47 protein-coding genes (1 of these 47 running past the window's edge) are annotated in these 57,671 nt (G+C 50.7%); 22 read left to right on the top strand and 25 right to left on the bottom strand.

The window, feature by feature from the left end; genetic code table 11:
* The 4 genes from ppk1 to katG form a co-directional block, all read left to right on the top strand.
* Positions 1 to 1,148, top strand: the 3' portion of a protein-coding gene (gene ppk1, locus AACT35_RS01925) for a polyphosphate kinase 1 (protein ID WP_099238446.1). 1,009 nt of this gene lie to the left of the window's left edge; only the last 1,148 of its 2,157 coding nucleotides appear in the window; its start codon lies beyond the left edge, outside the window; it ends in the stop codon at positions 1,146 to 1,148.
* Positions 1,149 to 1,225: 77 nt separating this feature from the next.
* The gene (locus AACT35_RS01920; RefSeq protein ID WP_099238444.1) at positions 1,226 to 2,719 is read left to right on the top strand and encodes a SulP family inorganic anion transporter; all 1,494 of its coding nucleotides are present in this window, start codon (positions 1,226 to 1,228) and stop codon (positions 2,717 to 2,719) included.
* 15 nt (positions 2,720 to 2,734) lie between these two features.
* Positions 2,735 to 3,598, top strand: coding sequence for a universal stress protein (locus tag AACT35_RS01915; RefSeq protein WP_099238442.1), 864 nt, complete (start codon positions 2,735 to 2,737; stop codon positions 3,596 to 3,598).
* A 218-nt stretch (positions 3,599 to 3,816) separates the two neighbouring features.
* Complete coding sequence (gene katG / locus AACT35_RS01910; protein ID WP_099238471.1) at positions 3,817 to 5,982, top strand: catalase/peroxidase HPI; 2,166 nt, start codon at positions 3,817 to 3,819, stop codon at positions 5,980 to 5,982.
* A gap of 66 nt (positions 5,983 to 6,048) precedes the next feature.
* Here katG and lepA read toward each other — a convergent pair whose 3' ends face one another.
* Together lepA and AACT35_RS01900 are read right to left on the bottom strand one after the other, a co-directional pair.
* Entirely contained in the window at positions 6,049 to 7,857 is a 1,809-nt protein-coding gene (gene lepA, locus AACT35_RS01905; protein ID WP_012308017.1) for a translation elongation factor 4, read from the bottom strand.
* Positions 7,858 to 7,990: 133 nt separating this feature from the next.
* Complete coding sequence (locus AACT35_RS01900; protein WP_216820521.1) at positions 7,991 to 8,443, bottom strand: helix-turn-helix domain-containing protein; 453 nt, start codon at positions 8,441 to 8,443, stop codon at positions 7,991 to 7,993.
* Between the two features lie 104 nt (positions 8,444 to 8,547).
* On the opposite strand from AACT35_RS01900, the gene AACT35_RS01895 reads away from it, so the two are divergent.
* Positions 8,548 to 10,125, top strand: coding sequence for a hypothetical protein (locus AACT35_RS01895; RefSeq protein WP_062435795.1), 1,578 nt, complete (start codon positions 8,548 to 8,550; stop codon positions 10,123 to 10,125).
* An 85-nt stretch (positions 10,126 to 10,210) separates the two neighbouring features.
* Here the strand turns inward: AACT35_RS01895 and dnaK are convergent, their stop codons facing one another.
* The 4 genes from dnaK to ispE all read right to left on the bottom strand — a co-directional run bounded on the left by dnaK (position 10,211) and on the right by ispE (position 15,805).
* Complete coding sequence (dnaK, locus tag AACT35_RS01890) at positions 10,211 to 12,139, bottom strand: molecular chaperone DnaK (RefSeq protein ID WP_012308014.1); 1,929 nt, start codon at positions 12,137 to 12,139, stop codon at positions 10,211 to 10,213.
* 171 nt (positions 12,140 to 12,310) lie between these two features.
* Positions 12,311 to 14,221, bottom strand: coding sequence for a hypothetical protein (locus tag AACT35_RS01885; protein WP_143596764.1), 1,911 nt, complete (start codon positions 14,219 to 14,221; stop codon positions 12,311 to 12,313).
* A gap of 224 nt (positions 14,222 to 14,445) precedes the next feature.
* On the bottom strand, positions 14,446 to 14,625 hold the full coding sequence (locus tag AACT35_RS15800) for a DUF2214 family protein (protein WP_158227950.1): 180 nt from the start codon (positions 14,623 to 14,625) through the stop codon (positions 14,446 to 14,448).
* A 229-nt stretch (positions 14,626 to 14,854) separates the two neighbouring features.
* Entirely contained in the window at positions 14,855 to 15,805 is a 951-nt protein-coding gene (gene ispE, locus AACT35_RS01880; protein ID WP_099238434.1) for a 4-(cytidine 5'-diphospho)-2-C-methyl-D-erythritol kinase, read from the bottom strand.
* Positions 15,806 to 16,000: 195 nt separating this feature from the next.
* Here ispE and AACT35_RS01875 point away from each other — a divergent pair, with 195 nt between their 5' ends.
* From AACT35_RS01875 to AACT35_RS01860, 4 genes are read left to right on the top strand one after another with little or no spacing between them, the layout of a single operon-like run.
* Positions 16,001 to 17,410: a slr1306 family protein gene (locus tag AACT35_RS01875; RefSeq protein ID WP_099238432.1), complete on the top strand. Its 1,410-nt coding sequence runs from the start codon at positions 16,001 to 16,003 to the stop codon at positions 17,408 to 17,410.
* 52 nt (positions 17,411 to 17,462) lie between these two features.
* Positions 17,463 to 18,485, top strand: coding sequence for a DUF2325 domain-containing protein (locus AACT35_RS01870; protein ID WP_012308010.1), 1,023 nt, complete (start codon positions 17,463 to 17,465; stop codon positions 18,483 to 18,485).
* Positions 18,486 to 18,492: 7 nt separating this feature from the next.
* Positions 18,493 to 19,488 carry a glutathione S-transferase family protein gene (locus tag AACT35_RS01865; RefSeq protein WP_099238430.1) on the top strand — a complete coding sequence of 332 codons (996 nt, stop codon included), beginning with the start codon at positions 18,493 to 18,495 and terminating at the stop codon, positions 19,486 to 19,488.
* Positions 19,489 to 19,529: 41 nt separating this feature from the next.
* Positions 19,530 to 21,218, top strand: coding sequence for a DUF2079 domain-containing protein (locus AACT35_RS01860; RefSeq protein WP_099238428.1), 1,689 nt, complete (start codon positions 19,530 to 19,532; stop codon positions 21,216 to 21,218).
* 82 nt (positions 21,219 to 21,300) lie between these two features.
* On the opposite strand, the gene AACT35_RS01855 is transcribed toward AACT35_RS01860, so the two are convergent.
* From AACT35_RS01855 to trmD, 5 genes are all read right to left on the bottom strand, one after another.
* The gene (locus tag AACT35_RS01855; RefSeq protein ID WP_041443620.1) at positions 21,301 to 21,531 is read right to left on the bottom strand and encodes a DUF3134 domain-containing protein; all 231 of its coding nucleotides are present in this window, start codon (positions 21,529 to 21,531) and stop codon (positions 21,301 to 21,303) included.
* A 91-nt stretch (positions 21,532 to 21,622) separates the two neighbouring features.
* A complete protein-coding gene (locus AACT35_RS01850) occupies positions 21,623 to 22,378 on the bottom strand; it encodes an MBL fold metallo-hydrolase (protein ID WP_099238426.1) in 756 nt (251 codons plus the stop codon).
* Positions 22,379 to 22,429: 51 nt separating this feature from the next.
* Positions 22,430 to 24,781, bottom strand: coding sequence for an HD family phosphohydrolase (locus AACT35_RS01845; protein WP_099238424.1), 2,352 nt, complete (start codon positions 24,779 to 24,781; stop codon positions 22,430 to 22,432).
* Between the two features lie 73 nt (positions 24,782 to 24,854).
* Positions 24,855 to 25,646, bottom strand: a complete 792-nt coding sequence (locus AACT35_RS01840) for a hypothetical protein (protein WP_143596763.1) — start codon at positions 25,644 to 25,646, stop codon at positions 24,855 to 24,857.
* Positions 25,647 to 25,648: 2 nt separating this feature from the next.
* A complete protein-coding gene (trmD, locus tag AACT35_RS01835) occupies positions 25,649 to 26,359 on the bottom strand; it encodes a tRNA (guanosine(37)-N1)-methyltransferase TrmD (RefSeq protein ID WP_030006894.1) in 711 nt (236 codons plus the stop codon).
* A gap of 232 nt (positions 26,360 to 26,591) precedes the next feature.
* Here trmD and AACT35_RS01830 point away from each other — a divergent pair, with 232 nt between their 5' ends.
* Positions 26,592 to 27,431, top strand: a complete 840-nt coding sequence (locus tag AACT35_RS01830) for a cyanophycinase (protein ID WP_012308002.1) — start codon at positions 26,592 to 26,594, stop codon at positions 27,429 to 27,431.
* 205 nt (positions 27,432 to 27,636) lie between these two features.
* The gene (gene cphA, locus AACT35_RS01825) at positions 27,637 to 30,330 is read left to right on the top strand and encodes a cyanophycin synthetase (RefSeq protein ID WP_099238420.1); all 2,694 of its coding nucleotides are present in this window, start codon (positions 27,637 to 27,639) and stop codon (positions 30,328 to 30,330) included.
* A gap of 51 nt (positions 30,331 to 30,381) precedes the next feature.
* On the opposite strand, the gene pheA is transcribed toward cphA, so the two are convergent.
* The 9 genes from pheA to AACT35_RS01780 all read right to left on the bottom strand — a co-directional run bounded on the left by pheA (position 30,382) and on the right by AACT35_RS01780 (position 37,855).
* Complete coding sequence (gene pheA, locus AACT35_RS01820) at positions 30,382 to 31,260, bottom strand: prephenate dehydratase (RefSeq protein ID WP_099238418.1); 879 nt, start codon at positions 31,258 to 31,260, stop codon at positions 30,382 to 30,384.
* Between the two features lie 42 nt (positions 31,261 to 31,302).
* On the bottom strand, positions 31,303 to 31,590 hold the full coding sequence (locus AACT35_RS01815; protein WP_099238416.1) for a hypothetical protein: 288 nt from the start codon (positions 31,588 to 31,590) through the stop codon (positions 31,303 to 31,305).
* Between the two features lie 30 nt (positions 31,591 to 31,620).
* Positions 31,621 to 32,841 (bottom strand): M20 family metallopeptidase, encoded by a 1,221-nt coding sequence (locus AACT35_RS01810; protein WP_099238414.1) that lies wholly within the window; start codon positions 32,839 to 32,841, stop codon positions 31,621 to 31,623.
* A gap of 249 nt (positions 32,842 to 33,090) precedes the next feature.
* The gene (gene psaK / locus AACT35_RS01805) at positions 33,091 to 33,354 is read right to left on the bottom strand and encodes a photosystem I reaction center subunit PsaK (protein ID WP_012307997.1); all 264 of its coding nucleotides are present in this window, start codon (positions 33,352 to 33,354) and stop codon (positions 33,091 to 33,093) included.
* A 148-nt stretch (positions 33,355 to 33,502) separates the two neighbouring features.
* Positions 33,503 to 34,048 (bottom strand): DUF2854 domain-containing protein, encoded by a 546-nt coding sequence (locus tag AACT35_RS01800; protein ID WP_099238412.1) that lies wholly within the window; start codon positions 34,046 to 34,048, stop codon positions 33,503 to 33,505.
* A 58-nt stretch (positions 34,049 to 34,106) separates the two neighbouring features.
* Complete coding sequence (locus AACT35_RS01795; protein ID WP_012307995.1) at positions 34,107 to 35,051, bottom strand: AAA family ATPase; 945 nt, start codon at positions 35,049 to 35,051, stop codon at positions 34,107 to 34,109.
* A complete protein-coding gene (locus AACT35_RS01790) occupies positions 35,032 to 36,027 on the bottom strand; it encodes a bifunctional riboflavin kinase/FAD synthetase (protein WP_012307994.1) in 996 nt (331 codons plus the stop codon). The genes AACT35_RS01795 and AACT35_RS01790 overlap by 20 nt, the downstream gene beginning before the upstream one ends.
* A 41-nt stretch (positions 36,028 to 36,068) precedes the next feature.
* The gene (locus tag AACT35_RS01785; RefSeq protein ID WP_099238410.1) at positions 36,069 to 36,974 is read right to left on the bottom strand and encodes an MBL fold metallo-hydrolase; all 906 of its coding nucleotides are present in this window, start codon (positions 36,972 to 36,974) and stop codon (positions 36,069 to 36,071) included.
* A gap of 227 nt (positions 36,975 to 37,201) precedes the next feature.
* Positions 37,202 to 37,855 (bottom strand): lysophospholipid acyltransferase family protein, encoded by a 654-nt coding sequence (locus AACT35_RS01780; RefSeq protein ID WP_099238408.1) that lies wholly within the window; start codon positions 37,853 to 37,855, stop codon positions 37,202 to 37,204.
* Positions 37,856 to 38,320: 465 nt separating this feature from the next.
* Here AACT35_RS01780 and AACT35_RS01775 point away from each other — a divergent pair, with 465 nt between their 5' ends.
* Complete coding sequence (locus tag AACT35_RS01775; RefSeq protein ID WP_030006887.1) at positions 38,321 to 38,659, top strand: DUF1830 domain-containing protein; 339 nt, start codon at positions 38,321 to 38,323, stop codon at positions 38,657 to 38,659.
* 130 nt (positions 38,660 to 38,789) lie between these two features.
* Complete coding sequence (gene trmFO, locus AACT35_RS01770) at positions 38,790 to 40,160, top strand: FADH(2)-oxidizing methylenetetrahydrofolate--tRNA-(uracil(54)-C(5))-methyltransferase TrmFO (RefSeq protein ID WP_099238406.1); 1,371 nt, start codon at positions 38,790 to 38,792, stop codon at positions 40,158 to 40,160.
* A gap of 170 nt (positions 40,161 to 40,330) precedes the next feature.
* On the opposite strand, the gene gltB is transcribed toward trmFO, so the two are convergent.
* Entirely contained in the window at positions 40,331 to 44,965 is a 4,635-nt protein-coding gene (gene gltB, locus AACT35_RS01765; protein WP_099238404.1) for a glutamate synthase large subunit, read from the bottom strand.
* A 439-nt stretch (positions 44,966 to 45,404) separates the two neighbouring features.
* Here gltB and AACT35_RS01760 point away from each other — a divergent pair, with 439 nt between their 5' ends.
* Together AACT35_RS01760 and AACT35_RS01755 are read left to right on the top strand one after the other, a co-directional pair.
* Entirely contained in the window at positions 45,405 to 47,192 is a 1,788-nt protein-coding gene (locus tag AACT35_RS01760; protein ID WP_099238402.1) for a phosphodiester glycosidase family protein, read from the top strand.
* A 34-nt stretch (positions 47,193 to 47,226) separates the two neighbouring features.
* Positions 47,227 to 47,574, top strand: coding sequence for a c-type cytochrome (locus AACT35_RS01755; protein WP_099238400.1), 348 nt, complete (start codon positions 47,227 to 47,229; stop codon positions 47,572 to 47,574).
* Here the strand turns inward: AACT35_RS01755 and AACT35_RS01750 are convergent.
* The gene (locus tag AACT35_RS01750; RefSeq protein WP_099238398.1) at positions 47,571 to 49,073 is read right to left on the bottom strand and encodes an MBOAT family O-acyltransferase; all 1,503 of its coding nucleotides are present in this window, start codon (positions 49,071 to 49,073) and stop codon (positions 47,571 to 47,573) included. The two genes, AACT35_RS01755 and AACT35_RS01750, sit on opposite strands and share 4 nt — an antisense overlap.
* A 49-nt stretch (positions 49,074 to 49,122) precedes the next feature.
* Complete coding sequence (locus tag AACT35_RS01745; RefSeq protein ID WP_012307985.1) at positions 49,123 to 49,953, bottom strand: BMC domain-containing protein; 831 nt, start codon at positions 49,951 to 49,953, stop codon at positions 49,123 to 49,125.
* Between the two features lie 110 nt (positions 49,954 to 50,063).
* On the opposite strand from AACT35_RS01745, the gene AACT35_RS01740 reads away from it, so the two are divergent.
* Together AACT35_RS01740 and AACT35_RS01735 are read left to right on the top strand one after the other, a co-directional pair.
* Positions 50,064 to 51,143, top strand: coding sequence for a RuBisCO accumulation factor 1 (locus tag AACT35_RS01740; RefSeq protein WP_099238396.1), 1,080 nt, complete (start codon positions 50,064 to 50,066; stop codon positions 51,141 to 51,143).
* Between the two features lie 152 nt (positions 51,144 to 51,295).
* Positions 51,296 to 51,496, top strand: coding sequence for a hypothetical protein (locus AACT35_RS01735; protein ID WP_012307983.1), 201 nt, complete (start codon positions 51,296 to 51,298; stop codon positions 51,494 to 51,496).
* Between the two features lie 90 nt (positions 51,497 to 51,586).
* On the opposite strand, the gene AACT35_RS01730 is transcribed toward AACT35_RS01735, so the two are convergent.
* A complete protein-coding gene (locus tag AACT35_RS01730; RefSeq protein ID WP_099238394.1) occupies positions 51,587 to 52,258 on the bottom strand; it encodes a pseudouridine synthase in 672 nt (223 codons plus the stop codon).
* Here AACT35_RS01730 and AACT35_RS01725 point away from each other — a divergent pair.
* The 5 genes from AACT35_RS01725 (at position 52,246) to AACT35_RS01705 (ending at position 57,387) form a co-directional block, all read left to right on the top strand.
* Positions 52,246 to 52,560: a hypothetical protein gene (locus AACT35_RS01725; protein ID WP_099238392.1), complete on the top strand. Its 315-nt coding sequence runs from the start codon at positions 52,246 to 52,248 to the stop codon at positions 52,558 to 52,560. The genes AACT35_RS01730 and AACT35_RS01725 overlap by 13 nt on opposite strands.
* A 350-nt stretch (positions 52,561 to 52,910) precedes the next feature.
* Positions 52,911 to 54,251 carry a helix-hairpin-helix domain-containing protein gene (locus tag AACT35_RS01720; RefSeq protein ID WP_099238390.1) on the top strand — a complete coding sequence of 447 codons (1,341 nt, stop codon included), beginning with the start codon at positions 52,911 to 52,913 and terminating at the stop codon, positions 54,249 to 54,251.
* Positions 54,252 to 54,298: 47 nt separating this feature from the next.
* On the top strand, positions 54,299 to 54,991 hold the full coding sequence (locus AACT35_RS01715) for an NUDIX hydrolase (protein ID WP_012307979.1): 693 nt from the start codon (positions 54,299 to 54,301) through the stop codon (positions 54,989 to 54,991).
* Positions 54,992 to 55,056: 65 nt separating this feature from the next.
* On the top strand, positions 55,057 to 55,836 hold the full coding sequence (locus AACT35_RS01710) for an MlaE family ABC transporter permease (RefSeq protein ID WP_099238388.1): 780 nt from the start codon (positions 55,057 to 55,059) through the stop codon (positions 55,834 to 55,836).
* 81 nt (positions 55,837 to 55,917) lie between these two features.
* Entirely contained in the window at positions 55,918 to 57,387 is a 1,470-nt protein-coding gene (locus AACT35_RS01705; RefSeq protein WP_099238386.1) for a TM0106 family RecB-like putative nuclease, read from the top strand.
* Between the two features lie 9 nt (positions 57,388 to 57,396).
* Here AACT35_RS01705 and AACT35_RS01700 read toward each other — a convergent pair.
* Positions 57,397 to 57,671: MnhB domain-containing protein (locus tag AACT35_RS01700; protein ID WP_339374579.1), on the bottom strand; the 275-nt coding region annotated here is incomplete at its 5' end.

Here is a 57,671-nt window from a genome sequence, read left to right as displayed (position 1 = left end):
CACCCACTGCCCCGGCTTGGCTTGATGCGGGGAAGGGGAGCCGTTCTTCGGAAGATTTTGAGTCGGATTTTTTTGAGTTGATTCGTCAGGGCGATCGCCTTTTGCACCATCCGTACCATTCTTTTTCTGCCACCGTCCAGGCTTTCATTACCCAAGCGGCGAAGGATCCCGATGTGCTGGCGATTAAAATGACCCTCTACCGGACTTCCGGTGATTCGCCGATTATTCAATCCCTCATCGAAGCCGCCCAAAATGGCAAACAGGTGGCGGTATTGGTCGAGTTAAAAGCCCGCTTTGATGAAGAAAATAATATTAACTGGGCCAGAACCCTCGAACAAAAAGGCGTTCATGTGGTCTATGGCCTGGCTGGGCTAAAAACCCACACCAAAATTGTCCTGGTGGTACGTCAAGAGAAAGAGAAAAAAATTCGCCGCTACGTGCACATTGGCACCGGCAACTACAACCCGAAAACCGCCCGCCTCTATACGGATCTAGGCTTACTGAGTTGTCGTGAGGATTTGGGGGCAGATCTCACGGATTTGTTTAACTTCCTCACGGGTTATTCCCGCCAAAGTTCCTACCGTAAGTTATTGGTGGCCCCCGTCACCCTCCGGTCTCGCATGGTGGCAATGATCGAACGGGAGATTGCCCATGTCAAAAATGGCGGCAGTGGACGGATCGTCGCGAAAATGAACTCCCTAGTCGATCTAGAAATGATCCAAACCCTTTATCGGGCATCCCAAGCGGGGGTGGAAATTGATCTGATTGTGCGGGGGATCTGTTGTCTCCGTCCCGGTGTCGAGGGCCTCAGTGAAAATATCCGCGTCATCAGTATCATTGGGCGGTTCCTGGAACACTCGCGCATTTACTATTTCCAAAACGATGGGGCCGAGGAAATGTACATCGGTAGCGCCGATTGGATGACCCGTAACCTGAGTCGTCGGGTGGAAGCGGTGACCCCCGTAGAGGATCCCAAGTTAATTGGCGATCTCAACGAGATCCTGGGGATTATGTTGTCCGATAACCGCTTATCTTGGCAGCTCCAGCAGGACGGCCATTACCACCAAAAAGAACCCCATGCCGATGGCCATAGCGACAGCACCCACGATATTTTGATGCAGATGGCTCTCCAGGACAGCTTGGATTAGTTTTCGTTGTCGCGCGTTTCAAATTCTGTGGTAGCATCCTAACGCTTTTGGCTTGAACTTTTTGTTACGGAGACACATTGAATTTAAGCGTTTTAAAACGGGAATGGTTTGCCAATGTGCGGGCGGATATTCTGGCTGGTGCAGTGGTGGGATTGGCGTTGATCCCGGAGGCGATCGCCTTTTCGATTATCGCTGGGGTTGATCCAAAGGTGGGCTTATATGCCTCGTTTATCATTGCGGTGATGACAGCCTTTCTGGGAGGCAGACCCGGTTCTATTTCGGCGGCCACGGGAGCAATGGCGCTGTTGATGATTGATCTGGTAAAAGATCATGGCCTGGAGTATTTGTTTGCGACGACCCTTTTGACGGGCGTGATTCAGGTGATCTTTGGGTTCCTCAAACTGGGCCGCCAGATGAAATATGTACCGCGGGCGGTGGTCTTGGGCTATGTGAATGCTTTGGCGGTGTTGATTTTCTTGGCCCAACTGCCCCAACTGATCGGGAAATCGCCAATGGTTTATGTTCTCACTGCGTTGTCCTTGGTGATTATCTATGGTTTGCCCCGGCTGACGACGGTGGTGCCTTCACCCTTGGTGACTTTGGCGGTGATGACGGTGGCGGCGATCGCCTTAAATCTAGATGTTCCGACAGTGGGCGATATGGGCGAACTGCCCACGGCCCTGCCTTTCTTTCGTTTACCTCAGGTGCCCTTGAACTGGGAGACGCTACAGATTATTTTTCCCTACGCAATCACCCTGGCAATTGTCGGTCTCCTGGCCTCATTTTTAACGGCTTCCCTGGTGGATGAGTTGACCGATACCCCCAGTGATAAAAACCAAGAGGCGAAGGGGCAGGGCTTTGCCAACATTCTCACGGCCTTTTTTGGCGGCATGGCGGGCTGCGGCATGATTGGCCAATCGGTGATCAATGTCCAATCCGGTGGCCGGGGACGTTTATCGACCCTGTGTGCGGGGATTTTTCTGTTGATTGCGATTTTGGGTCTCCAGGATTGGGTGCAACAGATGCCCATGGCGGCTTTGGTGGCGATTATGATCATGGTCTCCGTTGGGACGTTCCGCTGGTCTTCTTTCAAAAATTTGTCCCGTCTACCGCGCAGTGAATCCATGGTGATGCTGACGACGATGACGGTAATTATCCTGACCCGCAATTTTGCCCTGGGGGTCGCGACGGGCATTGTGATGAGTACGGTCTTTTTCTCCAATAAGATTGCCCAGGTTGTTTTGGTAGACAAGCGGGTGGAAGCTGGGGGCGATCGCCATGTTTATACCGTCCGGGGGCAAATCTTTTTTGTCTCGAAGGAAGAATTTTTTGACGCCTTCAATTTTGAAGAAGTCGTTGATCAAGTCGTCATCGATCTCAGCGCCGCCCACCTCTGGGATCAAGGGGCTGTGGAAATGCTCGACCGCATCGTGGCGAAGTTTCACCGCACCGGGGCTGAGGTGGAATTGCTGGGCCTCAACGCTGAAAGTGCGAAACTGGTAGATAAGCTGGCCACCTACAGTAAAAAACACACCGCGAAAGTGACCCCGGCCCCCGTAGACGTTTCTTGAAAAGCTTGAAAAACCATGCAACGAATTTTGTTATGCACCGACGGCTCCAATTTTGCCCAGAGCAATTATCAATATGCCGCTTGGTTTGGCGATCGCCTGGGGGCCACCATCGATGTACTCCATGTCACCGACGCCCGGAGTAGGGCCGCCGCCGATGCCCGTAATTTTAGTGGCAGCATTGGCCTGGGAACGTCTGAAAGTCTCCTTCAACGTTTGGTCGCCCTTGAACACGAAAAAGCCAAGCTTGATCATGAACGGGCAAAATTAATTCTCCAAGAAGCCCAAGAAACCCTAAGTGCCGCTGGCCAGCCCCCCGCAAAACTCCTCCATGAAGTGGGCTATTTTATCGATTGTCTCCAACACCTAGAACAAAATACCGATCTAATTATCTTGGGCAAGCGAGGAGAATCAGAAAATATCGCCCCCGATCACCTCGGAGCTAATTTAGAGCGTCTGATTCGGTCGAGCCATAAACCCTGCCTGGTCACCTCCCGCGAATTTCAACCCATCGATCGCCTCCTCGTCGCCTACGATGACAGTCCCAGTTGCCGCAAACTCCTCGACTTTTTGGCGGAATGTGCCGCCCTCAAAGCCTTAGAAATCCATGTGCTGACCGTCACGAAAAAACCCGGTGATGCCATGACAAATCCCTGCCTTGCCCAGGCCAAACAACGATTGAGCGCCGCTGGCATTGAAGCCCATTACCACCTTGTTCCAGGCAACTCCGAAACGGCGATCGCCCAATTCTGTGACCAAGCCAAAATAAACCTGTTAATGATTGGTGCCTATGGCCATAGCCGCATTCGCCACTTCGTCATTGGCAGCACCACCGCCCAAATCCTCCGGAGCAGTCGTATTCCCGTCTTCGTTTATCGCTAACTGTTTACCGACCTCCGAGAAACACCCCAGAAAGTAAAAATAAAAGTATCATCTGGGACATTACAAAAAAATCATTCCTATAATTTCTAGTTATGTAGTGCACAGGGATTGGCTGTTGGCCAGGGTGATGGCTTGGGATTACCACCATTGTGAGACCAACCATGGCAACAAGTATCTCTGTGTTGACTCGCAAGAGGAAATTATTAATGCATGACCACATCACGAACACCGGCGGCAAATGTCCAGTAATGCACGGTGCCCTGACCACGAGCAGCATGGCGACAAACATGGAGTGGTGGCCAAAAGCCCTCAATCTGGACATTCTGCACCAGCACGACCACAAAACCAACCCAATGGGTGCAGATTTCAATTATCAAGATGCAGTCAAAACCCTTGATGTTGATGCCCTCAAGCGGGATCTCCATGCACTAATGACAGACAGCCAGGACTGGTGGCCCGCAGATTGGGGACATTACGGTGGGTTGATGATTCGGATGACTTGGCACGCCGCCGGCACCTATCGGATCGCAGACGGTCGGGGCGGTGCTGGGACGGGTAATCAACGTTTTGCTCCGATCAACTCTTGGCCCGACAACACCAACCTAGACAAGGCCCGTCGCCTCCTCTGGCCGATCAAAAAGAAATATGGCAATAAATTGAGTTGGGCCGATTTAATCGCCTATGCTGGCACCATTGCCTATGAGTCCATGGGACTAAAAACCTTTGGCTTTGCCTTTGGCCGTGAGGACATCTGGCATCCCGAAAAAGATATTTATTGGGGTTCAGAAAAAGAATGGCTGGCTCCCAGTGATGACCCCCACAGTCGCTATTCCGGGGAGCGGGATCTAGAAAATCCGTTAGCTGCGGTAATGATGGGCTTAATCTATGTCAATCCTGAAGGTGTAGATGGTAATCCAGATCCCCTCAAAACAGCCCATGATATTCGGATCACTTTTTCGCGGATGGCGATGAACGATGAAGAAACCGTCGCCCTTACCGCTGGCGGCCATACCGTGGGTAAGTGCCATGGTAATGGGGATGCAACTTTACTTGGCCCAGAACCCGAAGCCGCCGATCTTGATGACCAGGGTTTGGGTTGGCTGAATAAGACCCAACGTGGCATTGGTCGTAACGCCGTCACTAGCGGCATTGAAGGAGCCTGGACTACCTACCCAACCCAATGGGACAACGGTTATTTTCGGCTATTGCTCAACTACGACTGGGAACTGAAGAAAAGCCCAGCGGGGGCCTGGCAATGGGAACCGATCAATATCAAAGAAGAGGACAAACCCGTTGATGTTGAAGATCCATCGATCCGCCTTAGCCCGATTATGACCGACGCCGACATGGCGATGAAAATGGATCCGGACTATCGGCAAATATCCGAGCGGTTTTACCAAGATCCGGCTTATTTTGCCGAAACCTTTGCCCGGGCCTGGTTTAAACTCACGCACCGGGATATGGGGCCGAAGTCCCGCTACATTGGCCCGGATGTGCCCCAGGAAGATTTGTTGTGGCAAGATCCGATTCCAGCGGGCAAGACGGACTACGATCCGCAAGCGGTTAAGGAAAAAATTGCGGCCAGTGGTTTAAGCGTTAGTGAAATGGTCTGTACGGCTTGGGACAGTGCGAGAACGTTTCGGGGTTCAGACAAACGCGGTGGGGCAAATGGCGCGAGAATTCGCTTGGCTCCCCAAAAGGATTGGGCAGGGAATGAACCAGCACGTCTAGCTAAGGTGTTGCCAGTACTAGAGGCGATCGCCACTGAGAGTGGAGCCAGTATCGCAGATGTAATTGTCCTGGCAGGCAATGTTGGCATCGAGCAAGCGGCCCAAGCGGCGGGAGTGGAGATTGCGGTGCCCTTTGCCCCAGGCCGTGGTGATGCGACGGCGGAAATGACCGATGTAGAGGGATTCGCAGTGTTAGAGCCCCTCCACGATGGCTACCGGAACTGGCTCCAAAAAGACTATGTGGTCAGCCCCGAAGAGTTAATGCTCGACCGCACACAGTTGATGGGACTGACCGCCCCTGAGATGACTGTTTTGGTCGGTGGGATGCGTGTACTGGGCACCAATTATGGCGGCACCAAGCATGGCGTGCTCACAGACCGCGAGGGCGCATTGACCAATGATTTCTTCGTCAATCTGACGGATATGAAATATACTTGGAAGCCAGCCGGTAAGAATCTTTATGAAATTGGCGATCGCCACACCGGTGAAGTCAAGTGGACAGCCACGCGGGTTGATCTCGTTTTCGGCTATAACTCTATCCTGCGGGCCTATGCCGAAGTCTATGCCCAAGACGACAGCAACGAGAAATTTATCCAGGATTTTGTTGCGGCCTGGACAAAAGTGATGAATGCAGATCGCTTTGATCTAGCTTGATTTCTGAGTTAAATCCCCACAGGATCGCGCTTCTTTGAGTGGGTGAGTGTGGGGATTTAGAAAAAATTACTGATCCAATTTAAGAACTGCCATAAACGCCTCTTGGGGCACATCGACCGTACCAATCGACTTCATGCGCTTCTTGCCTTTCGCCTGTTTCTGGAGCAGCTTTTTCTTCCGGGAAATATCACCACCGTAGCACTTGGCTAAAACGTCCTTGCGTAGGGCTGGAATATGCTCACTGGCAATGATTTTAGAACCGATCGCCGCCTGAATCGGAATCTTAAACTGATGACGGGGAATTAACTCTTTGAGCTTCTCGGCCATTGCCCGTCCCACATTGTAGGCCTTGTCCCGATGGACAATCATCGCGAGGGAATCCACCGAATCCTTGTTCACCAAAATATCCAAGCGCACCAACTGTCCAACTCGGTAGCCGATGAGTTGATACTCCATGCTGGCATAACCCCTGGTGCGAGACTTCAACTGATCAAAAAAGTCCGTCACTACCTCCGCCAGGGGCAGTTCATAGATAATATTCGTGCGACTTTCGGTGAAATATTTCATGTCCTTGAAAATGCCCCGTCGCGTTTGGCACAGATCCATAATAGTACCCACAAACTCTTCCGGGGTAATTACATCCACTTGAATGTAGGGCTCTTCGATTTTTTCTCGTTTTTGGGGATCTGGTAATTGACTGGGGTTATCAATTTCCATCACTTCCCCATCCGTCGTGGTGACTCGATAAACCACCGAAGGTGCCGTTGTAATCAAATCAAGATTGTATTCCCGCTCCAAACGTTCCTGGACAATTTCTAGGTGGAGGAGGCCCAGGAAGCCACATCGAAAACCAAACCCCATGGCGCTGGAAGTTTCTGGCTCAAAGGAAAGGGCCGCATCGTTTAGTTTCAATTTATCGAGAGCGTCCCGTAGATCTGAATATTGGTCGGCATCGGTGGGGAAAAGGCCGCAGAAAACCATCGGTTTCGCTTCGGTGTAACCCGGTAGCGGCGCTGGTGCTGGGTGGACAGCGGAGGTGATCGTATCGCCGACCCGTGCGTCTTCAACGGATTTGATCGCCGCCGCAAAGTAGCCTACTTCTCCGGCGTGGAGAGCGTCTACTTGCACTTGGTTTGGTGCGAGGACGCCCAGTTCGTCGATTTCATATTCTTTTTTGGAGGCCATCAGGCGCACTTTGTCGCCTTTTTTAACTTCACCATCCATCACCCGAAAATAAACAATTACGCCACGGTAGGGGTCATAGTAACTGTCAAAAATGAGCGCCCGCAACGGTTGATCGATGGTATCGGCCGGGGGCGGTACCTGTTGAACAATGGACTCTAAAATATCGTTGATGCCAAGGCCCTGTTTAGCGGAAGCTCGAATAATATCAGTGCAATCTAAGCCAACGACCTCTTCAATTTCTTCAGTAACTCGATCAGGTTCAGCACCGGGCAGGTCGATTTTGTTTAAAACGGGAATAATTTCTAGGTTGTTGTCCAGGGCGAGGTAAACGTTGGCAAGGGTCTGGGCTTCGACCCCTTGGGAGGCATCTACGACCAGTAACGCCCCTTCACAGGCGGCCAAGGAGCGCGATACTTCGTAGGAAAAGTCAACGTGACCTGGGGTATCGATGAGGTTGAGGATATATTCTTCGCCATCCTTCGCCACATAACGCATCCGTGCGGCCTGGAGCTTGATGGTGATTCCCCGTTCCCGCTCCAGTTCCATATTGTCGAGGAACTGTTCTTTCATATCCCGTTGCGCCACTGTTTGGGTGTCCTGGAGCATTCGGTCTGCCAGGGTAGATTTCCCGTGGTCGATGTGGGCAATGATCGAAAAATTACGAATACGAGAGACAGGAACGTCAGTCATGGAAGATCCACTAATTTTTGAAAAACTTTACTTATTTTAACTAATGAAGGGAGTCTTCATCGCGAAAAGACGAGGGAAGGAGCCAGGATTGCCACGGATTTGGAGAGAATTTTCTGGAAAGTTAACGAGGGATTTAGGCTCGTTTGCGGCGACTGAGGCGAATCCCCTGTTCTTTGAGAATTTTACGCACGGTTTCGCGACAAATGTGTTTGACAATTTTTTGGGCTTTGAGTTCTCGCACCAGGAGACTGAGGGACCAATAGTCGTGGCCAGGGGGAGGCCCGTCGTGGTAGAGGGCAAGGAGTTTGGCGATCTTAGCGCCGCTGAGTTTGGGCTTGATTGGCGGTTGCGCCCTAGGCTTGCGACCGAGGGCTTGGGTTTCGCCGTCGCTGACAAAAAGTTTACGGACACGGGCGACGGTGTTGGGATGAACGCTCAGGGCCTGGGCGATTTGTTGGTCTTGCCAGTTGCCGTCGGGGTGGGCGCGGTCGGCCATGAGTAGAATACGGGCATGGAGCATTTTCTTGGCTGGTTGGTAACCATTACGGGCGATCGCCCAGAGTCTTTCCCGTTGTTCAGCGCTCAAACACACCTTATATTTAGTCCGCCTGCCCATAGAACCCGATAAAATAAACTGAAAATTTGATTCAATCCTGCTCAAAATTCACAAAAAATCGCCCTTAATTTACCATGACTATTGCACCACGCAGACAACCCGGCCGTGCCAAACGTAATCGTACCAGTCTGCTTTTTGAGCGGGGTATGGCTCTCTTGGCCTCTGTGAATTTGGTGTTAGTCCTCTTTGACCTGAGTTACATCCCCCTGCGTAATTTCTGGTTACAGGGCCGAGTTCAATTTTACGCACGCATCGCTAAATATGAATGGAAATTTCCCGCCGAGCCGGTGCGCATTCTCCCGGTTAATGTAACCCACGCCTATGATTGGGTAAAGGGCATCGAAGAAAATCGCGATACCGCCTACTATCTCCAACGGGTCGAAGATCTCCAAGCAAAAATTCAGCAGATTAACGATCTGACCCTCCGGTCTACAGGTTCAAATAATGGCATTGTCGGTTCTGGCGATCGCCAAGACATCACCACCCAACTCCGCCGCTACAACCAAGAACAAGAAGCCATCCTTGCCGAACTCCGGGAACTGAGCGTTGAGATGGTGGATACCAATCCCTTTGAAATTGCCAACAAAACAGGCACCCTTGAGAAGATTAAAAACCGGATGCGTCGTCACGTTTTTGGCGATGCCTCTGCCTCCTCCAAAGACGCCTTTCAACTCTTTTGGAGCAGTGAATATCTCTCAGAAAATGGCTGGCGTGAAGAATTCAACTTTTACGAACGCGAAATCGAACCCCTCTTAGAAACCAACTATTTCCGTCCCATTGGCGAAAACGGCAAATACATTGATAACTTTGGCATTCTTGATTTTCCCTTCTTTCTCGCTTTCCTCCTCGAGTTTCTCGCCCGGAGTTGGTACATCAGTCGGCGTCGCACAGGCGTAAGTTGGTTTGATGCCATGCTCTGGCGCTGGTACGATATCTTTCTGCTGATTCCTCTTTTCCGTTGGTTACGAGTGATTCCTGTGATCGTTCGTCTCAATCAAGCCGACCTTATTGATCTCAGCGCAATCCAAAAGCAAGCCAGTCAAGGTTTTGTTGCTGGCATCGCCGAAGATATTACCGAAGTCGTTGTCATTCGGATTATCAATCAAATCCAAGGCTCCATCCACCGGGGTGAATTTGCCACTCTTTTGGCCCAAACCACCAGCCGAGAATATGTCGATTTAAATGACATCAATGAACCCGTCGAGCTCGCAAAGCTCATGGCCAACCTCTTAGTCCACCAAGTCTTACCCAAAATTCAGCCCGAGGCCGAAGCTGTTATTCGCCATACCCTGGATCGAGTCATTTCCATGTCCCCTGCCTACCAAGGCTTACAGATGCTGCCCGGCATTGGCGATCTTAAAGGCACCCTGGCCAAACAACTTTCCCATCAACTTTATCAAGTCACCGCAGACACCCTCAAAGCAGTCCTCGAAGAAGACCCTGTCTTTGAACAACTGCTCGAAGAACTCTTAACCCAACTCACCAGCAGCATCACCTCCGAGATCCAAGGCCAAGAAAGCCTCGCCCAAATGGAATCATTGATCAATGACCTCCTCGAAGAAGTCAAAATTAATTACGTTGAGAGGCTCTCTGAAGAAGATGTCGAAGACATTCTGGAACAAACCCGTGCCCTGCGGCAGATGACCCGTTAAATTCACCCATAAAAAAACGAGGGTAAATCACTTACCCCCGCTGTTTGTTTACATTGCCAATACGATTGAAATCAATGGCGATCGCTTACTTGGTTTCAGAGAACTCTGCATCAATGACATCGTCCCCACCATCGTTGCCGCCACTACCACCGGGCGCAGCGCCACCCGCTGCCGCATTAGGGTCAAACCCTGCGGCGGAAGGATCACCACCAGCTTGTTGGTAGATGTTGCTGCCAATGGTGTAGAGCAACTGTTGCAGTTCCGGCATTAATGTCGAGATTTTCTCATCATTTTCCTGGGCAACCGCTTCCTTGAGATCTTTAATCATTTGGTCAGCTTTGCTCTTGTCGTCGGCGGGCACTTTGTCACCGAGCTCTTCGAGTTGCTTTTCAGCTTGGTAAACGAGGGAATCTGCCTGATTCTTGCGGTCAATTTTTTCGCGGCGTTCCTTATCTGCTGCGGCATTGGCCTCTGCCTCGCTAACCATCCGTTCTACTTCGTCATCCGGTAATGTCGATGCACCAGTAATACTGATGGATTGTTCTTTACCAGTGCCCTTGTCTTTCGCCATGACGTTCAGGATACCGTTGGCATCAATGTCAAAGGTTACTTCGATCTGGGGTACACCACGGGGAGCCGGCGGAATGCCATCGAGACGGAAGGTCCCAAGGCTCTTGTTGTCCTTGGACATTTCCCGTTCACCCTGCAGGACATGGATTTCGACGTTGGTTTGACCATCAACAGCGGTGGAGAAGACCTCTGATTTTTTGGTCGGGATGGTGGTGTTTCTCGGAATAATCTTGGTCATCACGCCACCGAGGGTTTCTACACCCAAAGATAGGGGCGTAACGTCGAGAAGGAGAATGTCTTTAACTTCACCCGCAAGGACGCCACCTTGGATCGCCGCACCGATCGCCACAACTTCGTCGGGGTTCACAGTCTGGTTGGGCTTTTTACCCAGCACGCGCTCAACGACATCTTGCACGGCGGGAATTCGGGTAGAGCCCCCAACGAGAACGATTTCATCGATGGCAGACTTGTCGAGTTTGGCATCACGGATCGCGTTTTCAACGGGGATGCGGCAGCGGTCGATTAAGTCAGCACAAAGCTCTTCAAATTTCGCCCGGGTTAGGCTCATGTCGAGGTGCTTCGGGCCATCTTGGGTTGCGGTGATGAAGGGGAGGTTGATGTCCGCTTGGGTAACGTTAGACAATTCGATTTTTGCTTTTTCAGCAGCTTCGGTCAGACGTTGGAGGGCTTGCTTGTCTTTGCGGAGATCAATGCCTTCGGTGCGTTGGAATTCTTCGGCTAAGAAATCAACGATCTTTTTGTCGAAGTCATCCCCACCCAGGTGTGTATCACCGGAAGTCGCGAGAACTTCAAAGACACCGTCACCGACTTCCAGGATGGAAACGTCGAAGGTTCCACCACCAAGGTCAAAGACAAGGATCGTTTCGTTACTCTTCTTATCTAAACCATAGGCGAGGGAGGCCGCGGTGGGTTCGTTGATAATCCGCAGCACTTCTACCCCGGCGATTTTCCCGGCGTCCTTAGTGGCTTGACGTTGGGAGTCATTGAAGTATGCAGGAACAGTGATAACAGCCTGGGTAACGGGTTCACCGAGGTACTTACTGGCGTCTTCGATCAGCTTGCGGAGTACCTGGGCAGAGATTTCTTCGGGGGCGAATTTTTTCTCTTTGGCGGGGCAATCAATTTTTACGTTACCGGTGCTGTCGCGTTCTACTTTGTAAGCAACTTCGGTGGATTCGTTGCTGACTTCACTGTGTTTGCGACCGATGAAACGCTTCACGGAGTAAAAGGTGTTGCCAGGGTTCATCACGGCTTGACGCTTGGCGATTTGCCCTACGAGCAGGTCTCCGTTTTTGGCGTAGGCAACGACGGAGGGGGTAGTTCTAAATCCTTCTGCGTTGGCGATTACAGTCGGCTTACCGCCTTCCATAACGGATACGCAAGAGTTGGTGGTTCCGAGGTCAATACCGACGACTTTTCCCATAGCAGTGTGACTCCAAAGATCAGCGATTTAACTTGAATAAGACTTTCAAATATTGGTGCAAGTATGACGACTAGATATTCTAGGTTCGTTCATATGACTATTCCTATAGTGATGTGCGATTTAAGGATCTTGATAGTGTAGGTTCCCGAACCTGTGGGGACGGTTTGGAACTTAAAAATCGAACTTGCAAGCATTGTAGCGTGGGGTTGGCCCAGGAATAATTTGGCCGAATACTAAGCGATCGCCCATGATATCTGGGGTCAGGTTGGCGGGCTCATTGACTACATTTACCTGAAGATGAGGGTTTTGCTTAGCTACTTGCAATCCCACAAGGCGTTCATAAAATTGACTTTGGTGTACCTGTTCGCAACCGATAATCGTAATTGAGTTTAACTGCGACAGTTCTTTTTGTTGGGCTGGGCTAGGCATGGTGACCTGACCAGAGGGGAACGTCGTCGCATCAGTAATTTTGTAAATGTGGAAAACAACATGGGCGATCGCCAAACCCAAAATAGCCTGGCGTTGCCAATTTGCCTGTTGGCGGAAATAATCCTTTAACCAAACCACAACTGGTAACAAAGCAAAAATTCCGAGGGGATAAATGAGACTGATGGCGATTTTCCCAAGACGATAGGTGGATTCTAATGGAATATAAGCCAGCAAATAGAAACTATATAAACCCATACCAGTACAACCAGCCAAAAGATCACGTTTAATTACAAAATCTTTGTTGCGGCTGTAGGCTCGATAGAGTTGCCAAAGGCAATAGACACTAAATAATAAACCTAAAACCACATTGAACCAAACGCCAAAATCCTTGTTTGCTCCCATAGGTTTCGGCTTTTCTTGAAAAAGACTCCAGGGATTAAGGGGTACAAAATTCGTTCCATGGGATTTCAGTGGATTAATGCTCTTTTGAATTTCATCAAGAATAAATTGGGAATTGAACAGTGTATAAAAGATTAAGCCACAAATCAAAATCAAAACAGCATATTTGCTGTAATCAAAAAATAATTGACTTAGACTTCTTTCGCTGTATTTTAAATAAATTAAAGTTGTGCAAAAATATACAGCAATAGTAATTGGCAAAAATGCTGGATAAAAAGAGAAAACAACTACTTGAATGCAAAACAAGCAGAGGAAATTTTGGGTATTAAATAAATTCTCATGTAAAGAGGCATTTCGGGCTTGACGAAGAACCAAGGAAATGACAATAACAAACAAGGTATTTGAAAAGTAAGCACTTACTAAAAGCCAATATAATTGGGGAGAAAAAACTGCCCAAATCACTAAAGCAAGATCACTTAAATTCAAGGACTGATTCTGGTCAAGGGGAGTGGCACACCAGTCTTTAAAAAGGGCCATGAATAGAGTTGCTCCTAGCATGCCTTGAAATACTGTAATTCCAAAGGATAGATCAGAAAATAGATACGAAACTATTGCCCCTAAAAATGAACTAAACTTTTTGGGACTACCAAGAAAATAGGCACAAGCAGAATTGTCAGGAAATTCAAAACTATCCGTCATCCCATAAAAATTTAGATTAGTTGTAGTCATTGCGCCATAACGACGAACATAGGCCCAAAAATCAGGGTTTGTATTTAATACCAAGGTATCTAAATTAGAATGACGAGTAACCATGACCCATATTGAAAAAACAAGGCACCAAATACTCGTATAAATAACCAAATGACGATGGCGTTGGATTAAGCGAAATCCAAATAGATCAAAAGCCTTTCGTTGAGTATTTGGCAATAATAAAAATACCAGTCCAAAGACTAATTCAAGGATTACTATTCCATAGAAAGCATTAAAGCAATGATTAAGATAGGCTGTTGATAAACTTAAGACAGCAATTGGCATTGCCCCAACTAAGTATACCGCTGTTAAGCCTAGTGGCCTAAAATAAAAGCAATCCAGCCTGGGAGAGGTAATTGTACTTGTATTAGGCTGCCATTTCTTGTTGCATAGATGGAGGCCATAAAATAATAATTGGCCATTGAGGTGACAAATAAACCAAAGAAAATATGTTACCCCCAAGCTACTTAAAAATAGTAAACAAAGAAACGTTAACTTATCCATATTACAAGCTCAAAGAGGAAAATCCAAACTGGAGGAAGGATATTTGCGAGTAGTTGATATTAATTATATCGTTACTCGTGTCGTAAGTTTAGCTCTCAGGAGAATGAGTTAAAATCCGAAAATTCAGTGCAAATTGACCAGGTAATGAGAGTATATTAGGTGAGAATAATTGCGGGGAATGTTCTTTAATTAAGTCTTTGATTAACCAGAAAATGAAAGTGATTTTAGAGTAGTCCTACCACAATAAAGATAGCGCTTTTCTGGACAAAAAGCGTGTGAAGAAGGTAGCATTCTGGTTCTTTGGCAAAATAAAGCACCCGGAGAATTTTTATAATAATAGTGCTTGCTGCAATGCCATATACATCATCTGCGATACCAACAATTAGGATATTTCTTTTTTGCAAAAGAGAGATTTCACAAATAGGGCGGCAAAACTAAGCATTAAACTGAGATAGTGGAGATAAGCGACAACAGTACTTAATAATCATGATGCTCTAAATAACATTGAAGAGATTTGATAGGGAGCATATATGGGGGCAATCTAACTGCTTTCAGGTAGATTGCTTTTTGCTTTATTGCCTCTTAGTTATTTTAGGGACTTACTCAAAAGTGACTATTTTAAGTCATGGAAAGTCAACGGAAGTCCGCTTGGATGCCGGGGCTGGCAATGTGCGTCACCCAAAGATCGAGGGCTGGGTCGTTTAATTCTTGGGCAACTTGGACTTTGAGGGCTTGGGCTTGGGCGAGGGTCTCGCAGAGAGCAAACACACTGGGGCCGGAGCCGGACATCATCGTGCCGATCGCCCCATGTTTGGCAAAGCAGTCACGCAGTTGTTGCACCTGGGGAAATTCGGGTAAAACGACTTTTTCGAGATCGTTGTGGAGTTCGCGGGCGATCGCCTGGATATTTTTTTGCTGAATGGCTTTGATTAGGCCGCCGGCATGAATTTGTGTCATGCGGGTATGCCAACTCGCCGCATCTTGGAGATAATGCTCCCCAAATTGGGCGCGGTAGGTTTGGTAGGCCCAGGGGGTAGAAACGGCAATATTGTTGTATTTTGCGAGGACAATCGGGATGCCATCGAGATCGGGCAATGGGTCTAAAATTTCTCCCCGTCCGGTGGCGATCGCCGTCCCTCCACCAATGCAAAAGGGTACATCCGAACCCAGTTCTGCTGCTAAGGTTTGTAATTCTGGTTGGGTTAACCCTAAATCCCAGAGCAAATTCAACCCCACCAATACTGCTGCGCCGTCCGTTGACCCCCCAGCTAGTCCCGCCGCCACGGGGATATTTTTTTCGATGGTAATGTCAACTCCACCACCCACCCTGGCATAGATATCCGCAAAGCGCGTCATCATTAACTGGGCGGCTCGGTAGGCAATATTGCTGGCGGTGAGGGGGACTTCGGGGTGTTGGCAATAGAGATTAATCTCGCCGCTGCGGTTTTGTCGCACCCCAATCCGGTCGTATAAGCCAATGGTCTGCATCACCATCACCAACTCGTGGAACCCGTCGGGGCGATCGCCCAAAATTTCCAGGTAGAGATTAATTTTTGCGGGGGCAGTCAGAAGATAGGCGGACATCACACAGTACCAAGCAGTAAATCGAGACCATTATCTAGTTTCCCCTGTTTTTTTGGAAATCCTTCCCAATATGAGCCAAGCTTGACCCTTAATATTTCTTGAAAGATCCCCGGCGATCGCCCCCTACCCTTAAGGGCCAGCACCTTTCGCAGTAGCATAGATAGACGAATTGTTGTATGTGGCGGGGTAAGAACAATGCAAAAACCCATTCTTGTTGGCGGTTTAGGTTTAGCCTTATTTTTCGCAGTTTTGGGTCGCTGGCAGGGCAATATTTTCGACCTTGGCGAATGGCTATTTTGGGGGGCGATCGCCTGGGGCGGCCTCCTGCTTTGGCAGAAAAAACAACCCCAACACCCCCAGGACAATCCCCAAAATCCCCTCAAACGAAAAGACGTTGACCAAGCCATTGCAAACGCCCAACAGTGGGTGATGGCGCTCCAGCAAGAAGTGCCCGATCAAGATTTCACAACCCTTAGGCAAACCCTGGATAAGCTTAATCAAGAATTTCAACGGGACCACTTCACCGTGGCGATCGCCGGTGGCCGGGGCACTGGAAAAACAACCCTCCTCAGGCAGCTCCAAGCCACCGCACCAACTTATACCCTCCAGGAAACACCGCCCCTATTTACCGACCTCGCCAGCTATGACCAAGCGGCCCAAAACCAAGTCTTTGCCGCCGACCTGGTGATTTTCCTGGTGAATGGGGATTTGATGGCCTCCCAATGGCAAACCCTCAACCATTGGCACCAGGCTCGCCAAACAATCCTCATCGCCTTTAACAAGCAAGATCAATATCAGCCGGAGCAACGGGAATTGATCCTGAACCAACTGCGGAACCATTGTCAGCCGGCGATCGCTCCCCAAAATATCCTCCCTATCACCGCCGCGCCCCAGGCGATCAAAGTTAAAAAAATCCAAGCCGATGGCACCGCCACCGAACATTTTGAACGCCCGGATCCAGTCGTTGCCCCCCTACAACATCAACTCCAAACCCTCCTCAGTCAGCCCGAAACCCAACAACAACTGCTGTGGTCAACCATCTGGCGCACCGCACGGCTCACCCAGCACAATGCCAAGCAAACCCTCAATCAATTCCGACGGGAACGGGCTTTACCGATCCTCGAAAAATATCAGTGGTTGGCGGCTGGGGCGACCTTTGCCAATCCCGTCGCTGCTTTAGATTTACTCGCCACGGCAGCCGTAACAGGACAAATGATTATGGATGTGGGAGCGGTCTATCAACAGCGTCTTTCTCTGGGTCAGGCCCAGGCGATCGCCACCACCCTCGGCAAACAAATGATCCAACTTGGCCTTGTGGAACTCTCCACCCAAGCCGTCGGCGGGATGCTCAAAACCAACGCGATCACCTACCTTGCTGGGGGGGCTGTCCAGGGGGTCAGTGCCGCCTATCTAACCCACATTGCGGGGCTGAGTTTAATCCAGTATTTCCAAGAACAAAACCCCCAAACTGCCGCTGAATCCCTTAATTTCGAGAAACTCGGCCAGATTCTTAAGCGAGTTTTTGAGCAAAATCAGCGATCGCAATTTTTCGGGAATTTCGTGAAAGGCACCCTAAATCGCCTATCCCCCCAAACGATTAGCTAAGATCTATAGCTAGCCCAAAAAATCATAAAATTCATAACTCCCCTAAATTCCCATGGACATCGAACTCGAAAACCTAGAGGCCTCCGTTGAAAATTTGTTATCTGCGGCGAAGACCCACCTCGAAGAAAAAAAATTACAGCAGCAGCGGGACGAACAATACCAAGATATTGTGCGCCAACGGGAAGCAAAACTGCACCCCCTGCTCAAAAAAGTCGAAGAGATGATCAGCACCTACCGGGCGGAGGGATATCATCATGCCGACATAATCCAACAATTACAAGAAAAAGCCGATGATATTCGCCGTGAAATAGCAGAAATACCCGAAAAAGCCACAGAAATTGTCGATGCCCAGCTTGTTCTCCGGGAAGAAAGACTTTTAGAAGAAAAAGCGCGGGAAAAAGTCCAACGCTGGCAGTCGGATCTCCGGGATGATCTGCTCGATATGATCTTTGAACAACAAGACTTTTTTAGTGCCACCGATGCGGCGATCGCCATCAAAGGCTATGTGGATGACCTCAAGGAAATAGGTTCCCTCGAAGAAGTGGTTGACGCCCTGATTAACCAAATAAACGAACACAGCGAAGAAGGCCCCGTGGCGCGACTGCGGGGAACCCATGAACAAACCCTAAACTTTATCTATAACAAAGCCCTCGAAAACCGTTCCCGTACAGAACACCATCCCAATATTCAACCCAAATCCCGCCACCGCAAATCGGACAAACGCCCGGAACTGTATGCAGACTTAGTTGGAAAAGTCTTAGTTTTCGGCGGACATGATCGCCTCCAAACCGCCGTTAAAAACCGCCTACGCAGTTCCCAGGTGGAATTGCAATGGTATAGCGAACAGGATGGTCTACAACTTTCTGCCCAGGGGGAAGCCCAGGTGACTAATGTTGACCTCATTCTCATTATCACGGGCTACGCTAGCCATTCCATGACAGAGCGGGCCATGGAAGCCTGTAAAAAAGCAGACAGAAAATATGAAATTATCAACACCACAGGCATGACCAGGGTGCTAGAAGCCATCGAAGCAGGACTCAAAACCCAACAATTGGCGCAACTCTGGAATAAGTAATCGCTTTATGGCAGTTCCCCCGAAGTTTCTGATTCAAACGGCACAATTTGTTTGGCATCGCCTGTGGCAAACCCTGATGTCTCAATTGGCCCCCAGTGACCCAACGGGCAATTTTCAGCGGGTTGAGAGTCAATTTCGCCATTGGGTCGGTTCTGAGCAGTTTCCGCCAGAGCCAAATCGTTATCGACTCTACATTGGCCTTACTTGTCCCTGGGCGCACCGGACAGCCATTACCCGCATCCTCAAGGGTCTAGAGGACGTTGTGGATCTGAGTGTGGCGATCGCCGATGTGTCAGTGGGAGGCTGGCGTCTGGAAAATGACCCCACGGGCTGCCGCAGCATGAAAGAGCTTTATCAATTGGGCCAGGCGGGTTACAGTGGTCGCTGTTCTGTGCCGGTGCTGTGGGATTGCCAAACGTACCAGGTCGTCAATAACGAGAGCGCAGAGATTATTGTGATGCTCAATGATGCCTTTAATCGGTTTGCGAAATTCCCAGAGCGAGATTTATATCCAGAACCATTACGACCAGAAGGCGATCGCCTCAATGACCTCATCTATCGCACTGTTAATAATGGCGTTTATAAATGTGGCTTTGCCCGCACCCAAGCCGCCTATGACCAAGCGGTCGAAGCTCTTTTTCAAACTTTGGATCAGTTAGACCAACGCCTAGGCGATCGCCGCTATCTTTTGGGCGACCAACTCACCCTCTGCGATATCCGCCTGTTTACCACCTTGATTCGCTTTGATCTCGTTTATCATGGCCTCTTTAAATGCGATCGCCGCCGCATCTGTGATTACAAAAATCTCTGGGGCTATCTACGAGATATCTATCAACTGCCAGGTGTTGCTGCTACCTGCCCCCTCAAAACAATCCAGCAAGAATATTACAGTTCTTTATTTCCTCTCAATCCCAGCGGCATTATTCCCCTCGGTATCGATATTCATCGCATTCAATCTCCCCATGACCGCCACACTTTAGCCATCAATTCCGACGATTCCTAACTCTGATAAGATTTTGGAGATTCATTGTTAGGCAGTGTTCTATGGTCAATCTTGAGGACATCAGACCCGTCAAAACCCCCTTTAAACAGGAAGAATGGCGGCCTATCCTGATTGTTAGCGGCATCTTTTTTATCATCTGTATGGCTTTGGTGCTGCACCGTCATTTCACATTCTATTCCTCCTATGACCAAGGCATCTTCAATCAGGTTATGTGGAATGGAGCCCATGGCCGTTTTTTTCAAAGTAGCCTCTCTTCACAGTTATCTACCAATGTTGTTCATGCAGGGGAAGTCCCAGATGTCAGCTACCATCGCCTTGGGCAACACTTCACTCCTGCTCTACTTCTGTGGTTGCCGATTTATTTCTTTTTTCCCCATGCTGCAACCCTAGCCGTACTTCTAGTTACCATGCTATCGGCAGCGGGTCTTGTTCTGTACCTATTAGCACGACATTATCTAGATCCAGTTCCTGCCCGTTGGATTACCTATAGCTATTACGGTGCAAATGCTGTAATTGGCCCAACTTTATGTAATTTTCACGATAATTTCCAGTTGCCTCTTTTTATGTTTACGTTGCTTTTAGCCATGGAAAAACGTTGGTGGTGGCTCTTTGGAATTATGTGTCCTTTGATCGTCATGATCCGTGAAGATAGCGGTATTGTTCTCTTCGGGGTGGGCGCCTATATGATCCTTAGTCGTCGTTTTCCAAAAATCGGAGCGGCGGTCTGTTTGTTTAGCTTTGGGTATATTTTGCTGCTAACTAATTTAATTATGCCGATCTTTTCAGAGGATATTTCTAAGCGATTTATGCTCGAACGATTTGGGCAATATACAGACGCGGCAGAGGCTTCCACCCTTGATATTTTATTGGCAATGCTCTCCAATCCATTGTTACTTCTTAGGGAACTGGTTACTCCTTTTGATCGGACAATTAAATATCTCGCAGGACAATTTTTGCCATTTGCTTTTGTCCCGGCAGTGGCTCCGAGTGCTTGGGCGATCGCCGGATTTCCTTTGCTCAAACTTCTGTTAGGAAAAGGGATGTCTGTTCTCTCGATTAATATCCGCTATGCCCTTGCTGTTGTACCAGGTATTTGTTATGGGGTAATTTTATGGTGGTCTGGGGAAGGCTTTAATAATTTTTTTCGGAAAAACCAGCCCCGTCATCCCCGACAAATCAGCCCATTTTTTAAAAAATTCTGGATTACTTGTTTAACCTTATCTATCGCTTTCACCATCACAGCTAATCCTAACCGGACACTTTACTTTATGATTCCGGATTCTTTGCAACCTTGGGTTTATGTGTCCCCGATTGAGCAATGGTCTCGCAGTGTTGATATTCAGGGCACGATTGGCCGTATTCCTCAGGATGCAAGCGTCTCCGCAACAACCTACATCATTCCTCATCTATCTAGTCGTCGAGAAATTATTCGTTTACCCGGCATCGAAATTGAAAACGATCAACAAAACATCGAAAAAGTTGATTTTATTGTGGCAGATCTATGGCGTCTAGTGCGTTATCAAGTCGCTTTTGATGAAGATTGGCAACGATTGAAAGATTATGTTGGGGTAATTGATCAAATTGTTGATCAAAATGAATATGGCATTGTTGATTTTAAAGAAGGCGTTATTTTGTTAGAAAAAGGAAAAAGTTCAACACCTGATTCAAAACAGCAGTGGAGAGCCTATCGACAAGCTTTGATCCCGATCTTAAGTAAAAACGATAATTGAATATAAAAAAACTACCCCCTAATATCTTTATGGTATTGGGGGTCAACGAGATAATTTAGAGATTCATTTTTGAGTATTCTGTTTAATCGAGATCAGTATCATCATCGTCATCATCATCTTCAAAGCCGTCTTCATCCATCAGCTCAGATAAGTCTTGATCGTCTGCCATCTCATCGATCAAGTCATCTTTTTTCTCGCGGTAAATAATGCGACCGTTTTCTTCTAGCCATTCTAGTAATGATGTCTTTTGCTCGAGGGCAATCACGGAGGCAGGCGCGTATCGAGGTTCTTGGCGCAGGGAAGGATTTTTCATAGTCAAAACTAGGCGATCGCTACGGATATGTGAGCAGTTTTTTAGTATAGCTCATTCAGGATTCGGGCAGGACTTTGGATGGGGTTATTTTTTAAGCCAAAACCGTACAAGGAGTCCCTGGCGTCGGTTCTAAAACCAGGGTGTCGGGTTGTTTTTCATGGAGCATCTGCTTAAAGTCAGCGACCGTACCTTGGGGTTTGAGGAATTTCATCACCAGCCCTTCAAAGTTGATATCTCCACCAGCGGCGGTGGGCAAAATGACCTGGGGTTTTAGCCATTCACAAACCTGTAGGGCACTGGCTTGACCTTTGATTACGGGGCCGAGGAGGGGCAGAGTAAGATTGATCAATGGCGTCACCACAACGTCAATCGGAGCATACTGCTTCAACTCCGGGGAATGGTAGCCGTGGGGTTCGTAATAGAGCGTTTGGCCAGTGCTGAGATCCTTGAGCAGGTAGCCATTTTCCAAAGTGGTTGGCCCCACCGGAGACCCTTTCAGAGCCAGAATTTCTAAATTATCAATGGTGTATTTCTGGTGATGCTCTAGGGTGTGGATGGTTTGATAACCCAGAGACTCCACGACCTTGGCCGCATTAGGGGAAGCGACAACGGGTAATGCATGATCCAACTGCTCTAGGGTAGGTATGTGGGCATGGTCCGGTAGCCCCTGGGATAGGAGTATTAAATCTATATTTTCGGGAATGGGACGATCCTGGGGGCGATCGCCTTTAAATAACCAAGGCGTATTCCCAAACATCAACGAACCCACTAGCCAAGGATCTAGCAAAATACGTTTTCCGGCCATCTCAATGAGCCAGCTATTACTGTCGAGGTATGTCAATTCCATGGGTGAGCCTAGAGTACTTATTTACAGATCTTAACAATTTCTGTCCTGGGGTTAACGGCGAGACTCCAATACGGCCTGGGGATAAGCAATACGCTTATGGTTGTACTGCTCCCATACTTTTACAAAAACATCCACAATGGACGGCAACTCATTTTTTGCAATGCCAGATTCAGCTAATTGACCATCTTGCCAACGGGCCCGAAATATACGATTGACCATAATTGCCGCCTGGTCTGGGGTCGCTTCTTTCAAGGAACGTAGGGCTGCTTCGCAGCTATCTGCCAGCATTACCACCCCTGTTTCCCTTGATTGGGGGATCGGGCCAGCATAACGGAATAACTGTTCATCCACACTGTCTGGGGGGTGGCCTTCTTTTTCGGCAAGGGCACGGGCCTGATGATAAAAATACGAAATTTGCATCGTCCCTTGGTGTTCTGGGATGAAGTCACGGATTGCCTTGGGTAGCTTGTGTTTTTTGGCCATTTTTTCCCCTTCCGTTACGTGCTTGCGAATAATCTCGACGCTTTCATAGGGGCTGAGTTGGTCATGTTTATTGGGGCCACCCTGCTGATTCTCAATAAAGCCTTCGGGGTCATGGGTCTTGCCAATGTCATGGTAGAGAGTTCCAGCGCGGATTAATTCCACATCACAGCCTAATTGGCGACCAGCAGCTTCGGCGAGGGAGGCGACAAATAGCGTGTGTTGGAAGGTTCCGGGGGTTTCTTTAGCAAGCTTGGCGAGTAGAGGACGATTCGGGTTGGAAAGTTCAGCTAAGCGAATGGGGGTCAGCAGTTCAAAGAAGCGTTCTAGATAGGGGGATAGTCCGAGGGCAATAATAATCCAGACGGTGCCAGAGAAGCCAAAAATCAATGCTTCTGGTAAGAGGACATACCAGAGGGTTTCGGCACTGGCACTGGCAATGAGATTCCAGGCGAGGCTAACGACAGCTTGCATGGCCCCAATGGTGAAGCCAAGGCTGGCTTGTTCTTCGCGCGATCGCAATTTGCCGCTCTGTTGGGCGGCAATGATTCCGCCGACGGTGGCCGCAATGAGGTGATCCCATTTAATGTTTTCGTTGCTAATGCCCGTAATCCCGGATAAGAGGGCCACTTGGGTGATCGCAATGTGGGGATGGTAGAGGCTACCGGTGAGTAATCCGACGGCTGGTAAGTTGTTGTTGTAGGGAAATTTCGTCAGGCCCAGGAGGGGGGTACTCAGGCTAATGAGCAGCAGCAGCACCCAATCACGCCGCCGCAGGTTTTTCTTGGTTTTGGTAACGACAAGGATGGTTATGGCAACGCCACCGCTAACTAGGAGCGCATAACCGCCGAGACCCAACCAGTTAATTTGGCGATCGCTGAGGCCAAAGCCATCGAGTAGCACAAAATCTTCCTGGCTAATTTGCTCTCCCTTGGTGACAATGACCTCGCCCGAATCAATGCTTACAACGACGGGTTCTACGGCAAGGGCTGCCTGTTCGGAACGGCGTTTGGTTTCTTCGCGGTCTTCGATCAGGTTGGGGCGCAGGGTTTGGCTTAAAGTGTCGATGGCAAAGGCGCGCCCGGATCTATCGTTTTCGAGTTGTACCTGGATAGTTTCTTGGAGGAGGCTTGGGGAAATGCCTGGGGGAATCCCTTGGGTCAAAATGCGATCGCCAGCCTGGAGAATATCATTACGGACTTGCTCCCATTCTGCGTCAGACAGGCGGAGTAAAAAGGTTTGGTGGGTTTGAAACAGGTCAGTGTTAAAGGTGGTTTGGGCTTCGGCGATCGCCTGTTGGTAGCCTTCCCGGGCCACCATGATCGTCGTGATCACCCTTTGCACTGCCGCAGGGCCAGCTCCCCCGGCATAGGCGTAGAGTTCCCGGGTCGGGGTCGCCAAATTTGCATCCGTGGGCAGCAGGGTATCAAGGGGCGGCAGGGGAGAAATTTCGAGTTGATCGGCGATCGCCAATACTGTTTCCCACTGGGCAGCGCTGGCTTGGCGGAGTGTTGTTTGGCTCGGAATCGATAAAATTTGGGGATCGAGAAAGGGAAATTCACCGGAAATGGTACGGACTCGGCTAATGTCATCGAGGAGGGTTTTGAGGTCTTGCTTGATAGCTGGCGTAACTTCTGGATCTCGCTTCAAACTAGGGATTGCGCCCTGGCGAATTTCCTGGCGTTTTGCCTCAGTGGTCTTGGTATCCTCAAATTCACCATCGCTGGGAGCCGTGATCGTCTTCGGGGCAATGGTATCCACCGCCAGTTGCGGCTGGTTATAAAAGCGATCGCCAATCACGCTAGTCAAGGATGTAACTGCCACCACTGCCAATACCGAAGCAGAAAGTTGACTAGGCGATTTCCGCCGGGTGGGAGATTGCCCTTGGCCCCGATGCTGTTTGGAATTAGACCAAAAATTCATATGCAAATTGAAAAAAGATGCGATTCATTCAGACGTCCACCCAGTGCAGAAAGATGCAATCGATCGCGGGATGCTAAACAAGGTGGCGTTGGGAAATAAGTTGAAGCTGGGGACGATATTGGAGAACGGACTGACTTGCAATAAGGGGTACCTGCTCCAACTGTAACTGATTTTCTGGGGGAAGTCCCGACCAGCGGCTCCAAAACTGTAAGACTTGGGTTTCCATTGCCTCTAAATCATGATGTAGCCGTAAACATAGGGGTAAATGGCGATCGCCCCGGAGGACACCGACAAAAATGGCGACCCAAAGGCTGATAATACTCGATTCTGACCGGACTAGGGCGAAACTCTCTGACCAACGCCCGTCACCATAGGCGATCACCCCATAGATTAGCAAAAGTTGTCGCGTTGCCTGATCAAGCTGTTTTTCGGCTCGAATCGTCCGACTGAAGCTTGTCCAGGTCTGTTGGGGAGTCCAGGGGGATGGTAGTAGTGTGCCGACCGGGGAATATTGCGCGATGTGGGTGCGGAATGTCCCAGGGGTAAGTTTTTCTCGGAAACAAGCACTCAAGGCTCCAGCCAAATCCAGCACCATAGGGTACTGCGCCGGGGGCGGGTCAAATTTTCCCAGGCGATCGCCTAAATCCTGGGGATCTTCGTGGCAAAACACCAACAGTGGCAACAACAAAAACGCATTTTCTAAGGGCTCTTCGGTAAACGGGGGCCGCCAACTGCCCGGTGTGCCGGTTTCGCTGTATTGGTTCATCAGGGTCTGCATTGAAAGGAGCAGGGGCGAGGTGTCATGGCCCTCAAATTGGCTGGCGATCGCCAACATCATGCCCAATAATCGGTGATAAAGACTCACAATCATTCCTGAACCTCCCCTTCGGAAGCCTGCCACGCTTCCCAAAGATCCGGTCGTCGGGCCTGGGTGCGTTGGATTTGCTGGGCCAAACGCCATTCCGCAATTTTTTGGTGATTACCAGACCGCAAGACCGCCGGTACTTCCCACTCCCGAAACTTAGCGGGGCGCGTATATTGCGGATAGTCCAACAGCGGCACCTGGAAACTATCGGCTTTCAGGGATGCTTCTTTGCCCACCGTGCCCGGCAGTAAGCGAATCACGCCGTTGAGCAACGTTAACGCCGGAATTTCGCCACAGGTCAAGACAAAATCGCCCAAGGAAATTTCCCGGGTTACCAAATGCTCCCGCACCCGCTCATCAACCCCTTCATAATGGCCGCAGATTAGAACCAACTGGTCATAGGTGGTTAATTCCGCCAAAAGTTGTTGGTCGAGCCGTTGTCCCTGGGGCGTCATCAAGATCACTTCCCGCTTAGGTTGCACGGGTAAAGACTCGACTGCGGCGAAGAGGGGTTCTGGTTTTAATAACATCCCCGCACCGCCCCCATAGGGTTCATCATCAACACTCCGGTGTTTATCCGTCGTGAAATCCCTGGGGTTAGTGAAGTTAACGGTGGCAATGCCTTTCCCTAAAGCTTTTCCCAGGAGGCCGGACTGGAGCGGCGAGGTAAAAAAATCTGGAAAAAGGGTCACAAGATCGAAATGTAAAGCCATAGAAAAAGGGGGAGTGAAAGTGATGGTTTTTTGACCTAAAAAAGAATAATCAGCTAATTTGAGAATGACAAGGACTATGCAATAATTGTGGGGATTTTTCTGGATTTCTCTGGTTCTTTTGGTAAGGGTTCAGACCGCAGGAATCTGGTCAATGGCTCGGCCCCCATGGTGGCTTCACCAAGTGCAAATGGATCTGGAATTTCGCCTCTCACCTGTCCTCAAGATTAAACTAATGCCGTCAGAAACTTCTCTTGCTCAGCAAACTTCTTTTAAGAGTTCCATCCTTGTCATTGGGGGAGCGGAAGATAAGGTTCATGGTAAGGAAATTCTCGCTTCGTTTTTCCGACGGTCTGGGGGCACTGGAGCGGCGATCGCCATTATTCCATCGGCATCCCGCGAACCGTTACTGATTGGCGATCGCTACCAACGGATCTTTGAGGATATGGGCGTCGCAAAGGTTAAGGTCTTAGACGTGCGCGATCGCATCCATGCTGAAGACCGCTATTACCAAGAATTTGTTGAAGATTGTACTGGCGTTTTTATGACGGGCGGCGACCAGCTTCGCCTCTGTGGTCTACTTGCAGATACGCCACTAATGGAACGCATTCGTCAACGAATTCACAGCGGCGAAATCACCCTCGCTGGCACTAGCGCCGGGGCCGCGGTGATGGGCCACCATATGATCGCTGGGGGCAGTAGCGGCGAATCTCCCAACCGGGGTCTGGTGGATTTGGCCATGGGCCTGGGGATGATTCCAGAAATTATCGTCGATCAGCATTTTCACAACCGCAATCGCATGGTGCGTCTCCTGAGTACGATCGCCGTGCATCCAGACCGCCTGGGGATTGGCATTGACGAAGATACGGCGGCGGTCTTTGAACAGGAAGGGTACTTAGAAGTCCTGGGCCGGGGGACAGTCACCATTGTTGATGCCCAGGATTTGACCCACACAAATCAGTCCCGTGTCGATACATCGGAACCGCTGAGTCTCCACAATTTGCATCTGCATATTCTCTGCCATGGCGATCGCTACGACCTCAAAAACCATCGGCCAATGTCCGGAAACCTTTAAATGATGGTCACTAACCGACAAATAATCCACGAACAAATTGTCCTAGAATAATTAGCAATTCTAGGGCGATCGCCAAATGTCATACTCCAGTTCACCATTTCCCCTTGACAGGCCACTGCTGCGGATAGCATTGGTCTAACGCCGCTTATCGTCCACCCAGCGGCATTTGCGCCCAGCCCCACCAGACTTTCAACCACGCCAACCTATGAGAATCCTCAAGACCCTAACCCTCAGAGGCCCCAATTATTGGAGTATTCGACGCAAAAAGTTGATCGTCATGCGTCTCGATCTCGAAGAAATTGCGGAAATCCCCTCCAACGAAATTAGCGGATTCTACGAAGCCCTCAGCGAAACCCTCCCGAGTCTCGTCGAACACCACTGTTCCCCCGGTTGCCGGGGTGGTTTTTTAAGTCGTGTCCGGGAAGGAACTCTCATGGGTCACATCGTGGAACATGTCGCCCTCGAACTCCAAGAATTAGCGGGTATGCCCGTTGGGTTTGGTCGCACCCGGGCCACTGGCGATCATGGTGTCTACAATGTCGTTTTTGAATATATCTACGAACAAGCAGGACGTTATGCCGGACGGGCCGCCGTACGTCTCTGTCAATCCATCCTTGATACTGGGCGCTATTCTCCCAAAGAACTAGAGCAGGATCTCGCCGATCTCACAGATCTCTGTGCCAGCTCAGCCCTCGGCCCCAGTACCGAAACCATCGTCAAAGAAGCCGAATCCCGTGGGATTCCCTGGTCATTGCTCAGTGCCCGTTCCATGATTCAACTGGGCTATGGCCTACATCAGCGACGATTGCAAGCCACCCTCAGCAACCAATCTGGCATTTTAGCCGTTGAATTAGCCTGTGACAAAGAAGGCACCAAAAATATTCTGGCCGATGCGGGTGTCCCCGTGCCCCGTGGTACCGTGATTCGCTATTTAGATGACCTTGAGGATGCCATTGAAGATGTCGGTGGCTATCCCATTGTGATTAAACCCCTCGATGGCAACCATGGCCGTGGCATTACCATTGATATCAAAACCTGGGCCGACGCAGAACACGCCTACGATCTCGCCAGTGAAGCCTCAAAAACCCGCTCCGTCATCGTAGAACGTTACTACAAAGGTAGTGACCACCGGGTATTGGTTATCAACGGTAAGCTCGTTGCTGTCTCCGAACGGGTACCAGCCCATGTGGTCGGGGATGGTCACTCAACCATTGAAACCCTCATCGAAGAAACAAACCGCGATCCAAACCGGGGCGACGGCCATGATAATGTCCTCACTCGCATCGTCATCGACCAAACAGCCCTGAAGGTGCTCGATCGCCAAGGCTTATCCCTGGATACCGTACTCCAGGACGGAGAAATTGCCTATTTGCGAGCCACGGCGAACCTCAGTACCGGGGGCATTGCCGTTGATCGTACCGATGATATCCACCCCTACAATGTGTGGCTCTTTGAGCGGGTGGCCAAAATTATTGGCTTGGATATTGCCGGGATTGATGTGGTTACTGAAGACATTACTCAGCCCCTCCCCGATACCGATGGGGTGATTGTGGAGGTCAATGCGGCCCCTGGTTTTCGGATGCACGTGGCGCCAAGCCGTGGTTTACCCCGAAATGTGGCGGCCCCGGTACTGGATATGCTTTATCCCGATGGTGCCCCCAGCCGGATCCCCATCATTGCCCTGACGGGAACCAATGGCAAAACTACCACTACCCGTTTAACGGCCCATATCTATCGCCAAACGGGAAAAGTCGTGGGCTATACCAGCACAGATGGGGTTTACATCGGTGACTATCTCGCCCAAAAGGGTGATAATACTGGCCCCCAAAGTGCGGCGATGATTCTCCAAGACCCAACGGTGGAAGTGGCCGTCCTGGAATCAGCCCGGGGCGGTATTTTACGGGCTGGTTTAGCCTTTGATCGCTGTGATGTAGGAGTCGTACTCAATGTCGCAGCAGATCACCTAGGTCTAGGGGATATCAATACCATTGAGCAAATGGCCCAGGTCAAGGGCGTGATTGCTGAAACAGTTAGTCCCGATGGCTATGCGGTTCTGAATGCGGATGATCCCCTCGTTGCCGCCATGGCCGAAAAGGTGCGGGGTAAGGTCACTTATTTTTCGATGCAGCCGGATAATCCCTTGGTTTTAGAGCACATACGACGGGGTGGCCTCGCAGCGGTTTATGACAATGGTTATCTGACGTTGTTAGAAGGAGAATGGAAGCTGCAGGTGGAGCATGTGAAGCACGCGCCGGTGACAATGGGGGGCATGGCTCCGTTTATGATCGCCAATGCCCTCGCTGCTTGTTTGGCCGCCTTTGCCCAGGGCGTTGATATTGAACATATTCGCCAGGGGTTACGCACCTTTAAGCCTTCGGCAGCCCAGACCCCAGGGCGGATGAACCTTTTTGATTTGGGAACGCACCACGCGCTGGTGGACTATGCCCATAATCCGGCGGGTTATGAGGCCGTTGGTGCCTTTGTGAAAAACTGGCCCGGCGAACGAATCGGGGTGGTGGGTGGCCCTGGCGATCGCCGCGATGAGGATTTAATTTTGTTGGGGCGCATTGCCGCTGCGGTTTTTGACCGAATTATCGTTAAAGAAGACGATGACAAACGGGGCCGCCACGCAGGGGAAGTGGCAGATTTAATCCGCCAGGGGATTCAAGAAGAAAATCCCAATTGCCAATACGAAACCATTCTTGATGAACAACGGGCCTTGAATGTTGCCCTCGATGAAGCGCCCCAGGAAGCTCTGGTGGTGATTTTCCCCGAAAGTGTAACCAGGGCGATCGCCATGATTGAGCAGCGCCTACCCAGCCAAACTAACCCTGGCCTGAATGGGACGACGACTGTCTCTTCCGAAGCTCCGGTGAATTCTCCCTCCATCGCTAGTTAAGGAGTCGTTTGTCCGTAATTCACCTATTTTTTCAAACAAAAAACGAGCATCCTACACCTGGAGATCAGGGGCGGGCGTTGCCCCTAGGGAAACTAAAGGAATCGTGCGGTAGTTGCCGAGGATTTTTAAAATTTCTGTGTGGGTCTGGAGTTCCGTCAGGGCTGCCTGAACATCGGGATTTGTAAGACAACCATCGAGATCGACAAAAAATAAATATTCCCCCAGGGAGCGTTTCGTGGGGCGCGATTCAATGCGGCTGAGGTTAATTTTGCGGCGGGCAAAGACCTCTAGGGCACTCACGAGAACCCCAGGAATTTTTGCGGGCAGGGTAAAGGCAAGGGAAATCACATCCCCAGCCGTTTGGACTTCCTTCCCTAAAACCCAAAACCGGGTGCAATTTTGCGGAAAATCACCAATGGCATCCACCACGATGGGTAAGTGGTAAAGATGTGCTGCCCGGGGCGCGGCGATCGCCCCTAGGTGAGGATTGTCCTTAAGGCTACCCAAGACCGCCGTGGTTGAATTCGCTTCAATGAGGGCCGCATGGGGCAGATGTTTTTCCAGCCACCGTTGACATTGGGCCAAGGCCTGGGGGTGGGAGCGGACTTCTTTGATGTCGCTAAAGTCTGGGGCGAAGGAAATTAGGGCATGGTGGATGGGCAGAATAATTTGATGGCAGATGGATAAAGGGTGCAATTCCCAGACCAAATCTAAGGAGATCGCCACCGACCCTTGAATCGAATTTTCCACCGGGATCACCGCTAATTGCACCTCATCGTGGGCGAGGGCATACAAACTCTGGGCAATGCTTTGGCAGGGTACTAGATCCACAGCCGGCGATTGTTCCCGCTGCAACCATCCTTGATAGGTCTGTGCCGCTGCTTCGGCGTTGGTGCCCGCTGGCCCAAGGTGAGCAATTTTTATGGTCATACCCGACGATCAATCTGCGAATGTTTCCAATCCTACCAATTTTTAAGGGCGTTGCCGCTGCCGTGGTCGCGTCGTCCACCAGATCATCGCCCCACTGGCCAGGAGCAAAAGCAAGCCCAGGGCATTGAGAAAAGGATAGATCACCTCTAAATTCACAGGGCCAAAATGTCCCCGGTGGAGCTCTAACAACCAATAAAAATCCGCCGTATTGCCCGCCAAAGAAGCCACTTGAAACAGGGATCCCGTCAACACCGTAATCAACAGAGGCGCGACCATAATCGGCACAAGGCGGCGGTGGATTTGACGGAGATCGCGTTGGGGAAAAGCCATAGCTGCTGTTACCTCGAAAAATAATCCCCTCTATTGTGGGATGTTTTCCAGAGATTGGTGGCTTGGGGCCGGGGCTGTGGTTTGGAAATATTTGTGGGCCGTGTAGGCGAGGGTAACGACCCCTGTCAGAATTGCGCTTTCATCAATATCAAAGAGGGGATGGTGCAGGGGATAGTTCAAGCGGTTTTGGTGGCCGACCCCCAAGCGAAACATTGTCCCGGGGAGATTTTCGAGGTACATGGAAAAATCTTCGGCCCCCAGGGAAGGCTCCGGCAAAATTTCTACATGGCGATCGCCCAGGGCTTCCCGACTCGCTTGTTCGAGGATTTTTGTCAAACCGGGATCATTTTGCACCGAAGGTACCCCCCGCTGGTAGTTGACCTTATATTTCGCGCCATAGGTATTGCAGATATTGGCGACAATATTCTCAATCCATTGGGGTAAATCCGCATGGGTTTCTGGGTGGAGCGATCGCACGGTGCCAGTCATATGTACTTCATCGGCGATGACATTGGCGGCCCGGCCCCCGTTAATTTTGCCAATGGTGAGGACGATGGGTCGCAGGGGATTTTGGGTACGGCTGATCGACTGTTGCAGGGCCGTAACCACCTGGGCAGCAATCCAAATCGCATCAATGGCTTGGTGGGGTCGCGCCCCATGACCCGATTCACCGTAGATAAAAATTTCTAAATCATCGGCGGCAGCCGTCAGGGCACCATAGCGAATCCCAATGTTTTTAGCGGGAATGGTCGGGAAAACGTGCAAGCCAATCACCCCATCGATCCCCACCAAAGCACCGTCATCGACCATCCATTTCGCCCCCTGGGCAATTTCTTCGGCGGGCTGAAATAAAAAACGAATATTACCGGCGATCGCCTCCGGGAGTTGGGCCAAAACCATCGCTGCCCCCAGACCCACCGTTGTGTGTACATCATGGCCGCAGGCGTGCATCACCCCCATGCGAGTGGAAGCGTAATCTAATTTTGTACATTCTTGGATCGGCAGCGCATCCATATCGACGCGGATCCCTAGGGTGCGCGGATCGGTGCCTTGGCCCTGGAGGTTACCAACCACCCCTGTTTTTCCCACGGACTCCTGTACCGCAATGCCGCAGGAAGATAAAACCCCAGACACATAGGCCGCTGTCTGTTGCTCCTCGCCGCTCAGTTCGGGGTGGGCGTGGATATGGCGACGGATTTCAATTAAACGGGGTGCTAAGGTTTCGGCAAGGCTTTTAATTTCGGCGAGCATAGGGGCGGTCAACTTTGGACTGGCAGTTGCAATGGAGGTTTAGCCTTTTATTTTAAAACAGCTAATTTGCTGGCGTTGCTCGGAGTTGTTGCTCACTGACGGCGATCGCCTCTGGATTTTTTAAAACCACCCCACAACAAAAATCCCCAGAAAAACTCCGGGGATCCAACAACCTTCTCCAAAACAAAAGACAAAACGACGAATTTTAAATAATGACAAGCTCAAATCAAACCAGCAAACACAGGTTTCTTAGATGGCACCCATGCTACCTAGGCCGAGGATCACCCCAACACCGAGGATATGTCCGAAACTCGTGGTTGCTAAGAGCGCAGGGAGACCCATACCACCGAACATATCAGGCATCGGCAATTCGGGGCCTTCGGAGGGGTGCTTAATGGTGGCTTTCCCAATGGCGATCGCCAAAACATTGCAGATCACCATCACAACGGCGACTTTGGGGCTCCAGGCCATGGTGGTGGGCACAGCAGCGGCAACGGTAAGGGCAAGGGACATAAATCTTGACTCCTAAATAACGATTAAATAAATTTTGGATTTTTTAGCGTAATTGTCCCTAGTTTTGCCCAAAGCTGAGCCTTTGCTTTATTTCCTTTGCAATACTTAGCAACATCGTAAAGTTTTATAAATGGATCGCCCCCATCGGCTACTCAGCACGAATCAATGCCAGCTCAATTTCATCTTCTGTGGGCTGGGCGATCGCCGCTGTAACATCGGGGCCAAAAAACCGTTCAATTTTCTCCTGGCGGGTCTGCCAATCTTCTAGGGAAAATAACGGCGACTTAAATTCCAGTACCAACGCATAGCGTCCTTCCCGGGATTCCTCGCGGATGTGGTGTAACAGGGGTCGTTCTTCGTCCGTCGGGCTTAAGCCCAGGCGTTCTAGGGCATCATCTAAATGGCAATCTTGACCATAGCGATACCGAGTCACATCTTTTCTGATTTGCTGTTGGGTCGCCGTTGCTTGGCTGTCCCGCAGTGCTTCTAATTCCGGTGAAAGCGCTTTGCTGTAGGCGATCGGTTTAATTTCCGCTGCCTTGAGGGCCAACCCCCCCAAAAGAATCGGGATGCCGTAGAACATTCCCGCCAAATTCAAGGTGGCATTACCAAAGCCATAGGCCGCGAAACCCACCACCGAGAGAATACCTCCCACCACTAAACCCACACTACCCAGGGAAATTTTGCCGAACATCCAGTTGCCCCATTAATCCTAAAAAACACAAAACGTTACTAATCTTAACACGGTGTTTTTAGGTCGTTGGCAAACTGTAATCGCTATTGGGCGTTGAAGGATCAGTAATTGTCGCCACCAAAGTCTTGATCACGTCCTTCGCGCCTTTGCCACCAGTGACAATCACCCGATGGGCTAAAACAAACGGTGCAAGGTATTTGATGTCATCGGTCGTAATGAAATCTCGATCCGCCAAGAACGCATAGGCCTGGGCCGCCCGTTGGAGAGCCACCGTGCCCCGGGGACTCACCCCCAGAATAATCCCTTCGTAATTGCGAGATTTTTGGACAATTTTGACGATATATTCCTGGATCGATTTTTCGACGTGGATTTGATTCACAAGACTTTGGAGTTCACGCATCTCCTCTAGGGAAATACAGGGCTTGAGTTCCTCTGGGGCAATGCGGGATTGGTGGAGTTGGAGCATATCCACCTCCTCAGAAAAGCCAGGATAGCCGAGGGTAAGCGAAAGAATAAAACGGTCCATCTGGGCTTCTGGGAGCGGAAAGGTGCCCTGGTATTCAATGGGGTTCTGGGTCGCAATCACGAAGAAAGGTTTAGGCACTTTACGGGCTTCACCATCGACGGTCACTTGTTGCTCTTCCATCACCTCAAGAAGTGCGGACTGGGTACGGGGGGTGGCCCGATTAATTTCGTCGGCGAGGAGGACATTGGCAAACACAGGGCCGGATAAAAATTCAAATTCGCGGCTACTGGGGTTCCAAATGTTGGTGCCTGTAATGTCACTGGGCAAGAGATCGGGGGTGCATTGAATCCGCTGAAAGCGGCCATTGACGGAACGGGCGAGGGATTTTGCTAAGAGGGTCTTGCCGACGCCGGGGACGTCTTCGAGGAGCACATGGCCGCCACTTAACATCGCCACAAGGACAAGACGAATGGCATCCTCTTTACCGACGATGGTTTTCGAGAGGTTATCGGTGAGGTCACGAATGCGTTCTTTCATGCTGATTGGAGGTGGTGGTGAGCAGGGTACGGGCGCGATCGCCATCCTGGTGAATTTGATTTTGGAGGGCCTGGAGGGAGGCAAATTTTTGTTCTGGACGCAGGTAATGGAGGAGATCCACCTTCAGGTTGGCCCCATAGAGATCCTGGTGATAATCCAAGAGGTGCACTTCCACCGTCGGCAGGGCAGTGGTTGTGACCGTGGGACGACACCCAATGTTTAGTATGCCCCATTGGGCGGTGGGCAAAACATCGCTGGTGACTTGCACCGCATAGACTCCGTATTTCGGTAAAAATTTCGTCGCTTCTCCCTGGAGATTGGCGGTGGGAAAACCGATTTGACGGCCTAATTTTTGACCATGGGTTACGGTGCCTTGGAGGGAATAGGGACGACCGAGCAGTTGATTTGCGTATTGAATTTGCCCCGTCGCCAGGGCTTCGCGAATGGCAGAACTGCTAATTCTTGTTTCGGCTTCCCGGCACAGGGGCGTGATATGAACATCAATCCCAAAGCTTTTGGCGATCGCCTGGAGATCAGTGGCACTGCCACTCCGCCCCCGACCAAAGGAAAAATCACTCCCGACACTAATGGACTGGGTTTGTAACTGTTTGACGAGGATTTCGGCGACAAACTCCTGGGGAGAGAGGGCCGCGAGTTCCCGGTCGAAGGGGAGCAATACCAATTGTTCGATCCCAAACTGCGCCAGAAAGGCTTGTTTCTCCGGGAGGGGCGTGAGGAGATGTTGGGGGTTCCCAGAGAAAAACTCCCGGGGGTGGGGGTCAAAGGTGACAACGGTGGCGTGGATTTTAGGAGAATTTGAAAGGCGATCGCCTACCACAACCCCTTGGGACAGCGCCCTTGCTTGGGTAACAGCCGGGGCAATGACCCGCTGGTGTCCCCGGTGAACCCCGTCAAAATTGCCCAGGGCAATGCAAGTGGGTGTTAACGCTTCAGTTGTTGATGAGATTACCCGCACGCTTTACAGTCCGAAACATTTGACCGTATTTTATACCGATATCAGACGGATAGTGCTTGGGCCGACCCAGGCAGCCCAGAATTTCCTTCTCCGGAGGCTTGCAAAATAATGGTCTTTCCTTCTTGGGCGATCGCCGTTCGGGGGAAAATAGCCTGGGCCGCTGCTTGGACGCCATCGAGGAAATCATCACCATGGCTTGGATCATGGTGAAACAAAATTAATTGCTTAACGTTGGCGGCCTGGGCCACCTTCACCGCCTCTTGCCAGGTACTATGGCCCCAGCCCACTTTGCTATGGTGCGGATCATGATATTCCTCGTCCGTGTAGGTCGCATCCATGATAAGGACATCGGCCCCCTGGGCGAGCCGTAGCACTTGATCATCGAGGCGATCGCCGTAATGTTCCGTGTCTGTGATGTAGGCGACCCCCAAACCTTGCCAATCGACCCGATAGCCCACCGCGCCACCGGGATGATTCAAAGGCCCATTGGTGACTCGTACTTCTCCGAGGGACACCGTTTCCCCCAGGGCTAAGGCAACAAAGTTTAGCTCCGCCCGCATCACCTGGAGAGGCACCGGAAAGTTGGGATGGAGCATTTGGTCATGGAGCCGTTTTTGAATCGGGATCTCGTCGTCCGCAGTGACGCCATAGATATTGAAACGATTTTGTGGCTGAAAAGCGGGCGTAAAAAAAGGAAACCCCTGGATGTGATCCCAATGGGAGTGGGAGAAAAATAAATGGGCAGCAATCGGTACCGATTCAGCGACCAACGCTTCACCCAGCAGGCGCAGTCCCGTACCGCCATCAAAGATTAGGCGTTGATTTCCCGCGCACATCTCTACACAGGAGGTGTTGCCCCCGTAGCGGACGGTTTCTCGCCCGGGGCAAGGAATACTGCCACGCACCCCCCAAAACTTGATCTTAAATTCCGTCTGGGCCTGGGCCATGGCTCGTAAATATTACGTGAACATTAAATGAATTGACGTGGGAAGGGGGTCTTGCCTGAGATCGTTGGTTTTTGGCGATGCTAAGACTGCCCTAGAGCTTCGATGCGACCAGCATTTCTATTGGTAAAACAAGCAAGATAGTAAGAATAGCTACCGTTAGACTAACAAACCCTGCCATCGATTTAGGGGGTTTGCATCACTTACGTAGCGTGATTTGGATCACCAGATCAACGACCTAGGTGGTGCAGTTGATTAATAACCTCGGTACAGGTTTGGGTTACTTGGTTCAGGGATTCTTTTTTCACGGCCGGGGGCGGGGCGATCGCCTCACCAATGCGCACGGTTAAGGGTACCGATTGGGGCATTTTCTTTCCCTTGACTAAAATTTTCTCAGTGCCCCAAAGACTAATGGGTAATAGGGGAACCTGGGCTTTCGCCGCAATGAGGGCTGCACCAGGTTTAGGATCGGTGATCGTACCGTCTGGAGTCCGAGTGCCCTGGAGAAAAATACCTACGCCCCAACCTTGTTCGAGGGCTTTGATCGCCGCGCGGATCGCCCCCCGATCCCCAGCTCCCCGCTTCACTGGGTAAGCGCCATAGAGAGTGATCGCCTGCTTGAGAATTGGCACCTGAAATAATTCTTCCTTCGCCATAAAAGCCACCGGACGACAGAGGCAATTGGATAAAATCGGTGGGTCAAAGTTACTGGCATGGTTACTCACCGCGATAAATGGCCCCTCCCTGGGCACATGTTCAACTCCATACACCCGGCCCCGAAAATACGTCCGAAACACCGGGTTCACAAAGCCCCATTTAAAGGCACGGTAAAGAATCAGGCTACTCAAAGGCTCCCTGACGCGGGGAGATTCTAACTCAGGCATGGTGAAACAAGCGGCGAAACAACGGATTTGATCAGTCGATATTACCGCGATCACCGGATCGATACCTAGACTCTCGGGACGAATTCAGAGAATTTTCACCTTCGTGACCTGTGGTGAGGGAATTCCTGATGATTTGTCGAGTTTTGCCCATTGGCTTTCGTCTTGGCCCCAAGCGTTATTTTGTAGCTTAAAGAACTTAATTTTTTCTTAAGATTCTTTTGGGGATCCAGAAACACTTTTAAGAATAAGGTTTTATATCAAAAATTGTTACTTAAATTACAAAAGAAAAATTCGGAAAACATCTTGCCAAAATGCGAATAGATAAAGAAATATCAAACTTTCAAGAAGAACTATTTTGCTTAGCTTATGTCTTTGTAGTAGACGTTACAACCATTGGGGATCAATCGATGTTAGCTTATCATCGAGAGATATAAAAGACTATTTAAATATTTACCCAGGAATCCCATGGCTCAAATTCTTGATCCCATCCCAAATGATGACAACAAAGCTCTACTTTGCTGCTATGTAAATGCAACCAGTCAAATTCAAGTTGCGCGTATTACAAATGTTGAAGATTGGTATTTTGAGCGGGTTGTTTTTCCCGGGCAACGGCTAATGTTTGAAGCCCTCCCCCAGGCGATCTTAGAAATTCATACGGGGATGATGGCGAGTGCTATTTTATCGGACACGATCCCCTGCTATCGTCTGGCAATGCAAGAAACTGGCTCGGAAACAGATGAACCAGAGCCGGCCCCGGTAAATCAAGATATTCCTGCGGCTAGACCGGTGGCGATCGCCCCCTAAGTTTTTCCTTAAATTTTTGCCACGAGCCATCCTCCGGGGTGGTTTTATTTTGTCTTCCCCCATCGTTAAACCCCAAAGCCAAAATGTAAGATAGAATACCGCTCCTAACTCTATTTGACCTTGACCGCCCATGACTAAGACCCTGCCTTCTGTAACTGTAATTGGTGGTGGCCTCGCTGGCACAGAAGCCGCCTGGCAAATTGCCCAAGCCGGGGTTCCGGTCACGCTCTATGAAATGCGCCCCGTTCAAAAAAGTCCAGCCCACCATACCGCCGACCTCGCTGAATTGGTTTGTAGTAATTCTTTTGGGGCGGCCTCCAGCGATCGCGCCGCCGGATTGCTTCACGAGGAACTTCGTCGCCTCCAATCCGTGATCATCAGCACCGCCGATCAACACCGGGTTCCTGCGGGGGGAGCCTTAGCCGTTGACCGGGGCGTTTTTAGTCAAGATCTCACCCAAAAGCTTGCCGAACATCCCCTCGTCACCTTTCGCCGGGAACCCCTAGACCAAATCCCCAGCGAAGGAATTACTGTTTTAGCGACTGGGCCTCTGACCACCGCTGCCCTCGCCACAGAACTGCAACAATTCACGGGCTTGGAATATATGAGCTTCTTTGATGCCGCCAGTCCGATTATTGTTGGTGAAAGTATTAACCAAGACATTGCCTTTCTCGCCTCTCGCTACGACAAGGGAGAAGCTGCCTATCTCAATTGCCCGATGGATCCAGCCCAGTACCAGGCGTTTTGGGCTGCCCTTTGTGAAGCAGAGCAAGCAGAATTGAAAGATTTTGAACTGGAGACCGCGAAGTTTTTTGAAGGCTGTCTTCCCATCGAAGAATTAGCCCGCCGGGGTGAAGATACCATGCGTTTTGGCCCCCTAAAACCTGTGGGTCTTTTTGATGCCCGCCTTGGAGATTTTCGCGCCCCCGAAAATAAAGGCAAACGTCCCTATGCAGTGGTGCAATTGCGCCAAGAAGATAAACAAGGTCAACTCTGGAATATGGTGGGTTTCCAAACCAATCTCCGTTGGGGCGAACAAAAGCGGGTGTTCCGGATGATCCCTGGGTTAGAAAATGCTGAATTTGTCCGCATGGGCGTGATGCACCGCAATACGTTTTTAAATTCCCCTGAGTTACTCGAAGCAACGCTTCAATTTAAAAAACGCCCGACCCTCCTCGCCGCTGGCCAGTTGATTGGCACCGAAGGTTATACAGCAGCAGCAGCAGGGGGATGGCTCGCCGGAACCAATGCCGCGCGGTTAGCCCAAGGATTAACGCCTTTGACCTTGCCGGAAACCACCATGATGGGCGCTCTCTTCGAGTTTATCCACAGTGCTTCTCCCAAGCATTTTCAACCGATGCCCCCCAATTTTGGGATTATTCCGCCCCTAGCAGAGCGCGTACGGAGCAAGAAAGAACGGTATGGCGTTTATCGCGATCGCTCCCTCACTGACCTGGAGCAATGGCGGGAAGAATCTTGTCGTCCAGCCGCCTTGGTCTAATAACGTCACAATGTCCGTCCCCCAGGTTCACCAAGATTTTTGACTCAGCAAGCGTACTTGAATGGTGCGCTTTTTTTTGTAGATGGAAGGGTAGGCGATCTCCAAAAAAAATCCCCCGATGATTACCGGGAGATTTACGGGTTAATTAGGCGTAATTCACATAATTCGCATTAAACAGAAGTGAGTTGCTTTGCCGCCGCATTAACATTGGCTTCAGGGCTATCAGCCTCAGAAGGAGGAACCACTTGCCAGAACTGGGGTAAATAGCTAGCCCAATTTGCAAGAATTGCTTTGGCTTTCGGGCTACCGGTTTTCTCGGCGTGGGCTGTGATCAAATCCTTCAATTGTTTTTCCCCTGCTGCGGTACCGACCCGTTGAATGTTCACAATCTCTGTATTCATCTTTTCGGGGAGAGTGTTGTGTTCATCGAGAATGTAGGTGAGGCCACCGGTCATCCCTGCGCCCACATTACGACCCACATCACCGAGCACCACAATTACGCCACCGGTCATGTATTCGCAACAGTGGTCGCCAGTACCTTCAACAACGGCTTTACCTTTTGAATTCCGCACCGCAAAACGTTCGCCCGCACGACCATTCGCATAGAGGGTGCCCCCAGTCGCCCCGTAGAGACAGGTATTGCCGATGATTACGTTATCTGCCGCTGCATATTGGGACTGGGTTGGGGGAACGATGATAATTTCACCGCCATTCATCCCTTTACCCACGTAGTCGTTGGCTTCCCCTTCGAGGTGCATGGTCATTCCCAAGAGATTAAAGGCTCCAAAACTTTGACCAGCAGAGCCTTTGAAGTTGAATTTGAGTTCTCCCTCAAAACCTTCATTGCCGTACTGCTTGGCGATAAAACCGGAAACCCGGGCACCGACGGAGCGATCAGTGTTGATGATCTTGATCTCTTGACTCAGGGAGCCTTGTTCACGGATGGCCTGTTGGACCGCCGCATTTGCCAAAATCTCATCGTCTAGGACAGGGCCATTACTGTGCACATCACCGTGGTTTAACCAATCGCGATTGTCGCGGACATCGGGCAGGTTGGTCAGGCAATCTAGGACGAGACCACTGGTCTTCGTGAGCTTGACGTTTTCACGGGGCTTGAGCAAATCGGCGCGGCCAATAATCTCATTAAGACTCCGGTAGCCGAGTTTGGCCAAGATGGCACGAATTTCTTCGGCGATGAAGTAGAAGAAATTAACCACGTGCTCAGGAATGCCCTTAAAGCGATCGCGGAGGCGCTGTTGTTGGGTTGCGACCCCGACGGGACATTGGTTAGTGTGACAAACCCGCGCCATAATACAGCCTTCGGCAATCATCGCAATGGAACCAAAACCGTATTCTTCGGCCCCCATGAGTGCGGCCATGATCACATCCCAGCCGGTTTTTAGACCACCATCGGCCCGGAGGATGACGCGATCGCGCAATTGATTATCCATGAGAGTTTTGTGTACTTCGGTCACACCCAATTCCCAGGGGCAACCTGCGTGCTTAATGGAACTGAGGGGCGAGGCACCAGTACCACCGTCATGGCCAGAAACCATAATGACATCGGCATTAGCCTTGGCGACCCCAGCGGCAATGGTTCCAATGCCAATTTCGGCAACCAGCTTTACGGAAACCTTCGCGGCAGGATTGATCTGATGAAGATCGTAAATTAACTGGGCGAGATCCTCGATGGAGTAAATATCGTGGTGGGGGGGCGGGGAAATGAGGGTCACACCGGGCTTAGAATTCCGCAGCATCGCGATGTATTCACTGACTTTTTTGCCGGGTAGTTGTCCCCCTTCGCCAGGTTTTGCCCCTTGGGCCATCTTGATCTCTAGCTGACGACCACTCATTAAATATTCAGGGGTCACCCCAAAGCGGCCGGAGGCAATTTGTTTGATGGCAGAGTTGGCGGTGTCGCCGTTGCGCAAGCCGTGGAGATGGGGCAAGGTGGGGGAATCACCGCTCGCATTCACATCGTCGAGGATCTTAAAGCGCACGGGATCTTCGCCCCCTTCGCCGGAGTTGGATTTGGCACCGAGGCGGTTCATGGCGATCGCCAAGGTTTCGTGGGCTTCCCGGGAGAGGGAACCTAAAGACATTCCACCGGTGCAGAAGCGTTTGACGATACTTTCTACGGACTCGACTTCACTGAGATCAATGGCTTGGCGATCGCTCTCGAAATCAAGCAAATCCCGGAGTGCCGTCGCAGGGCGATTTTCTAGATAATCCTGATAGTTGCCGTAGTGATCAAAGGCTTCCTGCTGATCGTCGTTGTAAGCTGCCACCGCCTTATGGAGGGCCTTGGTCATTTCAGGGGAATTCATGTGATATTCACCCCCCTTGCGGTAATTCACAAAGCCATAATTGGCCAGTTTACTGCCGGAAAGTTCAGGGAAAGCACGACTATGGAACGCAATCCCTTCCTGGGATAGGTCGGCGAGGGTCATGCCACCCACCCGGGACGTGGTGCCCTTGAAGGCAACATTGATCACTTCCATGCCGAGGCCAATCGCTTCAAAGATTTGGGCACCATGGTAGGACTGGAGCAGGGAGATCCCCATCTTGGACAGAATTTTTAGTAGCCCCGCTTCAATGGCATGGCGATAGTTGTCCTGGGCTTTTTCGATAGTCATGGCCGGAATTTGCTCAGCGGCCATTTGCTTCTGGACCCGGGGAATATGCCACCAGTGACGGACGGCTTCAAAAGCGAGGTAAGGACAAACGGCAGAAGCCCCATAACCCACGAGGCAGGCAAAGTGATGGGTACTCCAACATTGGGCCGTATCGACCACAATGGAGGCACTCAAGCGGAGGCCAACGCTGATGAGGTGGTGATGCACAGCCCCCACTGCTAGGAGGGGCGGAATAAAGCTGTGGTCTTGATCGACAGTGCCGTCGGTGCGATCGCTCAGGATAATAATTTTATTGCCAGCCCGAACGGCAGCTTCCGCCGCTGCACAGAGGCTTGTGAGGGCACCCCGGAGACCATCGGGGCCATTGGCGATCGCATAGGTCGTTGCCAAGGTCGTGGCCCCCAGTTGGCTATCCCGGACCCGTTGCAGTTCTGCTTCGTTGAGGACGGGGCTATTCAGTTTGAGCACCTTGGCATCTTCGGTGCCGCAATCCAAGAGATTACCCCGTTCGCCGAGGTACATATTCAAGGACATGACCAGGCTTTCCCGCAGGGGGTCGATGGGGGGGTTGGTGACCTGGGCAAAGCGTTGCTTAAAGTAGTCGTAGAGCAGACGGGGCTTGTCGGACAGTACCGCCAGGGGAATATCATCGCCCATGCAGAAGGTCGGTTCTTTGCCCATCTCCGCCATGGCATTGATGATCATCTCGACGTCTTCGGCGGTGTAGCCAAAGGCCGTTTGGAGCCGGAGCAGATCGGTTTCGCTTTGCTGGCGATCGCCAACGAAATCCTGGGATTCGAGGACTTGACGATTTTCCTTGAGCCAGGTGCCATAGGGTTGGGATTCAGCAACCCGCTGTTTGATTTCCCAGTTTTTGAGGAATTCTTGGGTTTGAAAATCAACGGCGACCATCTGGCCAGGGCCGAGACGACCCTTTTCCACAATATCTTCGTCGAGGACATCCACAACCCCCGCTTCCGAAGACACAAGAATATAGCCGTCCTTGGTGATGCAATAGCGGGCCGGGCGTAAACCATTCCGGTCTAGGGTTGCGCCGACGGTTTTGCCGTCACTGAATACGAGGAGGGCCGGGCCATCCCAAGGTTCTTGCATACCCGCGTAGTAGTCATAAAAATCGGTGATTTCCGGGTGTGCTTTGAGGCTGGGTTGATTTTGGTAGGCTTCTGGCACGAGGATCATCGCCGCTTCCATCGGCGATCGCCCAGCCCGAACCAACAGCTCCATCGCACTGTCTAAATTGAAAGAATCACTATTATCGGTATTGACAATCGGGTGGAGGGCTTCAATATCATCCTTGTCCCAACCGGGAATTTCGAGGATATTTTCCCGGGCCTTCATCCAGTTGATATTCCCGATGAGTGTATTGATTTCCCCGTTGTGACCCAACAAACGCATCGGGTGCGCCAGAGGCCATTTAGGCATGGTATTCGTGCTAAAGCGACGGTGGTAAACCGCAAATTCACTCTTATACAGCGGGTTGGTTAAATCCTTGTAGAACTTACCCAAGACTTCTGACTGTACCATGCCCTTATAAACGATAGTGCGACAGGACAAAGTACACACATAGAAAACATCAGTGAGGTGCTTCCCAATTTCCGAGCGGGCAATATAAAGGGCTTTATCCAGTTCATCGCCAGTTAACCCCTGTTCCGAGACCACAAACACCTGCTTCATCTGGGGTTGGTTTTCCCGCGCCTGAATACCTAGGGTTTCTGGGGCCACAGGTACATCCCGCCACCCTAAAATTTTAAATTGACGACGGGTTAGCACATCTTCAACTAACGCTTTTGCCGCTGCACATTCTGCTTCAGCCTGGGGGAGGAACACCATCCCAACGCCGTAGGTTTCGGGGGCTGGCTGGGTAATCCCTTCCGCTTGGAACCATTCAGCAAATAATTCGTGGGGCAACGCCGTCATCACCCCTGCACCATCACCGGATTCACGGTCGGCGGTACAACCACCCCGGTGCTCCATGCAGCCGAGGGCCGTCAGGGTTTGTTCAATTAATTTATGGGTTTTGCGACCATCTTTATAGGCCAAAAAGCCAACACCACAGGCATCCCGTTCTTCCACAAGCCAACGGGGACCGGTGTAGTAGTTTGTTGTTTCTTGATGATTGTTTTGGGAGAAGGTGCCTTGATGGTTCATTATGTCTCGGTCCATAGGTTAGGAATTTTAGGGTAGAAAAAACCTGGTGTGCTGTGGAGAGGGGACGTATTTTTGGGGACGACTGGCCTCTACACGAACCCACTGGAAATGCTTGACTAGAAATCTCCGTTGGGCTTATTTAGAATAGCGATATTTTGTCGGACGTCAAGTTTTGGGGACGATGATCTCTATCCACTGCTGATCATTCGTGGCTTTGGGCAGGATTTTAGCGACTGCATTTCCCCAGGGGATGACGTTAACGCTCTTTAATTTTTAACTTGACAAAATCTGCGCTAAAGACAGCGTAGCAATATTATAGGAAATAAATTCATTTAACAATAGGGAATACCGTTAAAGGGCAGTCGTTTGGGGGGCGTGAAACATTTCCCCTGGGATAAAGTCAGTGTTTGTTGATGTTGTAAGGAAAGAGTAGGCTTTGATGGGATTACGTCGTTGGCAATGGTTCTTGGGGACAGTGGGTTGTTTTGGGCTGAGTTTTGGGACACCTAATTTGCTGGTGGGAGACTTGGCAAGTCCGCGGGCGATCGCCAATCCCGTGAGCCTTAATACCCAAATCCAAGCCAAGGGCAGTCAAATTCGCCTCAATGGTCAAACCCTCCGGGGAGCCTGGGCTCAGTGGTCAGAAAATGGCACGGTGCGTCTGGGGATTGAGTCGATGACCTTGGAAAAAACCCTGGGGATGGAATTGGGGAATGGCCTCGATTTGGGACAGCAACCAGTCACCTGGTTTGACAATACTCCCTACCAATTGCCGATTCGCTTTGCCGCTCCCTACCGTTACCTCGATGTGACCGCTTTGGCCGCAGCGCAACGGTGGCAGGCCCGGCCCAACGGCAATGTCCTTGAGCTGACGACGCCTAAGGGGCAAATTTTGAGTGTCCGCCAGGGGCAACAGACCTGGGGCACGCGCTTGGTCATTGATCTAGACCGGCCTGTGCTCTGGCAAAAGGTGAGCCCCACAAAACTGCGGCTCCAGAGTGGTTATGGAGTGACGGCCCAACGGCTTAGGGCGCAATTAACGGCGAATGCACTGCCGTTTACCCTCAACGATAGTAACGGTTTAACGGAACTGGTGTTTAAAGCGGGGGCTCCAGAGATCCAGGTCTTTAGTTTGGCGAATCCACCCCGTCTAGTGGTCGATTTGCGATCGCAACCAGAAAATCAAAATCGGTCTGTGCAATGGCTCCCTGGGGTGCAGTGGCGACAGGAAAATTTTGCGGCCAGTTCTGGGCCTGTGCGGGTGACTTGGCTCGAAATTGACCCGGCCCAACGGCAACTCCAGCTCAAGCCAATCACCCCGGATAACAACACAATTGTGGGGTTAGCGCCCCTGTTGATCCAGGCAGACACCAATCAGGCGATCGCCGCCATTAATGCGGGCTTTTTTAACCGCAATAACCAATATCCCCTGGGAATTGTCCAAGGCAATCGAGCTTTACGTTCGGGGCCGATTCTCAATCGGGGGGCGGTGGCCTGGGATAATGCGGGCCGCTGGGAATTTGACCGCCTCAAGGTCGAAACCGATATTGTTGCGGGCAATGGTGAACAGGTCGGGGTTGAACTGATCAATAGCGGCTATGTGAAAGCCGGGGCCGCCCTGTATGACCGCGCCTGGGGCAGTCGTTACACCACAGCCGTTGATAATGAAATTGTGCTGACGGTGATGACCTCCGGGGGCCGCGACCAGGTCATTCGCCAGGAAACAGCGGGGAAAGCGGGCCAAAACAGTTATGAAATCCCCCAAGGTGGTTATTTGTTGGTCTTCCGCTCCTTTCGCACCGGGGCAGCCAAATTTCCCGTGGGGGTGACCCTAGAACGGCGACCCAGATTTACCCCCAATAGTTTTGCGACGTTACCAAATATTGTCGGTGGTGGGCCGCTCCTTCTGAAAAATGGTCAGGTTGTTCTCAATGGCCAGGCAGAACAGTTTAGTACGGCCTTCAACATTCAGTCAGCTTCCCGCAGTGCGATCGCCAGAACCCGAGACAACAAAATTCTCCTGGTGACCCTCCATGGGGCAGCAGAAGAAACGGCAGGGGCAACCCTCAACGAATGGGCGAATATTCTTCGTCGCATGGGGGCCACGGATGCCTTGAATTTGGATGGGGGCGGATCTTCGGCCCTTGCCCTTGGTGCTAATTTAAGCGATCGCCACCCCACTACCGCCGGACGGGTTAACAACGGTATCGGCTTGTTTTTAGAATAGAACCGACGCACACTAATCCCTGCCCGAATTACCGATGAATAAACGCCTTGTCCAAGTCATTGTCTTTGTGATGATCGTTCTGTTGCTGGTGCCCCTCCTGGCAACCCCTGCCTTTGGTGCTGATCTCGACCAGGGCGCCCAGATCTTTGAAGCCCATTGTGCCGGCTGTCATCTCAATGGTGGCAATATCGTCCGGCGCGGCAAAAATCTCAAAAAACGGGCCATGGCGAAAAATGGCTATACCAACCTGGCGGCGATCGCCAATCTTGTTACCCAGGGGAAAGGCAATATGTCCGCCTACGGTGACAAACTCAGCCCCGAAGAAATTCAGGCCGTCTCCCAGTACGTTCTCCAGCAATCCCAAACCGACTGGAAATCCTAAAAATCAAAGTAAATGTAAGGAATATTCCCCTCTGGCCCAAAAATCAAAATACCGTAGAAACAGAGGGGGATCAGCGCCACTTTAAGGCCCCAATTCAGTTGCAGTTGCCATTGGCGTTGCACTAGATATGCGCCTCCCATGCCCAATAGGAGCAAACCCAACAGCACCAAAAAATCAGGTCTTGTTAAACCAAGCCCCTCCAAATAAATTTTTTGGGTAAATTGCAGATCCCCTGGATAATGCCACAGATGCCGCAAAAGCAAGACAGCACGGGGGCCATCTGGTAAACGGAAGGGAATCCAACTCAAAAACACGAACACCTGGGTCAAGAGCCATGCCCCCAGTATTCCCGGCAGCGACGCCCAAAAATTCTCTAACCACAGCCAACGATTCGCAAACCATTGTCCCAATCGATGAATCCCTAGGCCCAAACCGTGGAGACAACCCCAGAGGACATAACCCCAGGCGGCCCCATGCCACAGTCCAGCCAAAAACATCACTACAAAAAGATTGGCACAGGTGCGCCCCAGACCTCGCCGAGAGCCTCCCAGGGGAAAATACAGATAGTTGCGTAGCCAATCGCCTAGGCTGATATGCCAACGTCGCCAAAATTCTGCCAAACTCGTTGAAAAGTAAGGGAAATCAAAATTTTCGGGGAGCTGAAAACCGAGCAACTTAGCACTGCCCAGGGCCAGATCCACATAGCCGCTAAAGTCAAAGTAAAGCTGGAGGCCATAGGCCAGGACAAAAAGCCACAGATCGCCGCTGCCTGCCCGTTCGAGGTTGTTGGCACAGAGTTCCACAAAAACCCCCAGGTTGTCCGCAATGAGGACTTTTTTTACCGCCCCACTGGCGATGAGCCATAGCCCTTCGACCCCTTCGTCGAGTAATAAGCCTGCGGTTCTACGGCTTTGCCCAGAAAAGATATGAAAGCGAGTAATCGGCCCCGACAGGAGTTTAGGAAAAAATAATTTATAGCTGCTAAATGTCAATAGGGACTGGGCCGCGGGCGCCCCCCGGTACACATCTACCAGATAGGCGATACATTCGAAGGTGAAAAAGGAAATCCCCAGGGGCGCGATCAGCGTTTCTGGGAAGGCGATCGCCCATTGCTCTAGTCCAGGCCAGGGCCAGAGCCACGCTAGATTCTCCAGGGTAAAAGGAATATATTTAAACCCGAAGAGTACCGCTAGATTTAGAAAAATACCTAAGCCCAGCCAATACCCAGGCTGCCATTGCCACAATCGAAAAGCTTGCCGCAAAGACTGGGGGCGATCGCCCGCTGGGCCTTGGCGCACGAGGAGTTTACCCCAAAAAAAGTTCAAGGCCGTCAGACCTACCAGCAACGGTAAAAATTGCGGTTGTAGCAGGCTATAAAACAAGACACTAGCCAGTAGCAGCAGCCAGCGTTGCAAAGGCGGCCAAAACCGTCCCAAACCCCAATAGCTCACCACCGTTCCCAGGAGGAAACAGCCATAGCCGAAGGATACCAGCCTCATTGGTTCGTTAAAAAAACATCAGGGTCACCATAGCAGCCCTGTCTCAGAATTAATAGCCCTGGCCCGGATCAAAAGGTTCTACAATTTCGACTTCAACGGCCTTTTCAATTTCTGGTTCCGCCTCAATGACCAAAGGAGCCGACACGGGTTCTAGTTCCGGTAAGGCGATGCGCTGGGGTGCTTTTTCTTTCACAAGGTCTGGCATTGGTTCTGCCTTATCTAGCCAGTATTCCGCCACCGGTAACGTGTGCTCTAAATCTTCTAGCAGTCGCGGAATAATCATCACCGCGTGGAGCTCACCGATCCGTTCTGCTTCGTGCATCCCCGCATCAATGGCCATCGCTACGTTGGAAACAGTCCCGCGAATAATCGCCGTACACAGCCCATCCCCGATGGTTTCATAGGAGGCCAGTTGTACATCAGCGGACTTTAACATCGCGTCGGCGGCCCCCACCATCGCCGGAAAACCACGGGTTTCTAGGAGACCGATAGAACGATTACTCAAGCGACTATAGCCCCGTTGCTGTTGGGCAATTTCTGCCAAGTGACTCCCAATGGGAAAAATGGCTTCGAGGTTTGGCAACGGTCGGGGAATGACTAATTTAGAAACGTATTGATCAAACTGAGCAGCGGTGCGTGCCCCCTCTTCGACGGCCAGGCGGACATCTGCTGTTTTCCCCCGAACCACGGCTGTACAGTAGCCGCCCCCAGTTTTTTCATAGCCGACAAGGGTAACTGCCGCTGACTTGAGCATCATGTCCGCAGTGCCCACAATTGCCGGAAAGCTCTTAGTGGAAACGAGTCCCAAGGCACAATCTTGAAACGGATGCGCACGGTGGGGTGCTTGGCGGAGGGGTTGCCGACGGGCAGGAAAATTCATAGGAACTGGGGGAAGGATCGGTTTAGAACAGTCTCGCTTTATGATTAAGTTTATCGGGCAAATACTGATTTACCTATCATTTTACGTTATTCCACTTTTGATTCGGCTTTATGATTGGACAACCGCAATCTCCAGAACACAAACTCTCCCCTGAAGAAACGGACGCTTTATTCCGGTCACTGCTCCACAAGGAAGGGACTTGGGTCGAGTGGGGCATTGGTTGCCAACAACTCCAGCAGTCAGGCCATAGCGCCCAGGAAATTTTTGAGCAGACAGGTTTCCAGACGGCCCAGCAAAATATGATCATTGTGGCGGCCCAGGTGTACCAAAGCATCGCAGGTAGTGGTGTGCCCGAAGATCTGCTAGCCTATTGCCGTGGCCCCCGTTCTGATGTGCTGTATGAGCTACGGATCTTAAGTCATAGCCAAAGGGCGATCGCCGCCCAGGTGTGCCAGGCCAAAAGCCTTGAATTTGATGGAGCAAAGGAACTGGCCCGGGCGATGCAAGAGTTTGCCCGCTTACCCCAAATTCCCGATGGTTTCACGGAACACCCTGGGGATGCCGTTGCCTACCAAGCCTGGCGCTCCGCCAAGCAAAAAAAAGATTTACAAGACCGCACCCGCCTCATCGCCAAGGGGTTAAAATTTGCCCATTCTGCCACCGTCCGGCAAAAAATCGAGCAACTCCTCAGTGACCTCACCACCAGCCCCACCAAGGCGGCCCCGCTCCTCCCCCTCTACCGTTACGACGAAGACACCAATGTTCCCCTGCTAATTCCGGTGGCGGGATCTTTACCGTTAGAAAGCGATCGCCTGTTGAGCGTGCCTCCCCTCAAGCAAGCGTCTCCTTTTAATCTCGTGACAGTTGCCGCAGCGACAAGTCTGGTGCCGCTACCCAGTTGGCAAAATGTGCTGACAGCGGGAGATCCGGTAGTGATCTTCCACCAAACCGATCAACTGCCCCAGCCCATTCCCGGTAAGCCGGAACCCGTTTTGATTTTGCTCGATCGTCAACAAACTGTTTGGAATGACAACAGCTATTTTGCGGTGGATGCCGATGGTAAGGTGGAATTGGGTTGGTTTGCCGAAGCACCGATCGCCAAAATTTTAGGCCAAGTCCTCTTGGTGATGCGCCCGAAAAAAATTCTCGATGAGAATAACCTCCGGGAACCCTGGCAAATGGACGATTAAGCGCAAAAAATGCTGCTTTTGCCCGAATTTCTCTCTATTTAGCGCCAAAATTTTTATCTAGAAATTTCCCCTAACGGTGTACTAGATAGCATTACTTTTCTGGGCGATTGCGTTACAGTATGAAGTATAGAGCGTTATTCCTGAGGTGAAAAATGCCGCACTCGACCACTGCCTACACTGAAGCATCCCCAGATCACGCCATTTGGGACAGCCTGAAGCAGGCGATCGCCCGCAGTTCTGGTTTCAAGCGCTGGTATGCAAACCATTGCGAAATCCTCGCCCTTGAGAACCTCAGCGTCGATCAGCAAGTCACCATTTACCTCAAGGAAACCCTGGAGACCCTCGCTTATTAAGCGCCCCTCTCAATAGGGATCTGGTGGGCAACTACCAGCAAATCTTCAAGTTTCGTTATTCGTTCCAAACATCTTTCAAAATCAAAATAGTCAGCGGCGTTTTCCCTTCGGTTTGCGGCTGGCTGTTTTTTTGTGGGGCGATCGCTGGTTTGGCTTGGCTTTTTTTACCAGGTTTTGTAAGGCTCCAATCTCCGCCGTCGTTAAAGGCCGCCATTCCCCCGGCCCCAGACCAGTGAGGGTTAATTTCGCTGGCCCTGCACCCATGGCGACGCGCATAAGGCGTAATGTGGGGTGGCCCACTGTGGCGGTCATGCGGCGCACCTGACGATTTCGCCCTTCCGTTAGGGTCAGTTCTAACCAGGCTGTCGGGACATTTTTCCGGAACCGGATCGGGGGTTCTCGTGCGGGGACGGTTGGCTCAGGGGTCAAAAGATTGGCGATCGCCGGCCGCGTTTTTTTCCCTTGCACCATTACCCCCTGGCGCAACTGTTCTAAAGCCTGCCCGTCCGGAATATTTTCCACCTGTACCCAATAGGTGCGGGGGTGGGCAAATTTCGGTTCGCAAAGATAATGCTTCAAAGGAGCATCATTGGTCAATAATAAAAGCCCTTCGCTATCCAAATCCAAACGACCCACAGAATAAATATCTGGCACAGGCACAAAATCCTTCAACGTTTGCCGCTGTGACCCTTGGGGGCTATTATCAGTAAACTGACAAAGGACGTTATAAGGCTTGTGGAGCAAAACGTATGAGTGCTGCATTAGAACAAGAGATGACTACTAACATCATGCCCGAAGTCACCTCCCAGACACCAGAAAAAATCCAACTTCAGGAAACCCAACCCAGCCCCCTTGCGACTGCCCCGGCGGTGGCTCCTGAAACAAAAGCAGGGGAAAGTCCTCTCCTTGGCTTACTTTTGCTAGTGCCCTTTATTTTTCTGATTTTGATTGCAGCCGTTGTCGTTGAGCGCCTGATTAAATGGGGTTTGCGAAAATTCTTTGCAAATCAAACCTCTCCAGCAACTTCAATGCCGTCGTCTCCCTTTGCCATCTCCCGTGGCTGACCCCCATTTTTGTTAAAAACGAAAAGTTTTCATGGAGTCACCCTCTCTCTTTTTTAAAGATTAGAAAAAGTTTGTTTATGATGTCGCCATAGCAATGCTTAAAATTTAAAGCCAAACTATCGAAAAAGGGAATTTTTTATTGCCTTGTGGCTTGCGCAAACTAAAAAATAGAACAATTGGCCCTTTGTCCTCTGTGACTCCGTGAAAATGCGGAGACTTACTTTACAAAAAAGATGAAGTAACGGGATCAAGTGGGTCGCTGTCGGCTGAAAGTGTGCCAAGACAAAACTGAAAAATATGACTTTTTTTATATAGAATAGGGTTGATCTCGACCTAAGGTTCTCGCAGTTTTGGTTAAAATCATTCGCCGTAAGTTCATTGGCCATGCGCCGACCTATGATATTGGACTCAGTCAAGACCATAATTTCTTATTGGGTCAGGGTCTTATTGCGGCTAACTGTTTTAATAAATCCCACTCAACGGCCTATGCCTACGTCACCTACCAGACTGCTTACCTGAAGGCGAACTATCCCGTTGAATACATGACGGCACTGCTCAGTGCCAGCAGTGGAAATAAGGATAAAGTCCGCAAGTACCGAGAAAATGCCGAGCGCATGGGTATCCTGGTCTTGCCACCGGATATTAACGAGTCAGACCTGGATTTTAAGCCCGTAGGTCAAGGGATTCGTTTTGGTTTGTCAGCGGTTCAAAACCTTGGTGAAAATGCGATCAATGCCATTTTAGCGGCCCGGGAAGCGGGGCCTTTTTTAAGTTTGTCTGACCTCTGTTCTCGGTTAGATTTGCGTGTTGTGAACCGCCGCGCCCTAGAAACTTTAATTACCTGTGGTGGACTGGATTCACTCCATGATAATCGCCAGGCAATGCTGAAGGGTCTGGATTTAATGATGGATTGGGCACAGTTGAAAGCGAAAGAAAAGGCCAGTGGTCAAACGAATTTATTTGAAAGTCTGGGAGATACGGCAGCGGCATTTGATGAAGCCCCTGTGTTACCCAAAGTGGCTGATTTAACCTTAGAAGAAAAGCTCCGGCAAGAAAAAGAATTGCTGGGATTTTATGTTTCTGAACATCCTTTAGAAAAGCTGCGGTCAACGATTTCGCCGATTTTATCGCCCATCAGTCTCACGGCGATCGCCAATCACATCAATAAAAAAGTCAGCGCCGTGGCGATCCTCACGGACATGCGCAAGATTTTTACGAAGGCCAATAATGAGCCCATGGCCTTTATTCAATTAGAAGATATTTCGGGTCAAGTAGAAGGGATTGTCTTTCCCCGCACTTATCAGAAAGTTGAGCAACTCTTACAGCTTGATAGCCGTGTCATTGTGTGGGGCAAAGTGCAACAAAAAGAGGATCGAACGCAACTGATTGTGGACGATCTAGAACCCATTGAAGAGGTGCGAATGTTGATGATTCGCCTCTCTCCGAGTGAGCTTCATCACACCCAAAGTCAGCAGCGACTGAAGCAAATTTTGTCACAGCAGGCTGGGGATAAGAAGAAGCGGGGGCGGATCCCGGTGATCGTGATCGTTGGGAGGGGCGGCGATCGCACCTTTATTCGCCTTGGGCAAGACTATTGGGTCGAGGACGATCACCAGGCCCTCTTGGCACTCCGACAGGGGGGCTTCCGTGTCTACCGCGAAAACCTGATTCCCCAGGCCCAAGCGAGCTAACCATTACTTCTACTTTTTAAAAGAAACCCATAAAACCCATAAATCCTATGTCTTACACTTACGAATATCCAAAACCGAGCGTTACCGTTGACTGTGTTGTTTTCGGCCTCGACGCCACCCATACTCTGAAAATGATGCTGATTCAGCGGGGCGTTGAACCCTTTAAAGGGGAATGGGCCTTACCGGGGGGTTTTGTACGCCTTGATGAATCCCTCGAAGAAGCAGCCATGCGCGAACTCCGGGAAGAAACGGGCGTCGAAAAAATATTTCTAGAGCAGCTTTACACCTTTGGGGCTCCGGATCGTGACCCCCGCGATCGGGTGATTACCGTGGCCTACTATGCTTTGATTAATCTAGAGGATCATCCAATTCATGCCCAAACGGATGCTGATGCTGTGGCTTGGTTTTCGCTGGATGAACTGCCCAATGTTGCTTTTGATCACCAGCAAATCATTGATGTGGCGACCCAACGGCTCCAGGGTAAACTCCGCTATGAACCCATTGGCTTTGAGCTGCTGCCGCGCAAATTTACCTTGACCCAACTCCAAAAACTCTACGAGCAGATTTTAGGAACCCAATTGGATAAGCGGAACTTCCGGCGCAAAATCCTTAAAATGGATCTCCTGATTAAATTAGATGAGTTGCAAACTGGGGTCGCCCACCGCGCGGCACGGCTGTACTCCTTTGATGAGGCTAAATATCAACGGCTCAAGGAGGCTGGCTTTAATTTCGAGCTTTAAGGCAGGTTTGGAGATCGTTCAGTTTGTCAGAGTCGCATCATTTTGAAGGCGATCGCCAAAAGTAGATGGAACCCATCGAGGAAAAACGCGATCCGAGTCTCTGGTATCGGCTTTACTGCGCAGGCTTAATGCTGGGCCAGGTGCTATGGCGTCTCCTGCGCGGGAAACTCCGGCGTGACCAGATCACGGAACAAATGCTAACGGCGGGACCGAAGGCGTTGGTGCCAGTGCTGCTGGTCGCTTTTTTTGGGGGCATGATCTTTACGATCCAAACTGCAAGGGAACTCACCACCTTTGGGGCCGAAAGTTTCGTCGGGGGGGCGTTTGCGATCGCCTTTTGTCGGGAACTGGCCCCGATTTTGACCGCGAGTATCATTGCGGGCCAGGTGGGGTCGGCCTTTGCGGCGGAATTAGGCTCGATGAAAATCACCGAACAGATCGATGCTCTGTATATGCTCCGGTCTAATCCCGTTGATTATCTGGTGATGCCCCGGGTGGTGGCCTGCTGTTTGATGTTGCCGATTTTAACGGTCTTTGCCTTGGTGGTGGGGGTGATCGGGGGTACCGGAGCCGCCTATCAGTTCTATGATCTTGCCCCCATTAATTTTTTAACGTCTGTACAAACTTTTCTCCAGCCCCGAGACCTGATTAATGTCGGCGTCAAAGGGATTCTTTTTGGGCTATTGGTGGGGATTATCGGCTGCAGTTGGGGGCTGACCACCATCGGCAGTACGCAGCAGGTGGGTCGCTCTGCCACCTCAGCGGTGGTGACGACTTGGATCGGTATCTTTATGTTGGATTTCTTTTTATCGCTCCTGTTGTTTCACCAATCTCCTCTGGGTTAAAGGAGTCCGCAAAGATTTACTCAGCCTGAGGTCAGGGGGATATGTTATTTTCCAAGGAGATTCTTTTATTCCGAGTGCTACATGTTACTGAGCGATGATCTGTTGTTGAATTTTAAGCGGTGTGAACGTCGGGCTTTTTTAGACCTTCATGGCGATCGCACTGAGCAGACATCGGAAAAAGATTTTCTCCAAAAATTACGCAAAGAAAACCAGCGCCAAATTCAGGAATATCTGGGTCAACGCCCCTACCACGAACCCGCCGCCGCCGATTGGGAAACCTGTGCCGCCGAAACAGAAGCGCTGATGGCCGCAGGGGTCGAATGCATTTATCGGGGGGTCTTACTCTATCACTTCGACCAATGGCCCGGTACCCCTGTTGAACAGTTAACCCTGGTGGGGAAACCCACGGTTCTCTTGCGACAGGCTGGCCCTTCCCGCTGGGGTAACTGGCATTATCGACCGATCAGCGTCAAATTAGGCCAAAAACCAAAGCCAGAATACAAGCTGGTGGCAATGTTCCACTCTTTTCTATTGGAAGCGATCCAAGGGCGATCGCCCCGCTTAACCCAACTCATTTTGCGGGCTCGCCGGCCCCACCGTGTTGACGTAGACCTCTGGGCCGACAAACTCCAGGAAACGATCACCGACTGCATTAATCTGCTATTACCCGAATTAGAGCCGGAAGTCTTTATTTCCCGGCAACGCTGTCACCTCTGCTCTTGGCACAACCATTGCTATGCGATCGCCCAGGCCGATAACCATTTATCCCTCGTGCCCGGTGTCACCCCCAACCGCTACGAATCCCTCCAGGGCATCGGCGTCAATACCCTCGAATCCCTCGCCCAAACCTCCCCCAAACACCTGGGCCAACACCTAGGCGCCGATATCGCCATGCAACTCCAACAACAGGCCCGGGCGATTGTCCACCAAGAAGTTGTCTGGCGCATCAACCGTCCCAACAAAACCCAGCCTATTCCCCAGGGAAGCGTCGAACTTTTTTTTGATATCGAAGCAGAACCCGACCGCAACGTTGATTATCTTCTGGGGGTGTATCTGGTCGATCGCCAAAACCAAAAGGAAAAGTTTTACGGTTTTGTGGCAGAAACTTTGGAAGAAGAAGGCAAAATTTGGCAAGAATTTGTGGCATTTGTCACGCAATTTCCCGAAGCACCGATTTTTCATTTTTCCCCCTACGAACGGGACACCCTCAATCGCCTGGGGAAAAAATACGGCACACCGCCCCAGCAACTCCAAAAAATTGTGGGTCGCCTGATGGATATTCACCAATGGGTGACAAAATATCTCGTGTTTCCCGTAGAAAGTTATTCTCTCAAGGCCCTGGCCAATTGCCTCGGCTACCAATGGCGCGAACAGGGGGTCAGCGGCGATCAAACCGTATGCTGGTATGACCAATGGTTAGAAACAGGCAATCGCCAATTATTAGAGGCCATTGTCCGCTACAACGAAGATGATTGTCGGGCAACCCATCACCTCAAACAATGGATCACCAGCTTCCTAGAATCCCAGCAAAAAACCATGGTTTTACGTTGATCCCGTGGGTTACAGTAAACCGCGATAGCGAATAAACATTAAAATCGCCGCCCAAGAACCCAGGGCAACCTTAACCGCCACGATGATATTGAGGATCGTGATCCAACCACCACTAAATAACGTGCCAAATTCACCGTGGGGGAGCTGGAAGCCCATCAGGGACAATGCTGCTAAGAGAAAAAAGACCAGTACCGAAATTTTTTCGAGAATCGCTGCATTCCATTTTTTATAAATGGCATCCATCCATTGGGGCGAAGAGACGATCGCCACCAAACCAATGGCCG

Source organism: Synechococcus sp. BDU 130192, from assembly GCF_963876085.1.
Classification (GTDB): Bacteria; Cyanobacteriota; Cyanobacteriia; order Cyanobacteriales; family MRBY01; genus MRBY01.
Note: the sequence above shows the minus strand (reverse complement) of the source record. Positions and strands in the feature narration are given on the sequence as shown.

Bases quoted from the DNA above. Each gene is read 5' to 3' on its own strand.
- AACT35_RS01915 (WP_099238442.1), top strand. From the start codon at position 2,735: ATGCAACGAATTTTGTTATGCACCGACGGCTCCAATTTTGCCCAGAGC.
- lepA (WP_012308017.1), bottom strand. From the start codon at position 7,857: ATGACTGACGTTCCTGTCTCTCGTATTCGTAATTTTTCGATCATTGCC.
- AACT35_RS01895 (WP_062435795.1), top strand. From the start codon at position 8,548: ATGACTATTGCACCACGCAGACAACCCGGCCGTGCCAAACGTAATCGT.
- dnaK (WP_012308014.1), bottom strand. From the start codon at position 12,139: ATGGGAAAAGTCGTCGGTATTGACCTCGGAACCACCAACTCTTGCGTA.
- AACT35_RS01885 (WP_143596764.1), bottom strand. From the start codon at position 14,221: ATGGATAAGTTAACGTTTCTTTGTTTACTATTTTTAAGTAGCTTGGGG.
- ispE (WP_099238434.1), bottom strand. From the start codon at position 15,805: ATGTCCGCCTATCTTCTGACTGCCCCCGCAAAAATTAATCTCTACCTG.
- AACT35_RS01875 (WP_099238432.1), top strand. From the start codon at position 16,001: ATGCAAAAACCCATTCTTGTTGGCGGTTTAGGTTTAGCCTTATTTTTC.
- AACT35_RS01870 (WP_012308010.1), top strand. From the start codon at position 17,463: ATGGACATCGAACTCGAAAACCTAGAGGCCTCCGTTGAAAATTTGTTA.
- AACT35_RS01865 (WP_099238430.1), top strand. From the start codon at position 18,493: ATGGCAGTTCCCCCGAAGTTTCTGATTCAAACGGCACAATTTGTTTGG.
- AACT35_RS01860 (WP_099238428.1), top strand. From the start codon at position 19,530: ATGGTCAATCTTGAGGACATCAGACCCGTCAAAACCCCCTTTAAACAG.
- AACT35_RS01855 (WP_041443620.1), bottom strand. From the start codon at position 21,531: ATGAAAAATCCTTCCCTGCGCCAAGAACCTCGATACGCGCCTGCCTCC.
- AACT35_RS01850 (WP_099238426.1), bottom strand. From the start codon at position 22,378: ATGGAATTGACATACCTCGACAGTAATAGCTGGCTCATTGAGATGGCC.
- AACT35_RS01845 (WP_099238424.1), bottom strand. From the start codon at position 24,781: ATGAATTTTTGGTCTAATTCCAAACAGCATCGGGGCCAAGGGCAATCT.
- trmD (WP_030006894.1), bottom strand. From the start codon at position 26,359: ATGGCTTTACATTTCGATCTTGTGACCCTTTTTCCAGATTTTTTTACC.
- AACT35_RS01830 (WP_012308002.1), top strand. From the start codon at position 26,592: ATGCCGTCAGAAACTTCTCTTGCTCAGCAAACTTCTTTTAAGAGTTCC.
- cphA (WP_099238420.1), top strand. From the start codon at position 27,637: ATGAGAATCCTCAAGACCCTAACCCTCAGAGGCCCCAATTATTGGAGT.
- pheA (WP_099238418.1), bottom strand. From the start codon at position 31,260: ATGACCATAAAAATTGCTCACCTTGGGCCAGCGGGCACCAACGCCGAA.
- AACT35_RS01815 (WP_099238416.1), bottom strand. From the start codon at position 31,590: ATGGCTTTTCCCCAACGCGATCTCCGTCAAATCCACCGCCGCCTTGTG.
- AACT35_RS01810 (WP_099238414.1), bottom strand. From the start codon at position 32,841: ATGCTCGCCGAAATTAAAAGCCTTGCCGAAACCTTAGCACCCCGTTTA.
- psaK (WP_012307997.1), bottom strand. From the start codon at position 33,354: ATGTCCCTTGCCCTTACCGTTGCCGCTGCTGTGCCCACCACCATGGCC.
- AACT35_RS01800 (WP_099238412.1), bottom strand. From the start codon at position 34,048: ATGTTCGGCAAAATTTCCCTGGGTAGTGTGGGTTTAGTGGTGGGAGGT.
- AACT35_RS01795 (WP_012307995.1), bottom strand. From the start codon at position 35,051: ATGAAAGAACGCATTCGTGACCTCACCGATAACCTCTCGAAAACCATC.
- AACT35_RS01785 (WP_099238410.1), bottom strand. From the start codon at position 36,974: ATGGCCCAGGCCCAGACGGAATTTAAGATCAAGTTTTGGGGGGTGCGT.
- AACT35_RS01780 (WP_099238408.1), bottom strand. From the start codon at position 37,855: ATGCCTGAGTTAGAATCTCCCCGCGTCAGGGAGCCTTTGAGTAGCCTG.
- AACT35_RS01775 (WP_030006887.1), top strand. From the start codon at position 38,321: ATGGCTCAAATTCTTGATCCCATCCCAAATGATGACAACAAAGCTCTA.
- trmFO (WP_099238406.1), top strand. From the start codon at position 38,790: ATGACTAAGACCCTGCCTTCTGTAACTGTAATTGGTGGTGGCCTCGCT.
- gltB (WP_099238404.1), bottom strand. From the start codon at position 44,965: ATGAACCATCAAGGCACCTTCTCCCAAAACAATCATCAAGAAACAACA.
- AACT35_RS01760 (WP_099238402.1), top strand. From the start codon at position 45,405: ATGGGATTACGTCGTTGGCAATGGTTCTTGGGGACAGTGGGTTGTTTT.
- AACT35_RS01755 (WP_099238400.1), top strand. From the start codon at position 47,227: ATGAATAAACGCCTTGTCCAAGTCATTGTCTTTGTGATGATCGTTCTG.
- AACT35_RS01750 (WP_099238398.1), bottom strand. From the start codon at position 49,073: ATGAGGCTGGTATCCTTCGGCTATGGCTGTTTCCTCCTGGGAACGGTG.
- AACT35_RS01745 (WP_012307985.1), bottom strand. From the start codon at position 49,953: ATGAATTTTCCTGCCCGTCGGCAACCCCTCCGCCAAGCACCCCACCGT.
- AACT35_RS01740 (WP_099238396.1), top strand. From the start codon at position 50,064: ATGATTGGACAACCGCAATCTCCAGAACACAAACTCTCCCCTGAAGAA.
- AACT35_RS01735 (WP_012307983.1), top strand. From the start codon at position 51,296: ATGCCGCACTCGACCACTGCCTACACTGAAGCATCCCCAGATCACGCC.
- AACT35_RS01725 (WP_099238392.1), top strand. From the start codon at position 52,246: ATGAGTGCTGCATTAGAACAAGAGATGACTACTAACATCATGCCCGAA.
- AACT35_RS01730 (WP_099238394.1), bottom strand. From the start codon at position 52,258: ATGCAGCACTCATACGTTTTGCTCCACAAGCCTTATAACGTCCTTTGT.
- AACT35_RS01715 (WP_012307979.1), top strand. From the start codon at position 54,299: ATGTCTTACACTTACGAATATCCAAAACCGAGCGTTACCGTTGACTGT.
- AACT35_RS01710 (WP_099238388.1), top strand. From the start codon at position 55,057: ATGGAACCCATCGAGGAAAAACGCGATCCGAGTCTCTGGTATCGGCTT.
- AACT35_RS01705 (WP_099238386.1), top strand. From the start codon at position 55,918: ATGTTACTGAGCGATGATCTGTTGTTGAATTTTAAGCGGTGTGAACGT.